The organism is Streptomyces sp. NPDC013317, from assembly GCF_055563155.1.
On sequence record NZ_JBVHDX010000001.1, the window covers coordinates 342927 to 399412 of the forward strand.

Genomic DNA, 56486 nt, shown 5'->3' on the forward strand with positions numbered 1-56486 from the left:
CATCGCACCGGGCTTCCCGCCAGCGTGCCGAGCGTCTCGTGGACGTCCTCGTCCGCGCAGACGACGCCGACCGCCCCGGAGTCCTCGATGATCCGTCGGAGTTCCTGGCGCCGGTACATCGGATTGAGTCCCAGTGCCGTGGCCCCCAGCTTCCACAGGGCCAGCAGCACCAGCGCGTACTGCGGGACGTTCTGCAGGTACACCCCGACGCGATCACCCCGGCCGGTTCCGCGAGCCTCGAACGCGGCGGCCAGGGCGTCCGACGCGGTATCCACCTCCCGCGCGGACAGAGCACCGTCGAAGAAGCGGAGCGCCGTGCCCTCCGGGCTCTTCGCCACGCGTGCCTTCCAGGCGGCCACGAGCGAGCCGGGAACCGCGTCCGTCCGCGTACCGGACCCGTCGGGGAACGTGTCCTGCCGGCGGCCCTCATCCACTGTCATCTGCCGTCCTTCCCACCCATGTCCATGCCTTGGCGCGCCGGTCACGTGAGTTCACGCTTGAGGATCTTTCCGGTGGACGTCATCGGGAGGGTCTGCACGATCTCCACGATGCGCGGGTACTTGTAGGCGGCCATCTGCTCTTTGCCCCAGGCGATCAGCTCGTCGGGGCGGGCCTCGGCGCCACGCTCGAGGATGACGAACGCCTTGATCTCCTCGCCGTGGCTCTCGTGCGGCACGCCGACGACCGCGGCCAGGCTGACCGCGGGGTGCGTCATCAGGACCTCCTCGATCTCGCGCGGGTACACGTTGAAGCCGCCGCGGATGATCAGGTCCTTCGCCCGGTCGACGATGTAGTAGAAGCCGTCCTTGTCCTTGCGGGCCAGGTCGCCGGTGCGGAACCAACCGTCCCTGATCGCTTCCGCGGTGGCCTCGGGGCGGCCGTGGTACCCCTTCATCACGTTGTGGCCCTTGACCGCGATCTCCCCGATGGCGCTGCCCGTGCCGTCGTCCTCGACCTCCGACCAGTCCGTGTTGACGAGCTTGACCTCGACGCCCCAGATCGGTACGCCGATCGACCCGGGCCGGGGCTCCCGCGCCGGATCGCTGAAGGTCACCACCGGCGAGGTCTCGGAGAGGCCGTAGCCCTCCAGGACCTGGACGCCCAGCCGCTCCCTGACCTGCTTGGTGAGCTCTGCGGGGAGCGAGGCACCGCCGGAGACGCCGACGCGCAGGTTCCTCGCGATCCTCTCCACGTCGACGTCGTCGGTGAGCGCCTGCAACAGGCCCCACCACATGGTGGGGACGCCCGCGAAGACGGTGATGTCCTCCTGCTGCATCAGGGACACCGCCTGCCGGGCGTCGAACCGTGGCAGCAGCATCAGCGTGCTCGCCGTCGAGAAGCCGGCGTTCATCTGGACGGTCGCGCCGAAGGAGTGGAACAGCGGCAGCACGACCAGATGGGTGTCCAGGGCCGGCCGGTTCTCCAAGAGCTGATTGACCGCGAGGGCGTTGAGCACCAGGTTGGCGTGGCTGAGTTCGGCGCCCTTCGCCTGCCCTGTCGTACCGCTGGTGTAGAGCAGCACGGCCGGGTCGTCCCCCGAGGTCCCAATGCTGTCGAACGTCGTCGCGCTGCCCCGAAGTGCGGCGCCCATGGTCTCGACGCCCTCGACCGGGCTTTCCGCCGCGGGGTCGGCGGTGATGAGGAAGAAGTGCTCGCAGCCCGGGGTCTCGGTGAACGCGGCGTGTCCCTCCGCACCCATCGGCAGGCCCTCGCCGCCCTCGAAGCAGAAGTACGCCTTCGCCCCCGAGTCGGCGAGGTGGTAGGCGACCTCCCGGCCCTTGAGCAGGACGTTGAGGGGGACGACGACGGCGCCGGCCTTGAGGATTCCGTAGTAGACGATCGGGAACCAGGGCACGTTCGGACAACTGAGCGCGACCTTGTCGCCGGGCCAGACGCCGCGGTCGACCAGGAGGTTGGCGACCTGATTGGCGGCGGCGTCGATCTGGGCGTAGGTGAGACGCGTCGTGCCGAGGACGACGGCGTCCCGGTCCGGGTGCGTGCGGGCGGAGTCCTCGAGCAGGACCGAGAGGTTCAGCATGGTGCCATTTCCGGAAAGGTGGACCGGGCCAGGCCGCGGAGGAACAGAACACGCGGCCTGGCTCGGAGCGGATGGGGGTTACACGTGACTCGATGCGGACGTCACAACGTCCGCAGGAGCCGGTCGAGGGCCTCGGCCGTCGCCTCGACGTCGTCGGTGGTGTGCGCCGTGCTGAGGAAGACCTTGCCGGACGGCATGAAGAGGAAGCCCTGCCGCAGCATCCCTTCGAGGATCACCGCCCAGAGCCCGCTCGTTCCGTGAAGCCCCGTGGCGCCCCCGGCGGGGACGTACTGGAGGAGCGAGCCGACCCGGTTGAAGCTGCCGAAGTCGGGCGATGAGCCGAGAACGGCGCCGACGAGGGCTTCGAACTCGGACGAGATCCGTTCGAGTTGCTCGTAGACCGCGGGATCGGCCAGGACGCGCATCGTCGCCGCGACGGCCGCCAGTGCGATCGGGTTGGCGTTGAAGGTTCCGGCGTGAACGACCCCGGACGTCACCTGATCTATCAGATCGGACCGGCCTACGACGGCGCTCTGGGTGAAGCCGCCGGCCATCGCCTTTCCGAAGACGGACAGGTCGGGCAGCACGCCGTACTTCTCGGCTGCCCCGCCCCTGGCGATCCGGAACCCGGCGATCACCTCGTCGAAGACGAGGACGACCCCGTGCTGGTCGCAGAGGGTCCGCAGCGTCGACAGGAACTGCGGTGAGGGTGCTTCGACGCCCGCGTTGCTCATCACCGGGTCGACGAGTACGGCCGCGATGTCGCGCTCGACGGACTCGCTCAGCAGGCGCTCGGCCAGAGGTATGTCGTTGAAGCGCGCCACGACCAGGTCGTCCAGCACGCTGGCCGACTGCCCGGCCCCGCCGGGGGCGGCGGGTCGATCGCAGTCGTCCTCGGACATCCCGGCGTACACGGTGTCGTGCCAGCCGTGGTAGCTCTTGGCGAACTTGAGGACGCGGCGCCGCCCGGTGGCGGCGCGCGCGAGGCGCAGCGCCACCTGCACCGCCTCGGTCCCCGTGTTGCTCCACAGCAGCCGCTCGCCGTGCGGCACGGCCTCGAGGACCGCTTCCGCCGCGAGGTACTCCAGCGGGTGGCCGGTGCCGACGACCTGCATCTTCTGCGCGACCTCGGACACCGCTGACAGCACGCGCGGGTCGCTGTGACCGAGGACGAGCGGACCCCAGGCCATCACGTAGTCGACGTACCGGTCGCCGTCCAGGTCCCAGACGTGTGCGCCCCGCGCCTCGCGCACGAAGAGCGGATGGGGAGGCATCGCGGCGCGCAGGCCCGACCCCACACCCCCGCCGACGCTGCGGCGGGCTCGCTCGAAGGCCGAGCGTGATGATTCCAGGGCCATGAGATCGCCCCTGCCTTTCAGTACGTGATCACCGAGCGGATGCCGATGCCGCGCTTCATCTGGTCGAATGCCTCGTTGACGTCCTTCAGACCGATCACGCTCGTCACCAGGGAGTCGAGATCGATGCGGTCGTTCATGTAATGGTCGATCAGCAACGGGAAGTCGGAAGCCGGCTTGCTGGAGCCGTAGTTCGAGCCGATGAGCGAGAGCTCCTGATCGGACATGACGAAGGGATCGATGGAGACCTTCAGGCCGTCCGCCACCTGCCCGGCGACCACCGCCGTGCCGCCCCGGGCCAGGACCTCGTAGGCCGACTCGATGGTGCGGGGCAGCCCGATGGCCTCGATGGCGATCTCCACACCGCGTCCGTCGGTGAGCTGTCGCACCCGGTCCGCGAAATTCTCGCGGCCGTTGTTGATCAGGTCGGTCGCGCCGAAGACGCGCGCCTGCTCCAGCTTCTCGTCTGAGATGTCCGCGGCGATGATCTTCCGCGCGCCGGCGAGCCGGGCACCCTGGATCGCGTTCAGGCCGACGCCGCCGCAACCGAGGACAAGCACGGTGTCGCTCGGACGCACGCCGGCGGTGTTGACGGCCGCGCCCACCCCGGTCGTGACGGCGCATCCGACCAGAGCCGACTGCGGGAACGGGGCGTCGTCCCGGATGGCGATCGCGCCCGATTCGGGCACGAGGGTGTACTGGCCGAACGTTCCGAGGCCCGCGAAGCTGAGCACGTCGCCCCCGTCGCCGGACACGATCCGGGACCGACCGTCGAACGACAGGTGGTTCGCCGAGTGCTGGCTGACCATGTCGCAGAGGACGGGCCTGCCACTGATGCAGTAGCGGCATCGGCGACAGGAAGGCGTCCAGGACAGCACGACGTGGTCGCCCTTCTTCAGCGTCGTGACGCCTTCACCGACACTTTCGACGATCCCGGCTCCCTCATGGCCGAGAATCATCGGCGAAGGAGCCTCCCATTCGCCCAGGAGGACGTGGAGGTCGCTGTGGCACACTCCGCTCGCCTGGAGCCGCACGAGCACCTCGCCGGGCGGAGGCGTCGAGGGGATCGTCACCCGCTCGATGGTCAGCGGTTCGTTCGGTGTCCTGAAGACAGCGGCGTCGAATTCGATGGTCATGAAAGTCTTCCTTCCGTGTTCTGGGCGATCACGTCCGAGCGGTGCGGATGAGCTTCTTGTTGGCGAACTCGTCGATTCCCGCCCGGCCCAGCTCGCGGCCGAAACCGGACAGCTTGACCCCACCGAAGGGCAGTTCCGCGCCTTCGAGGCCGACACCGTTGATGAAGACCATGCCGGCGTCGATCCTGTCGGCGACGCGCAGCGCCTGCTCGGCGTCCGTCGTGAACACGTAGGAGCCCAGCCCGTACGGGGTACCGTTCGCCAGCTCGACGGCCTCGTCCTCGGATCCGACCCGGTAGACGGTCGCGACGGGGCCGAAGAGCTCCTCGGCGGCCGACGGCGACGTCGGCGAGACACCCGTCAGCACGCCGGGAGGGAAGTACGCCCCTTCGCGCCGCCGTGCGGAGACGAAGGTCGCCCCCTCGTCGACGGCTCGCTCGACCTGTTCCTCGACGTACTCGGCGGCGGCGACCGAGGAGAGCGGCGCCAGGCCGTCGGTCAGCGCGAGCACCTTCTCGGTGAACGTGTCGAGGAAGGCGTCGTAGACGTCGTCGGCGACGATGAAGCGCTTCCCGGCGTTGCACGCCTGCCCGGCGTTCTCGAACCGCGCCTCGACCGCCGCCTGGACCGTGGCGTCGAGGTCGTCGGTCGACAGCACGATGAAGGGGTCCGAGCCGCCCAGTTCGAGCACCACCTTCTTGAGGCTGCGCCCGGCCTTCGCGGCGACCTCCGCGCCGGCCCGCTCCGAACCGGTGAAGGAGACGCCCTGCACGCGGGGGTCGGCGATGGCGCGACCGATCTGCTCGCCGGTGGCGTGGACGTTGACGTAGCAGCCCTGGGGGAAGCCCGCGTCCGTGAACAGCTCCTGGAGAGCCGCGGACGACTCCGGACACTGCGACGCGTGCTTGAGCACGATGGTGTTGCCCAGCGCGAGGTTGGGTGCGGCGAACCGGGCCACCTGGTAGTACGGGTAGTTCCAGGGCATGATCCCCAGCAGCACGCCGACCGGCTGGCGGCGGACGAAGGCGGTGCCCTCTCCCTCCAGGAGCTCGATCGGTTCGTCGGTGAGGAACTTCTCCGCGTTCTCGGCGTAGTACCGGTAGATCGAGGCGCTGAACTCGACCTCCCCGACGGCCTCGTCCACCGGCTTGCCCATCTCCCGGTGGATGATCTCGGCGAGCTGTCGGCTGCGCTCGCTGTGCAGGGTGGCGACGGTGTGCAACAGCTGGGCGCGCTGTGCCACGGAGGTCTGCCTCGACCAGTGCGCGTAGGCCTCCGCCGCCGCGTCGAGCGCCGCGTCGACGGTCTCGTCCGTCGCGGTGGGGTACTCCTTGACCAGCTTGCCGCTGGCGGGGTCCACCACCGCGTACACGTGCTTCTTCGCCATACTGACTCCTTGTTCGTGTTACGGGTTCAGGCCAGGGCCCCGGTTGTGCGGGTCGGGTTCGCGTCCGAGGCCGCGTTGTGGTCGTGCAGCGCGCGGTAGGCGCGGAAGTAGACGAATGCCTGGGTGCCCCAGGTCGCCAGCGCGGCGGTGTAGAAGATCGTGCGGTTCGCGTCGTCGAACGGCAGCGGGAAGAAGTCGTACGTGATGGCTGTGGTGGTCGCGGCGGCCGTGACCAGTCCCGTCCAGACCGCCGGCCACCTCGCGCCCGCGCCCCAGAGCCGCTTGACGAAGTAGCAGAGGAACACGGCCGTGCAGAGGTTGACGACGACGTAGAACACGGCGACCCAGAACGCGCCACGGTCGGTGTGGAGATCCGCGTCGTGGAACGGCCGGAGGAACAGGGCGGCCACGATCGCGACCCCGAACACGGCGATGTCGACGCGGCGGCTCGGCTTGTAGCGATGAGTGACCTTCATCAGGCCCAGGACCAGGATGAGCGTGATGCCGACCGACCTGGAGAACGCGTCGAAGAAGTACGCCAGGTCGTACAGGACGCTGTCGCTGTTGGCTCCGAGCAGCGACCAGAGCAGGAAGTTGCTGCCCGACGTGGCGACGACCATCCACTCGAGGCCCAGAAGGTAGTTTCCGTACCGGCGGATGAACCTCCAGCCGTAGAAGTAGCCGGCGAAGATCATCCACAGGTCGGCCAGCAGGAACAGCGCTTCCATCATCGTGACGCCCCCTCGCGGACGTCTCGGGACGGCAGTTCGCCGACGGCTTCGACGTGGAGCGTGGTGCTCCCGCCGCGGGGTTCACGAGATCCGGACATGGTTTCCTCCTTCGCCCACGCGGTTCGCGTGCTGCGAGATGCGGGTCGTGACGGGGGCGACAAGGGCCTCGGGAAGGTGATGGCCCATGCCGGGAATGACCACGTGCTCGGCCGAGCGGATCGCCCGTACGGTCGCGGCGCCGCCGCTCGGGTGCACCAGCAGATCCCGGTCGCCGTGGATGACCAGCGTCGGGGCCGTGATCGCGCTCAGTTGCGCCGTCCGGTCCCCGGAGCGCTGGATCGCCTGGATCTGGCGCGCCGTGCCGGCCGCCGGATCACCGGCGCTGCGGTCCCATCCACGAGCTGCCAGGGCCGCCTCGGCCGCGTCGTTGATGGGATGGCCCACGCCGGCGACGTGCCGGGTGAGTCGCAGGTGGGCACGGACCGCCGCGGTTCTGGTCTTTGCCGGCGGGGCGGCGAGGAGCCGGATCGTCGACAGAGCCGGCTGCCCGACCTTGCGCGCCCCGGTGGTGGAGTAGATGGAGACCAGCGACAGGACACGCTCGGGTGCCGTGGCCGCGATCGTCTGCGCGATCATCCCGCCCATCGACCGCCCGACCAGGTGAACCCGCGGGATCCCGAGATGGTCGAGCACGCCGACGGCGTCCTGGGCCATCTCGGCCAGCGTGTACGCGTCGCGGCGCGGACGCGCGGCGATCTGACGCCAGAGCCCGGGAGGGGGCGCGGCGACGAACGTCGACTGGCCGACGTCACGGTTGTCGATCGCTACGACCCGGAAACCGCGGGTGACGAGGGCGCCGACGAACGAGTCGGTCCAGAAGGTGAGGTCTTCGCCCAGTCCCGCGATGAGCAGCATCGCGGGGCCGTCCTTGGCGCCGTGGTCCCGGAAGCAGATCGTCATCCCGGACGGCAGAGTCGCGTACTGGTCGGCGCTCTCGGCGCCGCTTGTCTCAGGCACGGGTGGCTCGCCTCCCACCGGGCGCCGACGCGGCCGCCCGGCAGGCGCCGAACCGGAGGTTCTCGTCGGCCACCGGGCCGCGGAGGGCCCTGGCGTCCTCGGGGTAGGACATCGCCATCCGCCAGGGCTTCTCGGGGCCCTGCTTGGGCAGGAGCTTCTCGCCGCGCTTGGCGTACCCGGCCTGGAGGTCCATGACGGGCCTGCGCTTCGTCCCCGACGGTGCGACCGGAACCACCGTGTCGTATCCGTGGGTGTCCATGTGCCTGACCAGGTCGATGAAGTAGCGACACATCAGGCTCACCTTGAGCGTCCAGGACGAGGTGGTGTAGCCGATCGCCATCGCCCAGTTCGGGATGCCGCTCAGGAGCATGCCGCGGTAACAGAGCGCGTCCGCGATGTCGACCGGGCGCCCGTCGACCACGATGGGCATGCCGTCGAAGAGCCGCAGGTTCAGCCCCGTCGCGGTGACGATGACGTCGGCTTCCAGTTCCTCGCCCGACGCCAGGACGATTCCGCGCTTGCTGAACCTCGCCACGGCGTCGGTGACGACGGAGGCCCTGCCTTCCTTGATCGCGTCGAAGAAGTCGCCGTCCGGTGCCGCGCACAGCCGCTGGTCCCACGGGTCGTACGGCGGGTTGAAGTGCTTGTCGACGTCGAATCCCTTGGGAAGGCGCTTGATGTTCTCGCGCCGGATCAGTGCGCGTCCGGCCTTGGGGAAGGTCCGCAGACCCTTGACGATGGCGTGTTCGGTCCAGATGTTCTTGAACCGCGTCACGGCGTACCCGCGCTCTTCTCCGAGCAGCTTCGTGAGCGCCAGGGCGACCTTGTCGACGCGGGGGAGCGCCATGACGTAGGTGGGGGTGCGCTGCAGCATCGTCACGTGCCGGGCGGCGCCCGCCCCGGTGGTCATGGCCGGCACCAGCGTGATCGCGGTCGCGCCGCTGCCGATGACGACGACCTTCTTGCCGCTGTAGTCGAGATCATCCGGCCAGTGCTGCGGATGAACGATCCGGCCCTCGAAGTCGTCCCGCCCCGGGAACTCCGGGGAGAATCCCTCGTCGTACCGGTAGTAGCCGGTGGCGGCGAAGACCCATCCGGCGCGGATCGTCTTGATTCGGGTCTCTCCCGTGGCGGGGTCGGAGGTCTGGACGGTGAGGGTCCACCTCGAGTCCGCTGAGGACCATTCCGACCGGACGACCCGGTGGCGGAGCCTGATGAGGCGCTTCAGGCCGTTCTCCCCGACCGTCTCCTGGAGGTACCCCTTGATGAGGGGAGCGTCTGCGATCGCGGCTTCGTGGCGCCACGGCTTGAACGCGTAACCGAACGTGTGGAGGTCGGAGTCCGAGCGGATGCCGGGGTAGCGGAACAGGTCCCAAGTGCCACCGATGTCCTCGCGCGCCTCCAGCACGACGAGCGATTTGTCGGGCAGCTCCCGGCTGAAATAGGTGGCCGCGCCGATCCCGGAGATCCCTGCTCCGATGATCACCACGTCGAACTCCTCGACGGCGTCCAACACCTCAGCTGTCATGGCGTTTCCTCGCTGTTCCTGTGGCGGTTGCCTCACTGTCGCCAGCCGCGACCGCCTGCGAGAACGACAGCGGGCACCTCCTTCGCCCGGGCTTGGTGCACGGTGCACAGGCGGGCCGGGCCGCTGCGCCCATACGGTGTCCGACGTTCGGGGCGCGGCCCGGGCCGAGGCGGCGGCGGGGTCCTTCCGGGAGCAGGGGCGGCCGGAGACAGCCGTCCAGCGGCCGGTCATGCCGCAGCCGTTGCGGCAGCACAACCGGCGTGGTAGAGATTTGCCCCCGGTGTTTAGTGCTACTAAACAACTTGCCGCGGTCGTGCGCCGAGGTCGAACCCGCTGTCGTCACGACCACGCTGCGCGTCGGGCCCCACGGGTGTATCGAGCCGCAGGGAGATCGCCGCCGTCACTCCCGCGATCGCGGCCGAGCGGAAGCGGCCGACGACCCGCAACCCGTACGGGCCACGTCTGCTCGGGCGGGAAGATCCGCCTCCTGCCGCTCCGGCTCAGCTCGCTGCGAGGGAGCCGCACCCGTTCGTTCGCGCAGGCGTACCGCCTCACGCACCCCTTCACCCACCCATGACGGGCCGGTACCGGCCCGTGAGTCGAAAGGTGGTCGCGATGACCGACCTCTCCAAGACAGGGCACGTCGAAGCACCCGACGGTGCAGCGGGATCGGGCAACCCGCTCCACCGCGGGCTCGGTGTCTCGCAGATCGTGTTCATGGTCGTCGCCGCGGCGGCGCCGCTCGGGCTGGTGGCCGGCGGGGTGCCGCTCGCCTTCGCCGTGAGCGGCAGCCCGGGGATGCCGCTGTACTTCGTACTGTCCACCGTGCTGCTGTTGATCTTCGCAGTCGGTTTCACGCTGATGGCCGGACGGGTACGCAACGCGGGCGCCTTCTACGCCTACGTCCAGGCGGGGCTGGGCCGGATCCCCGGCCTCTCGGCCGCGACCCTCGCGCTCTTCTCCTACGCGCTGCTCCTCGTCGGGGTGAACGCCTACGTCGGCGTCGCGACGAGCAACGTCATCGAGCGGTACGCCGACGTCGGCTCCCCGTGGTGGTCGTGGGCGCTCGTCTCGCTGGGCGTCATCGCCTTCCTCGGCTATCGCGACATCGAGCTGAGTGCCAAGGTGCTCGGTGCCGTGTTGGTGCTGGAGTCCCTGCTCCTCCTGGTCATGGACCTCGGCATCGTGGGCCACGGTGGCGCCCACGGCCTGACGGCCGAGCCCGTGGCGCCCTCGATCGCGGGCACCGGCTCCCTGGGCCTCGGCGTCATGTTCGCCATCTTCGGGTTCATCGGCTTCGAGGCGACGGCCGTGTTCCGCAACGAGGCGAAGGACCCGGACGCCACAGTTCCGCGGGCGACGTACGTCGCGATCCTGCTGATCGGGGTCTTCTACTCGTTCACCGTGTGGGCGATCGTGGTGGGTGCCGGTGTCGACGCGGTGGTCGGAGCCGCGCAAGCCGACCCCGAGGGCCTGGTCCTCACGCTGACGCGGAGCTACGTCGGGTCGGTCTGGGCCGACACCATGCAAGTACTGCTGATTACCAGTCAGTTCGCTTGCGTACTGGCCTTCCACAACGTCGTGACGCGCTACCAGTTCGCGTTGTCCCGGGCCGGTGCGCTTCCGGCGTCGCTGGGCGTCGTCCACCCCCGGCACCGCGCGCCGTCGGCGTCCTCGGCCGTCGCCTCGGCGGTCGCGTTCCTCACCACGCTCGTCGTCGCCTTCCTCGGTCTCGACCCGATCGGTGACCTCTACGCCCGGTTCTCCGGCGCCGCCACGCTCGGCATCGTCCTGCTGATGGCGGCCACCAGCCTCGCCGTCATCGGCTTCTTCCGGCGCGCCGACGGGCGGCAGCCGGTGTGGCGCACGGTCGTGGCCCCGGCCGTCGCCTTCCTCGGCCTGGCCTGTGTGGTCTGCCTGATGGTCGCCAACTTCCCGCTCCTCGTCGGCACCACCACGGGTGCCTGGGTGATCGGCGGCCTCGTCGCCCTCTCGGCCGTGGCCGGCGCGGTGCAGGCCCTCGTCCTGCGCGCGCGCCGACCGGCTGTCTACGAGCGACTCTGAGCGACTCGCCGATCGGCTCATGAGCGCGATGGCGCGGCCGGTCTGTGCACCGTGCACCGTCCCCGGGGGAGGCCGGTGCACGGTGTCGTTCTCACCGCGGCCGTGGCCTGTGACCGTGGGGTACGAGGCAACCGCCACCGGCGAAGTCCGGTTTCGCCGACCACCGTGTCGTGGGCGGGCCGACCGGGGCGCCCAGAGGAGTGACGTTGAAGAATCGGACTGTCGTGGTGGGGCTCGGTGCCACTGGCCGGGCCATCGCCTCTTCCTTGCTGCGACGCGCGGACGTTGAGATCGTGGGAGCGGCGGACCGGGACCCCCGCGTGGTCGGTCAAGACCTCGGAGTGCTCCTCGGTGGCGTCGCGAACGGTGTCGTCGTCGTGAGCGACCCGGCCGAGCTGCCCGCCGCCGACCTCGCGATCGTGGCGACCGTCTCGGATCTGCACAGGGCGGCCGACGTCTTGCTGCCGCTGCTGGAACGTACGTACAACGTTCTGAGCATCTGCGAAGAACTGGCGCATCCATGGCGGAGCCACCCCGATCTGGCCCGGCGGCTCGACGACACGGCGAAGGCGCACGGCGTGACCGTCCTGGGCAGCGGGGCGAACCCGGGCATCTTGATGGACACCCTTCCTCTACTCCTGACCTCACTGACTCAGCGTGTGGAGAGCGTGCGGATCCGCCGGCGGACGAACATGTCACGCTACGGCGCGATCCTGTCGAAGTTCGGCCTCGGTCTGACCATGCCCGAGTTCGCGACGGCACGCAGCCGGGGCGAGGTCGTCGGGCACCACGGCTTCGAGCAGGCCATCGGGGCGCTCGCCGCAGGGCTCGGATGGGATCTCGGCTCGGTGGACGTGGGAGAGGTCGAACCCGCTGTCGTGACGACTTCGCCGCGCGTTGGGGACCACATGCGTATCGAACCGGGGCAGATCGCGGCGGTCACTCACGCCGCCCGGGGCGTGCTCAAGGGCGACGTGGTGATCGATCTGGAGATCACGTTCGGGTTCTTCGAGCCGGCCGATGAGGTGGCCGCGGGCGACGACTACCGGATCGTCGGAGAGGAGCAGATCGTCGACCTCCGTTCCTCCGTGGGCTTCGATTCCTTCCTCAGCACCGTCGCGGCAGCGGTCAACGCCTCCACCGCGGTCGTCGAGGCGCGTCCCGGTCTCCTGACGATGGGGGACCTGCCCGCCCGTTCGGTCGCGGCCAAGGGCGAGCGGCGAGCGGGCCGGGCCTCACCCGGGGCCACGACTTCTCAGGACTGAGACGGAGACGCAGAGGACGGAGAACCTCCTGTTCGCCGTCCTCACGCGTCTCGCCGAAGAGCCGCCCGTCACCGTCGATCCGCCGGACGGGAACGGGGGCTCGGGCGCGCTGCCGAGCACGCCACGACGCGGAGTACGAAGGGGGGCGGACGCCCCACCTGGAAGGAGATCGGGACAGCATGAGGACCGACAGCACGAAGTACACCAGCTTCACCGGCTGGATCGACCCGCCGGACGACGTGCGGCCCGCGCTGGACGGTGATCTCACCTGCGACATCGCCGTCATCGGCGGCGGGATGGGTGGCATGGCGGCCGCCCTGCGCCTCGCGGAGCGCGACCAGGACGTGGTCCTGCTGGAGGCCGAGTTCTGCGGCTACGGCTCGGCCTCGCGCAACGGCGGTCAGATCGCCGGGGCGCCGGGTGGCGACCTGCGGATGCTCAGCCTCCAGTCCCCGAAGAAGATGCCGGTCATGGCCAAACTGGCGGAGCACGCGGGCCGCTACGTGGAAGACCTCATCAAGAGGCACGACATCGACTGCGACTACGTGGCGAACGGCCTGGTGTGGGGTGCGGTCTCACCCCTCATGATGCTCAGGGTGCGTACCCAGGCAGCGATCCTGCGCGCCTTCGGTGGGGGCGGGACCGTCGGCAGCAGAGAGGAGCTCGGCCTCCCCGCCGGCTTCGTGGGCGGGATGCGGGAATCCATCGGCGGGATGCTGAACCCGGGCAAGCTCGCTCGCGGTGTGCGTCGCGCACTGCTCGCCTCCTCGGCCAAGGTCTTCGAGCAGTCGCGGGTGAGCGATGTTCGGCGGACCGGAAGCACCGTCGAGATCACGACACCGCACGGCACCGTGCGGGCCGCCAAGGTGCTGCTCGCGACCAGCGTCTACGGCGGCGAGTGGGACATCACGCCCAAGAACCTCGCGACGCCGCTGTACGTCATCGAGATCGAGTCGGAACCCATCGCGCCGGAGCGGCTCGCCGCGCTGGACTGGACCAGTCGGTCCGGCATCATCACCCAGCACCAGTTGATGACCCACTACCGGCTCACCGAGCGCAACACCATCGTCTGCGGGGTCCGCAAGGCGCAGCGAGGCCAGACCTACCCGCTCCCGGACCGGGTCCCGGACCCCGGTGTCGTGCGGGACATGGGGAAGGATCTGGCCAACCGGTTCCCGTCGCTGTCCGACGTGGCCATCGAGCGAGCCTGGGGCGGTTGGATCGGCATCAGCCCGGACTGGCTGTCGGTCGCCGGGCAGGTGGGTGACAACGTCTTCTACGCGATGGCCTGCAACGGCCACGGTCTCTGCCAGGTGCCGTACGTGACCCATCAGCTCGCCGACTACATCGTCGACGGCGAGATGCCGGAGGACCTCGCCGGCATCTGGTCGGACGCCTCGAAGTACTCGCCGTCGATGTCGCTGCTGATGCAGCCGTTCGTCCTCCGGGCCATCTGGGGGCTGGACCGGTTCAACGACTTCTTCAACGGCAGCAGGACACGGGCCCGGTGGGCGCTCCGTCGTGCCAGGCGCGGGGGTTCCTGAGGGTCGGGCGACGCCTGCTCCGTGACGACGCGGTGTGAGATCGCCACCCGCTACGACAAGACCGCCGGGTCCTGCGAAACAGCCGCCGCCCCCGCACCACTCCTGACGCGGGCCCGGCATGCGACGACAGGATCTAGGCGGGCCCTCGCGCGGCGCGCGGCAGGGGAGGCGACAGGACCCAGAGGACCTCGCTCACCGTCGTACCCGGATTGTCGAACTGGTGAAGCGTCTGGCCGGAGAACGAGGTGGACACCCCGGCCGACAGCATCCGGGTCTCGCCCCCGACGATCAGACGGGTCGAACCGCTCAGCCCCATCGCGAAGATCGTGGCGGTGTCGAGCCGATAGGGGCCTCCGGTGCCCCCGCCCGGCTCGATCACGGAACGGAAGACCTGGAACGCCGTGGTGCCGGCGGGCGTGAGCAGGTACTCGGCCACGCCCTCACCGCCCATGCCGATCCGGCTTCCGCCGTCCACGACCTGCTCGTCGGGGTACGCGAACAGCTCCCCGACCCCGATCCGCAGAACTTCGCAGACGCGCAGCAACGTCGGGACGGACACGCTGGTGAGCCCCCGCTCCAACTGGCTCAGAAAGCCCTTGGTGACCTCTGCCCGGTGCGCGACCTCCGTCAACGACAAGCCGCGGTCGAGCCTGATCTTCCGCAGCTGCGCGCCGGTGGACGCTTCGAGGGCGGCGGCGCCCCGTTCCGCTCCGTCTGCCGTCCCGCCGTCACCGATGGACATGGTGTGCTCACCGCCCGTCCCGAGGCCGAGGTCGTGTGCCTGTCAGGTGACGGGCCGACCCGGACGAGTCCTCTCCGTGGCACGAGGCTAAGGCATGCGCGCCAGGGGCGATCGGTGCGTCCTCGCAGAGGGTGAGGGGCGATGGCGTCGAGCCCCTTGTGGCGCCGTCGAGGGGGTGGTAAATCTGCCGCCGTTTAGTGTTAGTAAACGGCGGTCGGGGGGCGGCGACGAGCCCTTCATCGGTCTGGGACACGGCATGTCGGGAGCCTCGACTCCCCGAGAGCAGAGGGACACTGAGAACATGGAAGAGCTGTGGCCCCCGCCCTCGCGTGAGGTCGCTGATGCGATCAGGTCACTGTGCCAGCGCCTGCTGACGGAAACGGACGCCCTGATCGAGGCCTTCGCAAGGCCGTCTCTCGTCGCGCAGAACGATCCCGCTCTCCTCGCGGACGCATCGCTGGTCGAGGAGGATCGCGCGCTCAACCGCTCTGAGGTGGTCCAATGGTTGACCGCAAACGTTCAGCTACCGGGGCGGAGGGTAGAGCCCTACGTCAGTCCGAGGACCACGGCGTACATCAACGACCTCGTCTCCCGGGGCATCGCGCCCGACTTCGCCGTTGCCTGGCGCGTGGCCCTGGGGATCGGCTGGCGGCGATGGCTGGAGGAATGCGTGGCGGACTGCGCGGACCCCGAAATTCTCGTGGGGGTCCTGGACGTGACGGCGCAGTCGCTGGTGCAGTACGCCCTCGACTCCGTCGCTGCCCTGCGGCAAGCCGGCCTCGCCGCGGCGATGGGGAACACGGATGCAGAGGGGATCGCACTGATCCAGCTGATCGCCAGTGGGGCACCGATGGCGGAGGACCTCGCCGAAGGACGCCTGCGCTACCGGATGGCGCGGTGGCACGTGGGCCTCGTCCTCTGGGTCGACGATCCCCAGCAGGCTGGTGCCCTGGAAGAGGCGATCGCCGCCGTGCGCTCCTCCGCCGCCGGCCGGAGCGCCCTGGTGGCGCGCGCCAGCGCCACGTCGCGGTGGATCTGGCTCTCGGGGGAAGCCGTCCCGGACCTTCACCACCTGGAGAAGGACCTCGCGCCGACCGACGAGGTCCGCGCGGCGGTGGGAAGGCCGGGACGCGGTCTCGAAGGATTCCGCTCCAGCCACCAGGACGCCCTCGCGGCGCAGGCGCTCGTGATCCGGCTGGGGTCCGCCCGGCGATTCACCGCCTACGCCGACGTCGAGCTGATCGACGCGCTCACGCAGGACCGGCCCGGCGCACGTCGGTTCGTCATCAACACCCTCGGGCCATTGGCCGAAGCCGACACAGCGCTGCGGCAGGCACTGCTCACCTACGTGCAGTGCGGCTTCAGCACCACCCGGGCAGCCGCCGACCTCTACGCGCACCGCAACACCGTCGAACGGCGCGTCTCACGCGCCAACGAGCTCTCGACCGTCAAGGTGGAGGACAACCCCACCCATGTGGCGGCGGCGCTCCTGGTCTTGGACATCGCGCCTGACATCGTGACGATCGCTCCGAGCTGAGCTCACGAACCACGGGCCGCGGTCGGCCTTATTCAGGCCCACCCGTTGATCTGCTTCCGGGATGCGCTCGGCAAGCAGCGAGAGGATTCCGGATACGGCACGCAGGACGACGCGATGGAGCGACTTACGCAGCTGTGTGCGGAGAAGAAGACCACGGCGCCCTCAGCGGCGGCGGCGCGCCGCGAGCTGGGCCAGCAGACGGTCGAGGAGTACGCGAAGCAGTGGCGGCCCCGGCAGTGGAAGATGACGGAGTACTCCACGGGGCTACCGTCCGCGGGTTCCACGCTGCCGAGGCCATCGAGCCGGGAGCGCGGCCATCAGCGCTCCCAGCCCCTCGGAGGGGAGCCGCCACACCTCAGCCGCACGGATCGCTAGATCGCCATGCATTCGGTAAGGTCGTCAGATCGACGCAGCCGCCGAATCCAGACTCGACGCCTACCTCCATCGCGGCCCGCGAACAGCAGCGCCGCCACCTCACCGACATTATCGGCCGCCACCAGGCCCGGCCCGACGACCTTGACGCGATTCTCGCCGAAGATCAGGTGCGCGTCGTCCCCCCCCCCGGTGCCTGGGGGCGTTACGTGATGGCGTGACCTTCGAGGGCTGACGCCTCTATCGCAATGGCGGTCCGGCCAGCCATCCAACCAATGCGCACCTGGTTCCGGATGTGACGGGTGTGACCTTGTGGTGTACGAAGGCCGGGAGCACGACGATGCTGCCCTGTGCCCTCGGCATGGGCTGCGGTGTGCCGAACACCTCGAAGTCACCGCCCTCGTAGTCGCGGCCATCGCTGAGTTGGATGCTGACGGTCAACTTCCGATTGGACAAGGGCCGTTCGAGGCCATAGTCGTTGTGCCAGTGGAAGTGCCCGTGGCCTCCGACGTACTCGAGGAACTGCGGGGGCTTGACGATCTCGCAGACGTCCAGCTCGAAGTAACGACGGTTCAGTGCTTCGCCTGCCTCCCAGATGAGTTGATAGATGTCCTCGAACACCGCCGACCGCGGAAGCAGACGTGAATGCCCAACGCGGTAATCGGGCAAGGACTTCTGGCCGACGACGCCAGGGGCGACGATATCGAGAGACCTGCACCGTTCGGCGAGCTCCGCACACGCGGCGGGGGCGAGCCCGGGCACGATCGTGGCCCACTGACCAAGCTGGCCGGTGACGCGGGCGCTGGTGTCAATCATCTTGCTGCCTCGCCCGCCAACGGTCGGAGCATCATGTGGTCAAAGGGTCTCTCGGCGGGGATGTTCAGTGTGCCGGTCTCCTGCACGGCCCGTACGAAACCCGCGATGAGCGAATCGGGTTCCGCGGTTGCATGCTTCTGCAGAAACATACGCACCTGTGAGGGCTCGTCTAGCGCGGCCAGGGCCCCGAGTACCACCCGGTGGTCGGGCTCGGTGACGCGGTGCAACATCGTCACGGCGCCGACATGGCGCAACTCGGTAACCACGGCGTCGCCAAACGGCCCCGCCAATCCCGGCCACCGCGCGTCCGACCACCCGAGCGCGGCATGCACTAGTGCCGAGGCCGCCGCGTTGCGACTGAGTTCGCGCACCACCAGGAACGCCGTGTGCACGTCGCAACGGGAGAGCAGAGTCTTCACCGTCTGGCCAAGCCCCGTGTTCCCGGAACGGATCAGCATTCTGACCAACTGCACCGTGCGCGTGCGAAGGGGATCGTCCTTGCTGGGGTCCAGAGCGATGGCGGGCGGAAAGTAGGCGTACTCCGGGATAGGGGCGGAATGCCCGCAGGTGCGAGCCACCAGGGTGACGCTTGGGCAACCAAGATGCACGACAGAGTGGATCAGGGCGGTGCCTTCGTGAATCTCGTGCACGGCTCCGACGTCGAGCAACTTCGCCTCTGTGGCGACGACCTGACCGACCATGAAGTGGTCGTCGACGCGGTGTGTTTCGGCGAATTCGAACTGGGTGTGGACGCTCTGACCATCCAGGACGGCGAAGGCACCGGAGAACCCGTGCCCGTGCACGTCGGTGCTGCTCTGGACCCAATACAGTGCGTCGAGCTGAAACTCGCCGTCGTGGTAGAGCGTGACGGGCGGTTGCCCGAAGGTCTCGTCGAGCCGCGGCTGAAAGGGGAGCTCGGCGCCGTCGAGCACCCAGTGCAGGACGTCGGCGCCCGTGACGGGTTCGCGGGCGAGGCCATCCGAGAGGACGCGGGCGGCAATGGATGGAAATGATTCGGGGATGTTGTCGGCCCGTCGCCAGCGGTGCCGGAGCTCGGCGGCCGTGTAGGACACGAAGCTGTTGACCCGACCACGTGTCACCGTGTCGCTGCCCGTCACGATGCTACAACCTCCTGGTGATCAACCAATGAAATTGACGGCAACCTTGCCCGGAAATTCACGATCCGGGTTCGGCGAAGAAACCGCATCGTCCGGGTCAGCTGGGCGGCGGTGAGTTCGTCGTTCTGGTCGCGCCGAAGCCGCTCGTGGATTTCGTGACCGGTCGCCACGCCGTCGATCATCGCCAGCACGGACAGGGCCTTCGCAGAGACTGGCTGGAGTCTACTGCCCCAAGGTGTGACCACCTTGAAGGCGACGGCCGACGCCCGGCTCCTGACCGAGGCCGTCGGCCCTGGCGGGAACGAATAGTCGACGGTGTAACCGTCGGCGGCGATGACAGGCACCAGTCCCAGCATGGAATCGAAGTCCGCCGCCGGCTCAACGAGCACGCCTTCGATCACCGCGAAGTCCAGCCCCAGTTCGAGCATCGTCCACAACGCGTCGGAGGGCGTCTCGACGATGGGCTGCCCGGAACCGTTCAGAGACGTATTCAAGATCATCGGCACGCCGGTCTGCTCATGGAAGCGCCGGATCAGCGCGTGGAAGCGTGGTTGGAGCTCTTCGTGAACGGATTGCACGCGTGCGCTGTCGTCGATGTGTGCGACGGCGGGCACCCGCGATCCGCAGCCCGGTCGGAAAGTGAGCGTGCGCAGCATGAACGGGCTGTCGCACCGGGCCTTGTCGACGTCGAACCAGGTATGGACGTGTTCGGCGAGCACCGATGGTGCGAACGGGCGGAACGCCTCTCGCTGCTTGACGTCGCGATTCAGCCTCACCTTGTGCTCCGCGTGGCGAGGATCGCCCACGATGCTGCGCTGCCCCAGCGCGCGTGGGCCTAGTTCACTCCTGCCGTCGAACCACGCTCCGAGCTGTCCGTGCTTCAACCGGTCCGCAGCGACGTCGGTAATGTCGGTCACCTCCCGGCCCGGGCACACGGCGACAAGCGGGACCGATCGGATGGCTTCGCGCACCTCGCTCGGGTCGTAGCGGTGCCCGAACCCCTCCCTCACCAGCCTGGCCGGGCGGTGCTGGCGGTGACGCCAGAGTCCGTAGAACGCGGCGCCGACGGCAGGTCCGCTGTCTTCGGCGAAGGGCGCGACGAAGACGTCGGAGAAGCCGGACTCGTGCATCAGGCGTTCGTTGACCAGACAGTTCAGCGCCACGCCGCCGGAGTAGCACAGGTACGCCGAGGTGGACGCCGCGCGCAACCGGCTCACCAACGCCAAGATCGCCTCTTCGAGGGCAGATTGAACCGAGGCGGCGAGGTCTGCGTACTCGCGCTGGCGCAGAGGCCATCGATCGGAGTGTCGAAACTGCTCCGGGACCGTAGTGGCGAACGTCGCAAGGCCGTCTCTCACGGACACGAATTCGTGCGGCTGGAACGAGGGCGTACCGAACGGAGCCAGCCCTATGACCTTGCCTGCGTCCATCGGGTTGCCGAAGATCTGCTGAGCGACGGCGGAGTACATGCCGCCGATACTGCCGAAGCTGGGCATCCCCTCGCCGGCGCGGTCCAGCCACTTGCCTTCCGGGACAAGCTGTTTGGCGATGGGGCGGACGGTCGTTCCCGATGCCTCGTACGCCGAGATGATCTCCCAGCCGCAGGGTGCGCCGATGACGGCGCGGTGCTCCTCTTCGCTGAGATCTTGCTCGGGTGACCCCATTCCATCCACGACGAGGATGGCGGCATCCGAGAAGCCCGACACGGCGTAGGCGCTGATGGCGTGGCCGAGGTGGTGCGAAATCCGCAGAGTAGGAATCCTATGAAAGCTTTGGCGCAGTTGTTGATTCAGGCTCACGTCCTGCTCGGCCAGACCTGCCTCCCCCTGCACGCACAGCACGACGGTGTCCAATTGTGCTGGCTCGATCCCGGCATGGCGAAGACAGTACTCGGTGGCCAGGCTGATGCGGGCGCCGTAGGTGCGGTCGCGCTTGATGCCTGAGAGCCGTTCCTCCTGGATGGCGGCGACGATCTCGGTTCCGTGCAACAGACACGCACCACCATTGTGCGCGGCGCTGAGTCCGAGAATCCACGGCGTTTCAGTGTTCCTCAACTGTTCTCCCGCCCTATCATCGAAAATCGGAGGCGACCCGGCGCACGTGCCAAGCGTAGGCGCGACGGGCGTCGTCGTCTTCGAATTGGCCGGTAGAAGGCCGTCACGTTAACCCATCCGAATGAAGCCCGCATGCCAAACGGCGGCACCTCGAGCAGGTTCAGCACGGGTATGGAGGCTTCCGGTCCCTACGAATGGAGGCGGAATGCTGAAACAGCTGCCGCTCCTGAACGTCGCGAACACATCCGGGTGCGGCTCATGCCCGTCCAAAGCCCGCCCACCGGAAATCTCCACACTTGCGTTGCAAGAAGAAATGCGCACGCTGGTACAGCGAGCAGCCGACCAGCGGGCTGGACATGTCACTCTGAGCGCAGCGCCGACTGACTCGGGACCCACGGAGCTCACGCTCGCGCTCGACGAACCCGTGCCACTGGTCAACGAACTGCACCACGAGCCGGTGAACGGTTCTCACGTCTGGGTCGGCGTCCAGGAGGCGGCGCTGGCCGTTGCGGACGACGCACAGCACCGACTCATCGTCAGGCTCGTGGCCGGCGAGTCGCCGCTCAGCATCGCGAACGACGTGGGATGGAGCGAAGTTTCGAAGGTCGTGTCTCGCCTGGCGACCTCCGGGCTCATTCGCGGGTTGACGGGCTACCGTGACCGCACACCCGTAGGCGTCACGGTGTTCGCCCGCCTCCACCTGACGCAGGCCTGTCAGCTCGAATGCGCCCACTGCTATGCGGATTCGAGCCCGCACATCGATCGCGCAAACGAGCTCCCGACGGCGCGGTGGCGCAGGTTCATCGACGACTTCGCCGCGCTCGGGGGCCAGCAGGTGCTTTTCACCGGAGGTGAAGCACTGATGCATCGCGGCTGCCTCGAGCTCATGGCGGTCGCCAAGGAGCACCGCATGAAGGTGACCCTGTTCAGCAACGGCCTGCTGATTCCCAAGCTGGCCGAGCAAATTCATCCGCTGGCCGACTTGGTGCAGATCAGCATCGATGGACCCGACGCCGAGTCACACGACGCCATCCGCGGCCGTAACTCCTTCAAGCATGCAATCGCGGCGGTTGACAGGTTGGTCGAACTGGGCACTCCGACGCGCATCGGAATGACGATCGTGCCCGCCACGTGGCCCAACTGGGTGCAGAAATTCCCTCAGCTACGAGATCGCTTCGCGGGTGCGCCGAACGTCGCCTTCAAGTTCACCTACGGCATCATGCCGCACGGTCGCGGCACCCAGATTGACCCCGCTGGGCCGGCGTCGCGAGAGGAAGTGAGCGAACTTCTCGCAGCGGTCAACGGTGCTGCTCCCGAGATCACGCGATACATGGCAACATGCGGATACGCTGATCAGATGGTGATCGGACCCGATGGGTCGGTCTACCCGTGCCACTTGCTGGACGGGAAGGTCTGCCATATCGACGATATGCCCGTGCGGAACATTGTTGACCTGGTGGCGGGACTGGCAACACAGGTCGACGTCGACCATGTCGAGGGCTGTAAGACGTGCGAAATTCGGTATCTTTGCGGTGGGACGTGCCGCGTACGCGACAGCAAGAACACCGGATCGCGCCTGATTACCACGTGCACGCCCGAGGACAAGCGTCGTATCTACGTGAAGATGGCTGGCTATTTCGGTTAGGTCGTTCCGTAACGGCCGAGAAGGGAAAATCATGTCCGACGAATCCAAGGTGCCTGACTCTCTGGAGCAGGAGTGCGAGGACACGCTTGACGTCCCGGAGGCGAACATCCACCTGTCCAGCAAGGGGTTGCGGATCGTGCTCGACGAAGACCAGCTCGCGGACCTCGGCGAAATGTTGGATCAGAACGCGGAATGTTCGCCCGGGTGCATCAGCATGCCCGGTGGGCCACGCTGCTGACTCCTCCCAGGTGAGGCTCGGGGGTGCTCACTCAGACCGCCGAGTTCCTGACGTTCGCCATTGTCCACGCGGCAGGGCAGCGGCAGGCCGGCTGTTTCGTCCATGAATGGAGTCCGGCCTCGGCAATCTCGCGCCAAAGATGGGCGTTGGCCGGGGCGGCGTCGACCCCCTCTCAGCGCGCCGTAGCCCAGGCGGGCACGTCGGCGGCCGATGTCTCTGACGATGCCGCTTCGTGTCCGCCTAAGTCTGTTGGACAGTCACTTAACGGCCGACGTCCAGCCACGGCACAGCACCACCCGCGTTCCGCTCACGGCTCTGCCGGCGTCACAGCATCGACGTTCCGCTCACACCGTGCCCCATTCCTCGTCGATGGCAGGCACCAACCCAGCACGTGGAGCTCAAGGAGCCACACCCGTTGGCGCCTCGGCGTAACTGGCACCCGATTTCGGTCGGGCCCCGGGAACTGGCTGCTTGACACACCGCGAGAGACCGTTCGACGCCATCCCGCAGCAGCACGGGGCCACTCTGCCGAACGGTCCAGCCGGCGTCATCGGGTGAGAGCAGCGGCTCACGCAGCTGTATGCGGAGAAGAAGACCACGGCGCCGTCGGTGGCGGCGGCCCGTCGGGAGCTGGGCCGGCTGACGGTCGAGGAGTACGCCAAGCAGTGGCGGCTCCGGCAGCGCCGGATGACGGACTACTCCACCGGCGAGCACGTCGACAGCTCGATCAACGTGCACATCGTCCCGCGCCTGGGAGCGCGGAAGCTGTGAGGGAGTTGCGGACGGCGGGGGAATCGCTCGCGTGGTGCGCGGGGCAGCGAAATCGCGCCGCGCCAGTCGAACTTCACTCTCAGAATGGCCCGTACCCTGCTCCCGGGGCTGGAGCCGGTCTCCGTGCGCGAGGCATGCTGCGTGGTCGACAAGACCCCCACCCGCTACCCGTACATCGGTCAGCTCGGCGCCGATGGCCTGTCCGTGGTCGTCGGAGGGAACGGTCACGGTGCTCGCGGATCCGACGAGATCGGCCGCCTCGCCTCAACCGTGATCCGGAACAAGCCCTGGGGCTTCCCCTTCCCGCAGGAGACGTTCGCTCCCCGAGCCGCGTCCTTGGCTCGGCCGCCCCAGCTACCTGAAGCCGCCCTTCGGTCTGTGCTGAACCCGTTCAGTGCTCCGTCAGCACCCGGCCCGTACCGCGCCACGACAGGTCAGGATCGTTCGAGGGCCGGGTCAGGTCCTGGAGCACTTCCTGGGTCGGCTTCAACGGCTCTCCTTCGCGGTGTGAGGGGGCGGCTCACCACCCGCTGGTCCGTACGGAAGAGGGGGCGGCGCACGCAAGCGCGCAGGGGCGTGACCTGGGCTTCGGCCCGGGCGAGAGGCGGGCAGCGAACCGGCTTCCGGGATGGTCGACCGGCAGAGGACTAAGGGGGCCGTGTCCCATGAACCAGACTGACGTGGGTGCCCGAGAATGGTGCGTAGGTGCACGTCATCCGCGTGCCAAGCGACCTCCCGCACGTCTGATGGAACATCAAGTAAGTCAGCGTCCGGTCAGCATGAGTCGTCAGGCGTTCCCGGAAAATCTTTTGAACATTTGAACAGTCGTCTGTGACGGCACGAAAGCCCAGAAGGGAACCCGCCTCGCCCGGCCGAATCGATGTTCCTCACAAGCATCGATCGGGGCCTGCCGGTGTACAGTCGAGGCCGCCCTTGACCTGCAGGAAGCAGGCAGGGAGCCGTCTTAGAGGAGTCCATAGTGCTGCGCACCATGTTCAGGTTCAAGATCTGACCATTTGGCGTCGCCGCAGGTCAGCTGCGTGCTGCCGGGATCGGCGTCAGCAAGTAGTCAGCATCGGTCCCGATCATGTCCCGTCGGCCTTGCTGGTGTCGGAGGACAAGAGTGAGTATGTCCGCGGCCTCCGCCCGGCTCCGGGGACTCTTGCCCTGCTGGGCACTTCGCCTTCCTCGTGTACGCGTTGGAGGACTGCGACTGACCCGGCCCTGGCTGTCGGTCGCTGGTGGCTACCCGAGGTCGCCCCTGAACTCGCGGCACGGGTCGCGGACGGAACCATGCCGGGGCCCTCGCGCGTTGTCACCGGCGTCGGCACAGGGGGTACCGCCGCAAGGCTTACTCCTTGCGCAGGTGGGCGGCCGTTATGGACGCGCCCGGGAGATCGCCCGCCTCTCTCCCCGGCCGGGGGCCCGCCGCCGGCTGAACCCGCGATCGGACCGCGAGTCATCCGACGGTCAGACCATCCTCAGGAACCGCCGCCCCGGCGACGCCCAGCGGACACCGAGTGGTGACACAGCGTGTTGCCGCGTCCAAACGAGTCTCCGGTGCAAGCATCTGGCCAGCGATCCGCCCCACCGTCACTCGCCTCTTGAGGGAGTCCACCGGATGCCAAGGGTCAATTCGTTCGTACGTCTACTCGGCGTGTTCCTGCTGGTGCTGGCGGGTGTGGCCGCCGTCGAACCCACGCCGGCCCAGGCCGCCACGCAGGAGATCACCGTCAGCCTCTACCGAGTCGTCGAGCTTTCGTGCGACGAAGGTGTCGGTGAGTCATGTGGCAACGACTACTATCCGAAGTTCGAGATCGACCACCAAGGGCTGTTCGACGGCAGGGACAGTTACTGCTGCGGCCACGGCTCCGACTTCCGGACCAATTGGGTTCGCACGGCCACGGTGGACACCACCCACAACCCCGTTGCCATCCAGATGCAACTGTGGGACCAAGACGACCTGACTGAGGACGGCCCCATCAGGTGGACGAATTCCGGCAGCGCCGACCTGAACCTCATGTTCGACCTGAACACCTGCATCTTCACCGGTGGTGGACTCACCACCCAACAGGGCGCGGGCCAGCCGACCCTTGCCGGTGAGAGCGAGGGTAGCGGGGAAGACTCGGCCCGCGGCTTCTTCACCATCACCACACCGTTCTGCGTCGGCCTCGCGAAGACGACCGACAGCGATGGCGACGGCATCATGAACACCTGGGAAGTCCCGGGCAAGGGGATGGACTTCGACAACGACGGGTTCCCCGAGCTGCCCCTCGGTGACTCGCCGTACGGCGCCGTCCCCTACCGCAAGGACCTGTTTGTCGAGGCCGACTACATGGCCAAGGACAAGCCGCAGCCGGGAGCCCTCGCGGACGTGGTCAAGGCGTTCGCCGAAGCGCCGGTCGACCCGTACGGCCCCACGGACAGCCCAAAGTTCAGGGGGATCAACCTGCACGCGGTCGAGGGCGAGCCGTTGCCGGACGTGCCGACCATTCTGTTCAAGAGCGACGGCCCCGGCGCGCAGGACGACTTCAACGACCTCAAGAGCGGCCACCCTGCCGAACCGTGCACGGGGTTCTTCGGCACACCGGCCGACCGCGCCGCTTCGAACTGCGCAGCCATCCTGCAGGCGAAGCGCCAGGTCTATCGCTACATGATCTTCGCCAACAAGTTCGCCGAGAAGCCAAAGTCCTCGGGCTCGTCCGAACGGGACGAAGATGCGACTTTTAAGGGCGGCAACGACTTCATCGTGACGCTCGGCTCTTGGGACGCGGACACGATCAACAGCGCCGGCGGACGGAAGGCGGCCGAATCCTCCACGTTCATGCACGAGCTCGGGCACACTCTCAGCCTGGGGCACGGAGGTGCCGACGACGTCAACTGCAAGCCCAACTACCTCAGCGTGATGAACTACACGCTCCAGTTTCCTGATCTCGACACGTCGAGGCCCCTCGACTTCAGCAGCATGGCCAGAGGCACGGCGCTCGGGATCAACGAGTTCACTGAGCTCGATGAGAAGGAGCTCGACGAGAACGAAGGCTTGTACGGAACGCCCCACCCGGAGCGCAACACGGTCTACGGGGCCAACGGCAAGGCCGAGGTGGTACCAGCCACGGCCGGTCCCATCGACTGGAACGGGGAGAAGGGCGATGAGGAGTCGCGCGTCGCTGCCGACATCAACCGCATCACGTCCGTCGAAACGGGGTGCGACGACAAGTCCCCCGGCGAGGCTCTGCGCGGCTACGACGACTGGGCAAACATCCAGTACAACCCCCGGCTCAATGTCGACTTCTTCGCCGACGGCGCCCGTCCGAACACGCCGGAGGAGCTGACCGAGGACGACGTGCGCGCGATGACGCAGAAGGCCGACCTGGCGATCTTCAAGACCGCCGACCGCGCCGACGCCACCGGCGGTGACACCGTGAACTACACCACCACCGTCTCCGACCTCGGACCCGGTACCGCCATGAACATCCGTGTCACGGACACTCTGCCCGACGGCACCACGCAGCAGCGCTCGCTGCCCGACCTGGCCAATGGCGCCACGACGACCGTCACACCGGGCTTCACGTATCAGGTGCCGTGCGATACGGCTGACGGTACGGTGCTCACCAACCGTGTCACCGTCACGGGAACCGACACCGGCGGGGTGCCAGACCCGTACACGGACGACAATGCGGCGCAGGCCACGACCACGGTGCACGCCCCGGTGCTAACGGTGGACAAGTCCGCCACGGCCGCGGTCAATGCGGGTGAGGCCGTCACGTACACCATCACCTACGCGAACACGGGCAGCGGCGGCGCTTCCGGCGTCACGGTCACCGACACCCTGCCGGCCGGGGTTTACTACAGTCAGGCGCTCGATTCCGGCACCGGCCCCAGGCCCGGTTCGGTGACGCTGAACGGCGACGGCACCCGCACCTTGGTCTGGAACGTGGGCGACCTGCCGGCCGGCTCCGGTGATCGGCGGATCGTCTTCACGGCTCGGCCGACGCTCCTGGCCCTGCCGGGAACGATGTACACCGATGTCGTGTCCGTGAGCTACCGGAACGCCGGCGGCGCCTGCACCTTCGCGCCGGTCACCGACTCGGCCTCCACGTCCATCACCGTCGTACCGGCTACCCGCAACCCGCTGTCCCAAGGGTTCTGGAAGAACCACGAAGAACTGTGGGCCGCCGAATTCCTGGCGCGCATCCAGGCGACCGACCAGCGGTACGACACCGACCGGAACGGGGTCCTGTCAGTCAACGAGGCCGCGGCAGCGTTCAACGGCAGCAACGCGCCGAAGAGCATTCTGGGTAAGCAGCTACTGGCCGTCTACTTCAACCTCGCCACCAGGCGCATCAACGCAGGCACTGAGATCAGGTCGAGGACGACCCAGTCGCTGAGTCTCGACAACGTGCGTGAAGCTGCCATCTACGCGCAGGACACCTTGCTGCTCCCGGTGAACTCCAGCACCTCGCCGCGCTACAGCGCCATTATCGGCGTCTTGACCGACATCAACGCCAACAGGATCGAGGTCTACCGGTGAGAGGAGCCGGGCGAGCCGTTTTCAAGGCTTGCCGAACACAGCCGACCCACTCGGGTCGCTGTGGACGATCACAGTTCCGACAAAGGTTGTAGTCGGTAACTCGACGGTTTCGACTTGAGGCCCCGTACACGGCGCTACTGCGCGTGTACGGGGCCTTTCAGCGACGACGCCAGTCGTGATCGGCCGTGCCAATCCTCGTGCTCCACAAGGGCTTTGCTGTCTGACCTGGGGCGATGTCGAGCGGCTGAAGTTACCAGCGGGCGCGGTTGCGCTGCGAGGGCATGCTCCGCTCACGACCTCGTTCTCCTCCGGGCAGAACACGTCCCAGGCCGCCTCGCGCGGGCGAGCGCCGGCTGGACCCGGTCCGGTTCGTCGAGTTCTTGATATCAGGGATCAACTCCTCCGAAGGCACGCTCGAAGAGGCGCGTTCCCCATGTTCGCCCGTGATCGGTGGTCCACTGTCCTGCTGGAGGACCAGTGTCGTGGTTGGACCGGACCTCGCGGGCGTTGTCACCAGGGCCGAGTCCCGGCCGAGGGCGCAGCGGTGGCAGGTAGGGATCGCGGCTTGGCCACTGAGGGCGGGTAGGCTGCGAGTAGGGCGCTTGTCGCCGGCGTGGGCTGGACGCCGAGTTCTCGTTCGAAGGTTTCCACGCAAATCTGATAGGCCCGCCGGGCCTCGGCGATATTGCCCTCTGCGAGGTGCACCCGGAGCACCGCCCGGTGTGCACTCTCACGCAGGGCGTCGGCGCGCAGGGAAGTCAGAGCGGCATCGATCGCGAGCCCGTAGTGACCTTGCGTGCACAACTGCTCGGCAATGTCCTCCAGGGTGTGGAGCCGCAGCTGACGCAAACGCTCGCGATCGTCGATCAGCCATTCGTCATGCCAGTCCGGCAGCAGGTCCTGGGTCGGAACGCCTGCTGCCCACGTGGCCGCGTCGACCGTTCCGCCGCCCAGCACGCCCATCGAGCGCTCAATCTGTCCCCGGATGTCGATCTCGGCGTGCACGGTGAGATCGACCTGCTCGCCCAGGCTCTCGACGAGCTGTGGTACAACCTGGTTGACCCGCCAGATCGCGGTGCGCAGTCGGGCCAGAGCCCGCTGCTCGTCCGTCTCCGGCCACAGTGTGCCGGCCAGCGCGCTGCGGGCTGTACGGCCTCGTAGGGCGAGCAGCGCCACCAGCCGCTGTGCGCCCCCGGGCAGCTCCGTCTCCCGCCCTTCCACGGTCAGCCGGAACTCGCCCGTCAGGATGACGGCGACTCGCTGTCGGACCCGGCCTCCGGGGCGCCGTCGAGTGGACGCGCCCCCAGAGGTGCCCCTGTGCTGCAGGGCGTCGATCCTTCCGTGCGTACCAGTCATCCTCGTCCTTCCTGCTGGGTCGCAGCCGTCGCAGCGTCCCGTCCTGTCCGCTCGGGTCGAAGATGCCGAGGTGCCGCGCGATATTCGACGTCGACACCCTCGCTCCGAGGGTGAAGCGTGTGGTGGTCGGGTGACGCGACGTAGGGGTGTGACGGGCGGGTGACGTCGGCGTGACGCCCGCGGTGCAGCCTCTTGGTCATGAGCACCTTTCCGGGAAGTCCGCGGACTCTGCGGGGCGCCATCGTGGCCGTCACGCGGGCCAATCCGCTCGCCCGAATCGTGATCTTCCAGTACAACCCGGATTCTGTGACGCGTTCCGTGCGTCCCCGCTCCGCCCCCAAGGAGACCCCGACCGCACCCGAGGATGCGCACCGCATCTGGGGCGCACCGCTTGAGTCGGTCACCATGACGGTCGAGGTGGACGCCGCCGACCAGCTGGAGAGCGGCGATCCCGTGGCGGCGGCGACGGGGATCGGCCCCCAGTTGGCTGCGCTCGAGATGCTGCTCTACCCGAGCAGTGCCCTCGTCATCGCCAACTCCGTCCTTCTGCAGGCCGGAACCATCGGAGTGCTGCCCCCGGAAGGGCCGCTGACCCTGCTCGTGTGGGGACCCGCGCGGGTGGTGCCCATCCGGCTGGAGAGCCTGTCCATCACCGAGCAGGCATTCGACGCGGAACTCAATCCGGTCCGGGCCGCTGTCGAACTCTCCGCCCAGGTCCTCTCGTACCACGACCTTCCGGTGAGCGATCCCGGTTACGCCCTGTTCCTCGTCCACCAGGTCCTCAAGGAAGCCATGGCCACGACCGCGGCGGTCTCCGGGGCCGTCTCCACCCTCACCACGGCCGCGAGCTGACATGCCCGGACCGAGCCGCTACGCCGCCGTCGACATCGTCACCGCCTCCGTGACCGACGGGGCAGGAGGCGTCCGCCAGGTCCGCCACCTGCGTCGGCGCCCCCTTTCCGACCCGCGGCAGGCGCGTGTCCTCGCACTCCATCAGGTCGGCCCGGGGGACCGCATGGACCTCATCGCCGCGCGTCATCTGGGGGACCCCACCGCCTTCTGGCTCATCGCCGATGCCAACGGTGCGCTCGACCCCGACGAACTGGTCGGGCCGCACGCAGAGGGCTCCCTCCTCGTCATCCCCGTTCCGGAGGTGTGAACCGTTGGCCTCGCTCGGACTCCGGCTGACCGTGCTCGCCGGGCCCAGCCTCCCCGTACCACTCCCCGGACCCCTCACCGCCCGCGTTCGGTCCGTGGAGGTGACCGAGAACGACAGCGAGCGGTCGGTGTTCACCCTGACCCTCGACGCCGGACGGTCCGCGACTGCGGGAGCCGTCGACGTGCCTGGGCTGACCGGCCCGCCCCTGGCCGCGTTCTCGCGGGTCGTGATCGTGGTCCACCTCGGGGTGGTGCCGTTCGTCCTCTCTGACGGGATCGTCACCGAGGTGAAACTCGCTCCCGGAGACGGTCCCGGAGCGGCGACCCTGTCCGTCACGGGGGAGGACGTCTCGTACCTGCTCGACCGCGAGGAGCGCGACGTCGAGCATCCGGCGATGGACGCGTACGCGCAGGTGCTCCGCGTTCTCGCCCCCTACGCCGCCCGCGGCGTCCTGCCCCGGGCTGTTCCCCCGCCTGTGCTCGATCCGCCGCTGCCCATCGACCGGATCCCCACACAGCACGGCACCGATCTGGCCCATCTCAACGCGCTGGCCCGCGACCACGGGCACGTCGCGTACGCCATGCCCGGGCCGGCGCCGGGCACCAGCACCTTCTACTGGGGGCCCGCTGTGCGCACTGGTCCACCGCAGCCCGCGCTCTCGGTCGACCTGGGTCCGCAGACCAACGTCACTGAGATCCACTTCCGTACCGAAGCCCTTGGCCCGGTCGCCATCCAGGGCAAGGTGATGGATCGTCAGACCGGACTCGCGGTACCGGTGGTGGTGCCCGTCGGTGTACGCCGGCCCCTGGCCGCCGTCCCGTTCGCCGCCGCCAACCTCGGACAGACCAGGGTCCGCCGTCTGCGCGGGGCGACCAGCAGTACCGTCGCCGCCTATGCAGAGGCTAGCGCGGAGGTCGACCGGTCCCTCGACGCTGTGATCGCGGAAGGGCGGCTCGACGGCGTCCGGTACGGCGCCGTCCTCCGTCCCCGTGCCCTGGTCGGCGTACGCGGCGCCGGCTGGTCCCACGACGGGTTGTGGTACGTGCGCGAGGTCCGGCACGAACTGACGATCGGCGGCTACCAGGCGTCCTTCGTCCTGGCCAGGGACGGCCACGGCGCGCTGGCGCCGGTGCTGCCGGTGGGCGGGGTCATCTGATGGAGAACGAGACCCGTTACTACGGGAAGTACCGGGGGACCGTGGTCCAGAACCTCGATCCGCAGGGACGCGGCCGGGTCCAGGTCTCCGTCCCGGCCGCCCTCGGAGACGGCAGGCTGTCCTGGGCCGAGGCTTGCGTTCCGTACGCCGGACCCGGTGTGGGGTTCTATGCCGTTCCCCCGATGGGCGCCTCGGTCTGGGTGGAGTTCGAGCAGGGCAACCCTCAGTACCCGATCCTCGCCGGGGCGACCTGGGCGACGATGCAACGCGCGCCCACGCCCGCCCTCCCCGCCGTGAAGGTCTGGAAGACGGACTCCGTCACGATCACCCTCAGCGATCTGCCGGGCGTGGGCGGACTGACAGTCGAGGTCGGTGCCCCGGCCGCGGCCGTACCCATGAAGATCGCCTGCACCTCCGCGGGCATCGAGTTCTCGATCGGCACCTCCAGCGTGAAACTGACCCCAGCCTCGGTCTCCGTCAACAACGGCGCACTGGAGGTGATCTGATGCCCGGTGTCGCGGTGCAGGTCGGAGCCGCTGTGCGTTGTGTCCACGGTGGCGCGGCACAGCCCACCGAGACGAGCCCCCGGGTACGGCTGGCCGGCGCTCCGGCCGTCACCACGGGCGCGCCCTGGGCGTTGCTCGGCTGCCCCTTCCCGCCCGTCTCCGGCGGACCCTGCGCCACCGCGTCATGGTCCGTCGGGAGCGTCCGCGTGACGTCCATGGGCCGTCCCCTGGTCATCCAGGGCGGCTTCGCAACCTGCGTGCCGACCGGCGTGCCATTGATCGTTGCCGCCGCCCAGCACCGAGTGAGGCTCACATGACCGGAGGCCAGGCGGCACACCTTGCTTTCCCCCTGCGACTGGACCGCCGCGGGCGGCTCCGGCGTTCCGATGAGGACGCCTACCTGCGCGGGCTCGTGGAGGCGGTGCTCTTCACCCGGCCGGGGGAGCGAATCAACCGGCCCGACTTCGGCAGCGGCGTCCACGCCCTCGTCTTCGCACCGGCCGGGGACGAACTCGCCGGCGTCACCCGCTCCCTCGTGCAAGGCAGCCTCCAGCAGTGGCTGGGAGACCTGATCAGGGTCGAGGACGTCCGCGTCCGGGCAGAGGAGTCCGCTGTGGAGGTCACCGTGGTCTACGCGCCGCTGCGGGCGGGCGCCGTCGTCGGCGCGCCCCGGACGATGACGGTCGGCGGAGTGCTTGGGAGCGCGCAGTGAGCCCGTCGCCCGAAGCCCTGGCGGACGTCCTTGCCGGCACCGTCGACCGCGAGGCGAGGCGCGCCCTGGTGCGTCAGCAGACCGACTCCAGGCCCAACGGCATCGACACAGTCGAGGTGCTGACCAACGCGCCGGGCACGCCCGGCCACGTGCCCGAAGTGCCCAGCAGGCAGACCCTGCTGGTACGCCTGCTCGAATCGGTCGAAGCCGGGGTCCTGCACGCCGGGACGGTACGTGTCCTTGGCGGCGTCCGTCCGGATCCCCGGATCAACCCGGTACGGGTCGAGTGGGCCCACACCGCCGAGGCCGTCCTGAGCGGTGCGCCACTGCCCGGGGTCGACGGGGCCGTCCGGCGACTTGTCACCCACGCCACCGCCGAGGACGTGCTGGACCGTGTGCTTGTCGTCCGTACCTCCTCCAGCGGCGACTGGTCCACCTACGTCCTCGCGCTGACCGAAGCGGACGGGCGGACCACGCTGCCCGATTTCGACCCCCTGCTGTCCCGCGCGGCGTTCACCTTCACCGTCGACTGCCCGTCCGAACTCGACTGTGCTCCCGCAGCCACTGCCGGCCCGCCCGCACTCGGCGCTTCCCCGGTCCTGGACTACCTCGCTCGAGATTACGACGCCCTGCGCGGCCGACTGATGGACCGGCTCGGCGCCCTGATCCCCGGATGGACCGACCACAGTCCGGCCGATCCCGTCGTTACCCTCGTCGAACTGTTCGCTGCGCTCGGGGACCGGCTGGCCGTCTGGCAGGACGGGGTCGCCGCCGAGGCGTACCTGGGCACGGCACGTCGGCGCACCTCCGTGCGGCGCCATGCGCGGCTGCTGGGGTACCGGGTGCGGGAGAGCGTCAGCGCCCGTGTTTGGCTGGCGTTCGAGACCGACGGCGTGGCCGCGTCGGTCGTGAAGCTACGCGAGCGCACGCCCGTCACCCAGTCCGCCGACGGAACGGCCGCGGTCCAGACTGTCCGAGAGGCGCTGGAGTCCGGAGCGCTCGTCTTCGAGACCTGCGCCGAAGCCAGGCTGACCAAGGCGCGCAACCGGATCGCCCTGTACTCCTGGGGAGCACAGTGGCACTGCCTGGCGCCAGGCGCCACGTCCGCTTTCCTCGTCCACCCGGACTCCGAGCCTCCAGAGTTGGAGGCCGGGGACGTCTTGATTCTGGGACCGGCAGGGCAGGGCAGGCGGACCGCGGCCGCGGCACGGCCGCACGCCATCGTGCTGGATCGTGATCCCATCCTCCACCACGACCCCCTCAACCCCGGCCACAAGGTGCTGGAGATCCACTGGGCCGGCGAGGACGCCCTGCGCGCCCCGCTCCAGGTGACGGAGGACGAGCGGGACCCCCGCGGACTGCCGGTCCCCGTCGCCGAGGCCCGCGCCAACATCGTCCTCGCCGACCACGGCGGCACTCTCGTCGGCGAGTCGCTCGGCCCGTTCCGGCCGGGCAGTCGAAACCGTCCGCGACTGCCGAGAACCGGACTGGCGTGGGCCCAACCCGCACCGACGGCGCACCGCAGCGCCACTTTCGCACTGCGGCCCGACGCCCACCGCGCCCTGGCGCAGGTCCAGGTCCACGACGGGCTGCGCATGTGGCGACCGGCAGCGGAGCGCCTGCCCGGGGATCGGCTCGCCGCGACGTTCGCCGTCGAGACCGACGACGACGGCACGGTCCGGCTCCGGTTCGGCGACGGCGCGTCCGACCGCAGGCCGGCGCCCGGCAGCGACCTCGTTGTCACGTACCGGATCGGCGGAGGCGCCGTCGGCAACACCGGGCCAGACACTCTGGGAACCCTTCTTCCTCTCCCTGGCTCCGCCACCGTGCCGGCCGGAGTCACCGTCACCAATCCGCTGCCGGCTGCCGGCGGCGCCGACCCGGAGAGCCTGGCCGAGGTCCGCGCGCTCGCCCCCCACGCCTTCCGCTCCCCGCTCCGGGCCGTCACCTCCGCCGACTACGCCGACGTGGCCATGCGCCACCCAGGTGTGCAGCGCGCCGTGGGCCGTCGGCGCTGGACGGGCTCCTGGTACGCGCAGGAGGTGATCCTGGATCCTCTGGCGGCGTTCGCGGACGACCGTTCCATGCCGGTCGAGATCGCGGAGCTGCTGGAGACCCACCGGATGGCCGGGGCCGAAGTGGAGGTGACGCAACCGACCTACGTACCGCTGGAGATCGTCATGGACGTGTGCATCCTCCCCGGCCACCGGCGCGCCGACGTCGCCGCCTCGCTCACCCGGGCGTTCTCGGCGGGCCGGCTGCCCGACGGCAGCCGCGGCTTCTTCCATCCCGACAACTTCACTTTCGGCACACCCCTGTTCCTGTCCGACGTCGTCGCCACGGCGATGGCGGCGCCAGGCGTCGCCCGGGTCGACGTGGGCGACGACGCGGACGACCCGAAGGGCCTGCGCTTCCGCCGGATGGGCGTCGCGCCCTACGACGAGGTACGGCGAGGCCGCATCGACGCCGCCGTCGGCGAGGTGCTGCTGGCAGACAGCGACCCGAGCAATCCGGAGAACGGGCGGATCGTCTGCCGGATCCGAGGCGCCCGATGAACCGACTCTGCGGATGCCGCGAGGGCTGCGGCTGCGACGCCTCCGAGCAGGTGGCGCCCAAGGTGCACAACCTGCCCCGGCGGACCGCACTCGCGTGGCGCATTGCACCCCATGGCGACTCCCTCGGACGCATGCGGGCCGCACTTGCCGCGGGTGGCGCCCCGCTCCCGGCTGACGACGCCGCGAGCGCCCTTCTCGACAGCTGGGCGTACGTCGCCGATGTGGTCTCCTTCTACACGGAGCGGATCGCCAACGAGGGCTTCCTGCGCACCGCCACCGAACTGGAGTCAGTCCGGGAACTCGCCCGCGCCCTCGGTCACGAACTGCGTCCCGGAGTCTCTGCCACAGCCGATCTCGCCTTCACGGTCGAGGACCTGCCGGGAGCCCCTGCCTCAGCGGACGTTCCCGCCGGCACCCCCGTCCAGTCGGTGCCCGCCGCCGGCCAACTTCCGCAGACCTTCGAGACCGACGCGGACCTCCGGGCTCTCGCCTGTTGGAACTCCGTACCGCTCGCTCCTACTGTCGCCCAGCGAATGCGCCCGGGGACCACCGCCATCTGGGTCCGCAGCGGGGCGACCGGAGTCCGCCCCGGCGCCGGTCTGCTCGTTGTCGGCCGGGAACGGCTGCAGGACCCCGAGAACAAGCGCTGGAGCTACCGCGTCATCGAGTCCGTGACCGAGGCCCCCGACGGGCACGAGGGATGGACGCGGCTGACAGTGAACCCCGGGCTGGGCAAGAGGGAGGATCCCCTCACCGTGGCCCAGGAAGAGGTCGAGGTTTTCGTGTTCGACGAACGGGCCTCCCTCTTCGGCTGGAACGCGTCCGACCCCGGCCTGCTGTGCGTCCCCGGCCGCCCGTCTCCTCCCGGCTCGGTGGGCTGCAAGGACTTCGATCCGGACCATCCAGATCAGGAAATCTCCGTGACCTGGAAGCATGCTGACGCACTCGCTCCCGATCAGCCGGCTGAGCAGGGGCGAATCGAGCTGGACGGCGACCACGCCGGCCTTCTCGCAGGCAGCGGGGACAAGGTGGCCACCACGTCCTGGTTGTTGCTGGAGAGCCACAGCAGCCGCGACCTGTATCGCGTGATGGGTGTGGAGCCGGGCGGTGAGGCTCGCTACGCACTCAGCGGACGTCTCACTCGGGTAAGGCTGGACAGGAAGACCCGGCTGGACAAGTACGACCGGCGCCGGACGTTGGTACTCTGCGCGTCCCGCCCCCTGCCGGCTCGTATCGCACCACCGACCGACGCCGTCCAGACCACCGAACTGCTGCTGGCCCGGACGGAGCCGCTGCTTCCGGTCGGCCGGACCGTCCTGGTCACGGGGCATCCGCACGGCGCGGCCCCCACCGGAGCGGGCGTCGGTGCCGCCGACCTGGAACCGCCGTCCGAGTGCTTCCGTGCGGTCGTCGTCGACTGCACCCCGGCGACGGACGTGCCCCCCGAGGCCGAGCCTGCCATGAGAGTCACGCTCGACGGCGCAACGCCCAAGCTGGACCCCCGGTCCCTGCGCGTGCTCGCCAACGTCGTCGGCGCGACCCACGGTGAGACCGTCCGGGAGGTCCTCGGCAGCGGCGACGGCCGCCTGCCCTTCCCACAGTTCCGGACCCGGCGCGGCCCCCTGACCCACGTACGCGCTCAGAGTGCCACCGGCGCACACCCTGCCCTGGAACTCAGGGTCGACGGGGTGGTCTGGTCACAGACCCCCGCCCTCGACACAGCCGCCGGTACGGACCGGGTCTACACCCTGCGCACGCAGGAGGATGGCGGGGGCTCCCTGCTGCTGGGCGACGGGATCCACGGTGCTCGCCCGGCCTCCGGGGTGGAGAACATCACCGCCACCTACCGCGTCGGCATCGGCGCGGAAGGCGCGGTCGACGCGGGGCGTCTCAGTCTGCTCACCCGCCGCCCGCTCGGGATCAGGTCCGTGACCAACCCCGAGGCCACCCGCGACTGGGCGCCGCCCGAAGGGCCGGCCGACGCCCGCCGCAACGCCCCGCAGCGGGCCAGGGCCCTCGACCGGGCCGTATCAGTCGCCGACCACGAGGACTTCGCCGTCGGATATGCGGGCGTGGGCAAGGCCCGAGCCGATGCCGTGTGGAGCGGGGCGTCGACCACCGTCGTGATCAGCGTCATCCCCGCGGTGGGCGACAGCGCTTCGAGCGGGCTGCTCGTGGATCTGCGGCGCTCCCTGGAAGCGGCCCGTGACCCTGCCACTGGGCTGGAGGTCTTGGCGGGGGAGAAGGTCTTGTTCGGTCTCGCCGTGGAGCTGAGGCACGATCCCGCGTACGACCAGGCCGCGGTCCACGCGGCCGTGCTCGCCGCCCTGAAGGAGACGTACGCGCCCGCCGCCCGCGGGTTCACCGAACCGGTCACGCCGGCCGGCACGTTGTTGACCATCCGCCGCACCCCGGGCGTGCTCGCCTGCACCATGCCCCGGCTAACGCTCGCTTCGGTCACAGGAACGAACGTGCCGGTGCTCACCGCCGCCCCCGCGCGGTGGCTCCCCGGGGCTCCACGGCCGAGTGCCGCGCAGCTCCTGACCGTGGCCCCGGACCGGATCGAGATCGGAGAGATGCAGTGAGCACCACCGAACCGGCCGTCCGGGCACAGTCGCTGGAGCTTCTACGGAGCCGACTCCCCTCCCATCTCCTCGCCCGTGACGCCGAGTCGGGCGGTTTTCTCGACCGGATGCTCGACGCCGTGGCGGGTGAGCTCACCCTCTTGGAAGCCGATCTTGAGGACCTCTACGACGCCTGGTTTGTCGAGACGTGTGCCGACTGGACCCTGCCCTACCTGGCCGACCTCATCGGACTCGACGACCTGCCCACCGGCCTCGGGCTGCCCGCCGGGCCGCGCGCCCTCGTAGCGAACACGGTGACCTACCGCAGACGCAAGGGGACGGTAGGCGTACTGGAGCAGGTCGCCCAGGACATCACCGGGTGGCCCGCGCGGGCCGTCGAGTTCAATCGCCTCCTGGTCACGACCACGCACACCAACCACGTCCATACGGACCGGCCGGCCACGGCGTCCGTACGCGACGCCACTCGCGCCGAACTCTGCGGTCTCGACCTCGCGGGCGTCCGCTCGCTGATGCCCGGCCTCGATCCCCTCACCCACACGGCGGACGTGCGCCGCATTACGTCGGGACGAGGGCGGTACGGCATTCCTGCCGTGGGCGTCTTCCTCTACCCGCTCCAAGTGCACGAGATCGGCCGGCTGGGCGCAGCACCGGGCGCCACAGGGACGGCCGACGGCTGGTCCAGGGCACGGCACAGAGAGGCGGGCGGCGGCTGGACCTTCGACCCGCTCGGCCGGCTGTCGCCACTCTTCGAACCTCCACCGGGCGACGAACGCCTGGAGAGCTCCGCGGCGCGGAACGGAGAGGCGGAACTGCCCCTTCCTCTGCGTCCCCGACGACTGCACCGGCTGCTGGAGACAGCACGGGCGAGGTACCCCAACCCGGTGCTTCTGCCGCTCGGCGTCCGCCTCGGCGCGGACACAGCTCTCCCGCCACATGCGATCCGCGTCCGCGGGCTCGAACCCCTCGCGCCGGACCAAGAGCGGCAGGTGGTCGTGGACCCGGTCGACGGTACGCTCACCTGCTACCGGGGCTGCGAGGCGGACGATCCCGCGGACGTCTTCGTCCGCTACGCCTACGGGGCGCTCTGCGACGTCGGTGCCGGCGGTCACGACCGGAGCGCGGCGCACGAGCGGGCCCTCGCCCTGACCGGCTGTCCGCCCGCGGGCGGTGGTGTGAATCGGATCGTGGACGGGTCCTCCGTGGGAGCCGGAGCGGCGGGACCGGCGATGCCCGCGGCGACGGTCGGGGCAGCACTCATCCGCGCCAGGACCGTCCTGGAGGACCTGTCGCAGGACGAACGTCCAGGTGCCGGATACGTGGTGTCGATCACCGACAACGCCACCTATCAGGAGTCGGCCATGGGCGTCAGGCTGCCCGACCGTACGCGGCTCTTCCTCGTGGCCGCGCAGTGGCCGGGCGAGCACACCCCGGGCGCGATGAGTCTCCAGGTCGCCGAGACTGTCGGATACGTACCCGACGGCCTGCGTCCGCATGTGCGCGGCACGCTGACTGCCGCGGGCGGCGAGGGAGCCGGCGTCCTCATTGACGGACTGACGATCGAGGGGGACCTCATCGTCGCCACCGGCCGGCTCGACGCCCTGACGCTCAGCCACTGCACCCTCACGGGTCGGCTTCGCGTCGAGGAGGGACCGGACGGCAACAACGGTGAGCTGAGGATCAACATGCTCCGCAGCGTGCTGGGGGGCGTCGAACTCGACGCCCCGGTAACCCTGTTGTGCGCGAGCGACTGCGTGATCGACGGGAATGTGACCGCGGTGGAAGCCCACGGGGCGTTCGAAGGGTGCACGGTCCGCGGGGACGTGACGGTCCGATCGCTGGACGCCGCCAGCTGTATTCTCGACGGCAGAGTGACGGTCAGCGACCGGCAGACCGGCTGCGTGCGGTTCAGCTATACCGGCCCCGGGTCCCGCACCCCGCGGCGACACCAGTGCGTACCTACGGACGCACATGGTGCCGCCCCCGAGCCGCAGTACGCATCCGTGACCCCAGGCTCGCCCATGTATCTCGCACTGTCCCGCGACTGTCCCGAACCGATCCGCAACGGCGCGGAGAACGGCGCCGAGATGGGGGTCCATCAGCACCTCGGGCGCCCCCTCCGGCTGGCCGCCGTGGAACGGGGACTCACGCCTTATCTGCCCGTCCAACTGGACCTCGGAATCTGTGGGAGCTGACCATGCAGGGTGACTTCAGTCGCTGGACCTTCGACTCGAGGGCGCGGTTCCGCTCCGTACTGCTCCAGCAGGGGCGGGTCCTGCTGGACGCGGACTGGAACGAACAAGCCCAGATCACCGCCCACCACGACGAGACCCGAGCACGTGACGCCTTCGGCCGCGCCGGCGTGCCGATGGAGATCGAGGACTCCTTCCGGATCACCGACAAGGAAGGCAAGGACCCGGCGGGCACACGCTGGGCGGACCTGCGGGTCACGAACGGGCGTATGTACGTCGACGGCGTGCTGATCGAGGCCCACGAGAGAACGGGCGGCATCACGCTTGGGGACCAGCCCGACCTGCCGGCCATCGGCGACGACGATCCCGGGCTGGATGAGCCCGCCGAGGACGGGCGCTACGCTCTCTACGTGGAGGTGCGCACGCATCACGTCACGATGGACGAGGCACCGACCCTGAGGGAGCCCGCTCTCGGCGGCCCGGACACCACCACCAGAGCTCGCACGATCTGGCAGGTGAAGTGGGCGCGCGCGTACAATCCGAGCACGACCTGCCGCGATCTGCGGGAGCTCGGCTGGAAGGTGCCGGAGCAAAGCACCATGATCCCCGCTCTGAAGGCCGGGACCGTGGCCGATGATCCCTGTGCCCTCACTTCGGAGGCCCGGTACACACGACTGGACAACCAGCTCTACCGGGTGCAGGTCCATCAAGCGGGCGCGAGCGCATCCTTTCTCTGGTCGAGGGAGAACGGGAGTGTCACCGCCCTGCTGCGTGAGATCGACACGACGGGGATGCCGGCCGGCAAAGCCGTGCTGAGCGTGGACAGAGAAGGCCGGGACGAGACGCTGTCCATCGCCCACGGGGACGTGGTCGAGATCACCAGCACCGCGTGGCAACTACGAGGCAGGCGCGGAAAACTGGCGAAGGCGGTCCAACCCGACGGGCGACGCATCCCCGTGGCCTGGCTCGACGGGGGCACCGACCTCACGGCCCTGGGATCGACGCCCATCGTCCGCCGCTGGGAGAGCGCGCCGCTGCCCGCCGTCGAGAACACGCCCACCGACCTCGAGGGCGGAATCTGCGTCACGTTCAAGGACGTCGCGAAAATGCGGACCGGCGACTACTGGCTGATCACGGCCCGCTCCGCCCGGCTCGCCTTTGGACTGGCGGACGAGGCGGGCACGTTGCTGCCTGTTGGCATCGACGCGGCGGGCACACCCCGGAAACCGGATGGACCGCAGGTCCACGCTGCTCCACTGGCGATGCTGGAGCGCAAGACGGTCGGCGGCGTCGCCCAGTGGACGCTGGAGTCGGACTGCCGCAGCATCGCGCCATCCCTGACCCAGCAGACGACACTGAACCTCGTCGGCGGCGACGGCCAGGAAGCACTGCCGGACAAGGAACTGCCGCACGCGATCCGGGTGGTGGTGCGGAATGGCGATGTGCCCGTGAAGGGTGTCCCCGTGCTCTTCACCCCCCACGGAGGCGTCATTCGCCAGCAGGACGCCGTCACGGCCCACCCCGCGGACAAGCCGATCTTCACGGGGGACGACGGTGTTGCCCAGGTGTGGTGGACCCTCGCCGCCAACGGCCCGAGCGCACAGACACTCGAAGTCCAACGCCTGGACAGTGCGAGTGAGGGCACCGACGTCAAGGTCGTGGTGACCGGCCGGATGAGCAAGGCGGCGGACATCGGCTGGACGGCGCCGACCGGATGTACGAACTTCAGCAACTCGCAGACGGTTCAGAAGGCACTGGAGTGGCTGGTCGGCAGTAGGGAGCTGCGTCTGCGCGGCGGCGACGGCCAGTATCTGCCGACGGGGGAGAAGGTGCTGCCCCAGCAGATCCGGGTCATCGTGGACTCCCCGTGCGGTCCGGTCCAGGGGGAGAAGGTCCGCGCGACCGCCTCGTCCGGCGGGTTCGTCAAGCGGGTCATCCCCAATGAGACCCGACCCGCAACGCTGGACGGCGGACTCAAGTCGGACGTCGCAGAGACCGAGCTCGACGGCGGGGCCGCGTTCTGGTGGCAGCCCACCTTCACGGGGGCGGCGACTGACACTCTGACGCTACGACAGGAGGTCGGAACGACACGGGCGCCGATCACCGTGACGGCGCAGCCGGGGGTCTCGTTCGCGTACCAGCAGGGCATGCACGTCACGGACATCCACTTCACCGGCTCGTTGGATAAGAAGCTCAGGAATGATCACGACATCACCCTGGAGCAATTGGGGGCTGGCATCACCGTCGTGCTGAACACCGAGGTTGCGCGGCACAGCGTCATGCGCTTTCAAGGTGCCACTGATAGGTACAAGCCTGTCGTGCGCGTCGTCCTGAATATTCCGTATCCCAGCCAGGATCTGCATTGGGGGTACATGCCGGTGACGATCAAGGCGGATTTGGATGTTGATGAGAACGACGAGAGGAAGATCAAGTGGAGGCCTGAGCAATTTGCTTGGCAGAGGCTCAAAGAAGATATCGCCCAATACTACATCGGCACCTATAAGATGCTCGGGCTTTTCCAGATCGATGGCTGGGCCATCATGTCTAAGACCGGCAATCTGCATCTGAACGGGCACGCCAACGCGAGCCTCGCCGGTGCGCGCACGGTGTACGGGATCAGCCCGGACAACCCCACTGACGACCTCGTAACCGGCGGCCGCTTCGAGCACTGGTTCTGGCTGGCGGAGTACGCGTCCCCGTGACCGCCCGCACGTCGGCCGCCCGCCGCAGCCAGAAGCCCAAGAAGCCCGCACAGGACCAGTCGAAGGGCGCTGGCACGGTCGCCGTCGGCGCATGCGGGGTCCACGACATCGCGCGCCTCCCGGCACGCCCCCATCAACCGCAGCCGCTCACGCCCGCGTTGCGGCTGAGCGCGCCCGGTGACGCCTGCGAGCGCCAAGCCGACGCCGTGGCCACGCGGATTGCGGCTCGTGCGCAGGTTGGCTTCTCCGCCGGACCGCCCCGCCCCGCCGACGTGCTCCGCATGCCGAGCGTGGCGGACCACGTCCCCGGCGGAGGAGCCGTCCCGGCAGGGGTGCGGCAGGTCGTCGACGGCGGCGGCCATGGCCGCCCCCTCGCCCCCGACCTCCGCTCCCGCATCGAACCGCATCTCGGCACGGACCTCGGCGCCGTACGCGTCCACACCGGACCCCAGGCCGCAGCAGCCGCAGCCGCGATCGGGGCGCGGGCCTTCACTGCCGGCACGTCGATCTACCTCGGCCGCCACGAATCCCCCTACGACCTGCGGCTGATGGCGCACGAAGCCGCCCACGCGGCCCAGCAACAGGAGCACACCGCCGCCCGCGCCACCGTCATGCGTCAGATGGCCTCCGCCGCGCCGCTCCCCGATTTCCTCGGCTCGCTGGCCGCCCCCGTGCGGGCCCTGCCGGGCTACACCGCTCTGACCCTGATCTCCGGCAAGGACCTGCTGTCCGGAGCGCCCGTCAATCTCGACCGCGGCCAACTCGTCGCACAACTCCTCGCCTTCGGTCCCTTCGGGCCCGTCGCCGGCGAGGTGATCAAGGCGGCGGGCGTCATCGGCGAAGTCTTCTCCCTGCTGACCGAGGGTCTGGCGCAGCACAACCTCACCGCCGCCCGCCTCTCGCGGGAACTCGCTCAGGCATGGGACGAGATCCACCTCGGGCAGAGCACCGAGGTCATGCTCGCCGTCGTCCGCAAGCACGTCGGAGCCGTCCTGGCCGACATCAGGGCGTTCGTCGGCGCCGTCGCCGCGCGCGTCATCGCTCTCATCCGGACTGCTGCCGCGGCCATCGTCGAACCCCTCCTGGATACACCGCAGTTCAAGCCGGTCTGGGAGCTTGCCAAGAAGGTGCTGCGCTACGACCCGTTGCGCGACCGGCCCGTCGAGGCCACGACGGTTGAAGTCCTCGAGGACTTCCTACGCCTGATCGGCAAGGAGTCCGCCCTCGCCCAGATGAAGGAGCGCGGGACGCTGCAGAAGACGGCGGAGTGGCTCGACGCCCAGGCGGCGGCGTTCACGGGAATCCTCGGCGAACTGCGAGCGCTCTTCCGGGACGCCTGGGCCACGATCCAGCCGCAGAACCTGCCTGATCTGATGGGCAATCTGAAGTCCCTGACCGACCGGGCCTTCGCCCTCGCCGGCCGGATCGGGAACTTCGCGGGGACCGTCATCGGTAAGGTGCTCTCGCTCGTCAAGGACGCGCTGCTGGGGTGGCTCTCGCAGTACGCCCACAAGATCCCCGGCTTCCACCTGCTGACGGTGATCCTGGGCAGGAACCCCATCACCGGCGAGCCGGTCGAACGCAACGCCCAGAACCTCATCCAGGGGTTCATCACCCTGCTGCCGGACGGCGAGGCCACGTACGAGCAGCTCGCCGCCTCCGGAGTCGTCACGGAGGCCGCAGCCCGCATCGAGAGCGAGATGGGACGCCTCGGCATCTCCACCGAGATGATCACGTCGACCTTCCGCGGAGTGTGGGACGCACTCCAGCTCCAGGACCTGCTCGACCCGATCGGGGCGTTCGTCAAGGTGACGGCCAAGTTCGGCGAACCGCTGGGGCGCATCGTCCAGTTCGTCGCCGTCGTCGTCGAGGTCGTCATCGGTCTCGTCCTCAAGCTGATGAACTTTCCGACCGATCTGCTCGCCCGCATCCTCGCCAACGTCAAGCGTGCGGTAGCGGACATCAAACGTGACCCGGTGGCCTTCCTGCTGCGCATGCTGGAGGCGCTGAAGACCGGGTTCATGCACTTCTTCGACCGCATCGGCACCTACCTCGTCCAGGGCCTGGTGAAGTGGCTGTTCCGGGGGCTGGGCAAACTCGGCATCACCATCCCGGCCGAGCTCAGCCTCAAGTCCGTCCTGGGCCTTGTCTTCGAGGTCCTCGGGGTCAGTGTCGAGACGCTGTGGCAGAAGCTCGGCAAGCACATCGGCCCCGAGCGGGCGGCCGCACTCAGGAATGCGGCGGGCGGGCTGACCGGGGCCTGGGCGTTCGTCGCCGAGGTCCAGACACGCGGTGCGCCGGCGATCGCCGAATTCCTCTCCGGTCAGCTGAGCAACCTGTGGGACACCGTGCTGGGCATGGCCCGGGACTGGATCACGCGCGAGATCATCGAGGGTGTCGTCGCCAAGCTCCTGTCCATGCTGGACCCGACCGGCGTCATGGCCGTCGTCAACAGCTTCATCGCCTTCTTCCGCGCCGTGCAATCGGCCATCGAGTACCTGCGGGACATCCTGGAGATCGTGGACCAGTACGTGACCACGTTCGCGGAGGTCGCGGCCGGCCGGATCGACCCCGGTGCCCAGATGATCGAGAAGGGCCTGGCCAACGCCGTTCCCGTCGCGATCGGCTTCCTCGCCGCGCAGGTCGGCATCGGCAACGTGCCCGAGGCCATCGTGGGCATCATCCGCCAGGTGCGGAAGCTCGTCGACGAGGCACTGGAATGGCTCTTCACCCAGGCGATGAGGGTCGGCGCATCCGCGCTCCAGGCCCTCGGCGTCGCCGGGACGGAAGCCCGCCCCGGTGAGCCCGCGGCGAAGTCCGGTGAGAAGCCCGGTGCGATCGACGTGCACTTCGATCTCATGGGTGAGGACCACGAGATCTTCACCGACCCGACGGGCCGGCTCATGGCCGCGTCGAAGAAGCCGAAGCCCGTCGGAGACCTGGAAGGACTGGACGCTCTCCACAAGAAGTACCTCGCCCTGTCGTCCACGGCGCCTAAGGAGGCCCGTACGGTACTCATCGGCAGGATGATCCAGCAGATCAAGGAGCTCGGTCTGCTGATCGAGGGCAAGGGAGACCCCCCGAATCTCGGTGAGGTGGCCCCGCATCAGGCCCAGACGCAGCGCTTCAGGCCGGCAGCCAAAGAGGCTCGCTACGCCCAGCTCTGGGAGCTGGAGTCGGAGCACGTGATCCCGCGCAGTTTCGTCGACTCCCTGCTCACCGTGCACTACCCGCCGGGCACCGACAAGGCGACGTTCAAGGTCAGGCCCGAAGAGTACGACGCCATGCACACGATCCTCATCTACCGGACCGCGGCGCACGGAAAGACGTACAGCAAGGAGCACGGAGGGGCGTACTTCAAGACGACCAAGCCTGTGGAGCTGGGCTCCGACGCGTCATTGTTGAAGAAGTTCCGCTCCCGTGCCCAACAGGGAGAGCAGACCGGGCGGGTCGGTGCGGGCGACTCCCCGAAGCATGCCCGAAGAGCCTTCGACCTGCTGGCCAAGGGTGCCGTGCGGCGCACCGCCGAAGCGGTGGCGGCGGACCACAAGGCGCTCCAGAACCGGCGCGGCAGTGGTCCGGCACCCCGGCCGATCAGGGCGAGGGTCGAGGAGGCAGCCAAGAAGCAGCGCCAGGACATCAACCGCATTCTTGTCGCACGCGGGTTGGAGCCCATGCCCCTCTGATGCCTGGACGCCCGGGGCGGTCAGGGCCGCGCCGAAGTCCGCCCCGACTTGGCCAGTTCCCAACGCGTCGCCGCCGCCACGTCCTCCTCCGACACCTCGCCTCGCTCCGCCCCCAGGAAGGCGGCGGTCAGCGCCGCCGCCGCGATCGCTCCGCCAGGGAGATCCACTACGGCCAGTCGCCGGGGGTCCAGGCCCTCGGTCGGGGTCCCGGCCGGGAACGCGCGGGCCCACAGGGCCGCGCGTGCCGAGGGGTCCGGGTACGGGAACGTCACCACCACGCGCAGCCGCCGCAGGAACGCCTGGTCCAGAGCGCCCTTCGTATTGGTCGTCAGCACGGCCAGGCCCCGGAACGACTCCACGCGTTGCAACAGATAGCCGACCTCGAGGTTGGCGTACCTGTCATGACTGTCACGCACCTCCGTACGCCGGCCGAAGAGAGCGTCCGCCTCGTCGAAGAGGAGGACGGCCGCGCTGTCCTCGGCGGCCTCGAAGATCCGGGCGAGGTTCTTCTCAGTCTCGCCGATGTACTTGCTGACCACCCGGGACAGGTCCACCACCACGAGGTCCAGGCCCAGTTCCTTCGCGATCACCTCGGCGGCCAGGGTCTTGCCCGTGCCGCTGGGCCCTGCGAACAGAGCGGTCGTACCGAGTCCGCGCGCCGATGCGGCACCGAAGCCCCAGTCCTCCAGCACCCGGCTCCTGTGCCGCATCGCTCCTACCAGCGCTCGTAGCTGCTCCAGCTGCCCCTCGGGCAATACCAGCCGCGACCAGTCCGCGCGGGGCTCCACCACGTGGGCCACCCCGGAAAAGCCGGCCCGCGCCCGCATACGGCAAGCGGTCCACAGGTCCGCTCCGCGCGCGACCTCCTCTGCTACCGCGTCCAGGTCCGGAACCGACAGGTCGAAGACGCCCGCCGCCGCGGCCGTCGTCTCTGGTCCCTCGCCATCATCCGGCCCGCAGCGCTCAGCCAGCGCGGCGCCCAGTGCTGCCGCGCGCTCCGCCGCACCGATGCGCGGCACGGCGATTCGTACCGCCTCGCGGGCGACTGGAGCCGGTACGGCGCCCATGTCGTGGCCCAGCACCACCGCCGGCACGCTCAGATCCAGCATCGCCCTCAACAGCGTGGGCTCCTCGGCCTGCCTTGCGTCGCCGAGATCCAACGCCCAGGCACAGCCGTCGAGCACCGACTCGCGCTCCATCAGTCGCAGGAACCGCTCCCGGTCCTCGGCGGCTCGTGGCAGCTCCTCGGCCGCCACGACGTGGAGGGCGCGCCCACCGGCTGTCCACGCCGCCTCGGCCGCGACAGCGGTGAGGTTGCCGTGCTGAGGCCCGCTCAGCACCACGATCCGCCCGTCGGCCCAGGCCCGGGCCGTCCCCTCGGCCGCGTCCCGCAGGGTGCCCGTCAACGCACGCCGGACGGTGACCCGCCGGGTGGCCGGGGCCAGCTCCGAGTCGAGGTGCCCCGCCCCGACGAGGTGGTGCAGCAGCCGCTCCGGGACCACCAGCGGGCTGCGCGTGGGCGAGGTCGCGTCAGCCATCGCCACCAGGTGCCAGCGGCGCAGCGGACCAGCCGGGGTCAGGGCGCTCCAGTGCGGATCGGGAAGCTGGGACAGCGCCAGTCCGAAGGTCGGACGGGGATCTCCGCCCGCCCCAGCGATGTCGTCGGCGGTCGCGGCCACCAACTCGGGGCCGGCCGCCAGCAGCAGCACCGCTCGCTCGAACGCGGTCAGCCCGAAGCCGACCGTGACCTCGTCCAGCGGAGTAGGGCCGTCCAGACGCCGTGCGGCGGCGGTGGCGTTCTCCTCGGCTTCGGCCGTCTCCTCCCTGCGCAGGCGCGCCCGGATGACGCCCAGCTCGGCCACCAGCGCCTCGCGGCTTGCCTGTTCCCGCTCCTCGGGCGTCACGGCGTCGCCCCGACGTCGACCACGGGACGGCCGAACGTGTTGTCCCCGATCCGTTCCGGCAGGCTGTCCACGCCGTCCACCCGGACCCTCACCAGCCAGATCCCCACCGGCACGTCGCTGCGTGGCACCTTCTGCTCAGTCGTCTCCGCCGCCACCCCGGGCAGATCGAAACTGAGATCGGCGGGAGTGTCCGGACCGCCGCCCGCCCGGTGGGTCAGGAGGACGGTCACCCGCTGGCCCTTCCTGAGCGGCGGGTCGAGGGTCAGGACGATGTCCGTCGCGGTCGCCTCCGCCGTGACCTTGGGCCGTACCAGGAGCGGCACGGCGTTCGACGAGGCCAGCGTCCGCGACGGCTGTCCCCCGGGTCCCGGCGCGGACCGGTGCAGTACCTGCACGGAACGCACCCCGGCCGGAACTCCGATGAGGGGACCGACGTGCACCTCGGTGTCGGACGAGCCGGGGCCAGGAGCGAACTCGACCGGCCCGATGACCACGCACGTCTCCGGTCCCAGCAGACGCCGGCCGCGCAGGACCACGGTCGCACGCTCCACCACGGCGGCCGGGCCGGACCCCGCCGCCTCGACGGACTCCAGCAGGGGCCCTCCCGTCGGCCGAGGGTCCACGGTCCGGATCAGCGCAGGCGGTGCGACCCTGACGTGGTCGTCCGAGGTGATCACGGCGGCGGACGCCAGCCAGACCACCGACAGCACGCTCTCGTTGCCGCCGCCGAACATGCCCCACAGATTGGACATCTCCTCCAGCGAGAGCGTGAGTGGGGACAGCCGCGCCGGTTCCCTCCCCATCTCCAGAGGGACCTCCCGCAGGAGGGGCCCGATCGCGTCGTCGTCGCGGTAGCGGTCCACGGCCTTGGCGACGACGGCCGTCGTGAGCACGGGGGTGGCGGTGAGGGCTCCCAGCGCCGTGCCGAGCAGCCGTTGCGGCTCCAGCGACTCGTCGTCGCCGTAGCAGCTGATGAGGTAGTGCAGATCGACCGCGGCCGTGGGCCGGGCCATGAGCGAGTCTCCGGAGCGCCGGGTCGGCAGCGCGGAGACGTTCCCCGTGGCCTGTGGGGTGACCTGGTAGCAGTAGACGTTGATCCCGCGCTGCGGGTTGCCGTCCGAATGGGCCAGCTTCGACGGGTGACGGGTCGTCACCATGGTGCCGGACACAACCCCGGGCCGCTGCGGCGGGTCCAGTTCGCGCTGCAGGACGAACCGGATGGTCGTGGTGATGGCGGCGAGGGCCAGGGCACTGTTCATCTCCGCTCCCGTCGGCGGGCGAGGTAGGCCGCATGGTCGGAGACGGAGCGGTGACGGGGTGCCGCCGGGGCCGCCGGGGCCGGCGGTGGAGGCGCCGGGTTCGCGGTCCGGGTGACGGTGATCCGGTCGATGTGGACGTGCACCTCCGACGGCACGGGGCGCTCTGGCGCACCGGTGTCTCTCCGGGCTTCCGCGACGGGCTGACGCACGCTCATCACGCCCGGCTGCACGGTGACCGCGCCGGGGGCCGGGGTCCGCCGCCCGGTGGGCGGAGCGGACGGCGAAGAGGGTTCCACCAGTTCGGGAACCTCGCCCGGCTCCAGTACCCCGTGGGCGGCCAGCGCTGGGAACACGTGTCGGCGCAGCAGTTCGGCGAGGTCCAGCGGCGTGCCGGTCGTCCGAGGGGCGGGGCGGTCCGGGTGAACGGGCGGCTCACCCGGGGCGTCCGGCGCGAGCGATGCGCCGACGGGCTCGTCCGTCCCGTGGCCGGGCGGTTCATGTCCGGACGGCAGGTCGGCGGGCGGCAGCGGGCCGGACGGCGGAGGGGACGTCGGCCTGCGGTCCGCGGTGGCGGTGTTGCTGGGGGGCTCCGAGTCCGGTGCTGCAGCGGTCGTACGGTTCCCGGACGCGCCCTCGGAGGACGCCGGCGGGGGATCGGCCGCCCGCACGGCCTCCGCGGGGGCCACGGCGGAGGCGGGCTCCGGCCGGGCCGCCCGGGCGATCGGCGCCGTGCCGATTCCACCGTGGGTGGGTCGGTACGCCGCTCGCCGAGCGTCTCCCGCCGGGGCGGCGAGGGGAACCGGTTTCTGCTCGGGTGACACGAGCTGTCCCCGCGTCTCGGCCGCAGCGGCCGGAGCGCCCAAGGCGACCTCCCCCCACGGTGGCTCGGAAGCTCCCTCGTACGGCTCGGGCAGCCGCAGCCGGAGCGCTCCTTCCGCTCCCAGCGCCCGCTCGCCCATTCGACTGAAGAACTCCATCACGCGACCCCCCGGCGAGCCAGCCGCAGATACATCCGGCGGCGCTGGGGGGACATGCGCAGCACGTCCTGCTCCCGCCAGCCGAACGCCGCGGCCAGAGCAGCCACCTCCGAGACGAGGGCCGAGGCCGCACTCGCCACCCGGTCCCACAGCAGCCCGCCCATGTCCACCGGCATGAGCGCCTCCGCTCCACAATCCGGACAGCTGGTCCGCACCACGGCCGCGGCCGAACCGGCCAGTTGCTCGGCGGCCTCCTCGACGCGCGCGACCTCCTCGGGGCCCAGCCCCCGCGGGTCGACCGGCTTGCCCGCGGCGTCCGTCACGCATCGTGCCAGCAGCTCGCCCGCCGGGTCCGAGACGCGGCCGGCGGCGAGCAGGTCGCGGCCCGTGAGCGCCCGTACGGACAGCTCACGGTTCCGGGGCCCCGGTACCCGGCGCTCGCGCTCCGGCGAGGCCGTCCACAACGTGCTCACCGGGAGCCGCACGTCCAACTGCGCGTCACATCTCTGGCACGCGACCACGGCCTCCAGCGCCTCGCCGAAGTCCTCCGCGTACATCCGGCCGGCCAAGGCGCAGACGTCACCCAACGGCAGCCCCAGCGCCGACTCGACGTTCTCGGCGAACCCGCCGTGGCAAACCAGTACGGCGGCCCGGGCCGCCGGGGGGACGGCGGCCGCGTCCTCCCAGGCGTCGAGCAGACGAGCGGGGTCACTGAGAGCCGACACACGTCACTCCGAGAACGACGGCTCGACCGGGACCGGAGTCGACAGGTCGCGCTCCCAGCCCTCGTTCTCCAGCTTCAGCGTCTGGATTGCCACCGTGTTCGCGTTCGCGTCGAGTTCGGGCAGGGCCTGGAACTCCGAGACCCAGCAGCGGAAGATCTTGTACGAGATCGCGAGTTGCCCCGCCTCGTTGTAGAGCTCCAGGATCACGTCCTTGCGGAAGTCCCGCAGCGACGACTCCGCTCCGAGGGCCGTGCCGAAGTTCCACACCTTGTTCGCCCACGCCTCGAACTCCGGGTCGTGGGTGACACCCCTTTCGAGGGTGATCGCCTCGTACTCGGACCGCCCCGGTGATTTCCGGCTGCTGCTGGGATCCCCGCCGTGCCGGTGGGTGACCACCTCGGTGGTCCGCTTCAACGCGCTGACCTTGCTGACCGCGGCGACGTAGCGGCCGTCCCACTGGAGCCGGAACTTGAAGTTCTTGTAGGGGTCGAATCGTGTCGCGCTGACGGTGATCTCGGTCATGCCGTCCCTCCTGCCGGGTGCGGGGCTCAGGCCGGCGAGCCGGCGGTCTTCTGCTGGATGTGGATGAGGACGAACTCGGCCGGCTTCAGCGGCGCGAAGCCGACGTGGATGTTGACCACCCCGCGGTCGATGTCGTACTGCGTGTTCGTCTGGCCGTCGCACTTCACGAAGTACGCGTTTCGCGGACTCGCACCCTGGAACGCCCCCTGTCGGAACAGGTCCTGCATGAACGCCCCGAGCGAAGTCCGGATCTGCGCCCACAGCGGTTCGTCATTCGGCTCGAAGACGACCCACTGCGTGCCGCGGTACAGGCTCTCCTCCAGGAACAGGGCGAGCCGCCGCACCGGCACGTACTTGTACTCGTCGGCCAGCACGTCGGCGCCCCGGAGCGTCCGGGCGCCCCAGACGACCGAACCGGCGTCCCGGAACGTGCGCAGACAGTTGACGCCCTTGACGTTGAGCGGGCCCTGCTCCGCGTCGGTGAGCACGACCGCGAGGCCCTGCGCCCCGGCCAGACCGGCGTCGACCCCGGCAGGCGCCTTCCACACCCCGCGCGCGGCGTCGGTACGCGCCATCACCCCCGCGACGGCCCCGCAGGGCGCGAACTCGTCGACGGCGCCGTCGCGCAGCGGATCGGAGCGGCGAATGCGCGGGAAGTACAGGGCGCAGTTCCGCGCGCCTTCGCCATTGAGCCCACGCGAAGTGAGCCAGCCGCGCAGGGCTGTGGCGTCCTTCGCGGCACCGGGCGCGTCCACGATCAGGAAGGCGCGCCTCTTCCAGCAGTAGGCCATCGCCTCCGCCCACAGGTCATCGGGGAGGTCGGAGGCGGGGGTGGGCGGCGGCAGGCACAGCAGCGTGAACAGGTCGGCCTTCTCCAGGGAGTAGATGCCCTTCTTGCCGTCCTGGCCCGTTGCGCTGTAGTCCTCGGCTCGCAGGGGCACACCGTGCGAGCCGTTGTCCGGGAAGGGGTAGTCGGCGGGGGTCGGCGCCGTGGCAGGCGGGGTGTCGACAGCGCGGATCAGCTGCGAGGCGAGCAGAACCTTCTTGACGTGTCGCGGACCCTCGACGCCTGTGACGTTGAGGAACTCCTCCTGGAATCCGGTCGCGGTGTCGGTGACGGTGAGGTGGTAGAGCGACGCGGCGGTGACGCCCGAACCCTGCGCCTCCGCGACCTGCGTCGCCTCCTCCGGCTCCGGGTGCGTCACCGTCACCGTGAGCCCGTTGCCCCACGTCCCGGGGTTGGCGGCCTGGAGCTTGAGCCCTCCGATGCTGACTTCGGCGGGTTCGGCATCCGGTGCGAGGCGCACGACGAGGGCGGTGTTGCCGCCGTTGAGGAAGTAGTCCTGCACCGCGTAGCCGAGACCGCTGGCGCGCCACAGCCCACCGAAGACCCGTTCGAACTCTCCGAACGAAGAGACCATAACCGGCTCCTCCACCGGCCCTCGCAGTGCCCGGCCCACGAAGGCGGTGATGGCGGTGGCGACGCCGACAACGGCACGACTGCCGCCGCTGACCTCGCGGATGTAGACGCCTGGATGGCTGAATTGCACCGTCATGGCTGCTGGGACCCTTCGACGACGGGCTGTGCGGCTCGCCGATCGTGCCCGGTCCGCGTCACCGCGCCATCACGGGGGAGTCACCGCCCGGCCGCCGGCCGGTGACGTGGGCGTGACTCCCGGTTGACGCGGGGGTGCGACATTCGCCGTGAGAGCCGAGTCGAAGGAGGTCGTGGTGGTACAGGTATCAGTATCGGCGGCGGTCAAGGTGACGAATGGTCCGCAGCTCCCCTTGGACCTCACGCTGGACCCGGAGTCGTACACGCTTCACTCCAGCCGTCTCGGCGCGGCCGGGGCGGCGAACGGGGCCGACAAGGACGAGCACACGTTGCCGGACGGCACGCTCGTGCTGCTGGCGGTGACGGCCGTGGATGTGGAGATGAAACCGGCGAAGGTCGAACTGACCCTGCGTGAGAACACGAAGACTGCGCTGACAGGTGCACTGCTGGTCGCCAATGCCAAAGCCGTCGAGCAGCTCGTGACCGCGGAGAACGCCCGCAAGGTGAAGATCGAGAATATGGCGGACAGACCGGTGACAGTGGAGATCCTCACTTGCCGCGACGGCGACACCGAGTGAGAGATGTGGTTGGCGAAGAAATTCACAATGGCCTGCAGCCTGGAACGTAGAACTCTGTGAGAAGCACCTGAATCGAGCGATGTGCCCTCCCGAAGCCTCCCTTCGCTCCTCTGAAGAATCTGAGCTTGTTGGGGGATGAACTCTGTCGGCGCCCGGGCGAAGCGATGCGGTGGCTCGACTTCCTGCGCGTCTCCGGCCCGCGACGGATGTGTCGATCACGTGCCGTTCGCGAGTGCGCGCAACCCCTGCGAGAAGTAGGCAGGGAGCAGACACGCGGTCATCGCGGAGGGCATTCGCGCCCGCCACCTCCACGGCCTGACCCGAGGCGTCGCCTTCGACACCGTCGGCGGGGAACCCGGCCCCTTGGCCACCGCCACTGCTAGTCCGGACACCGCAGCAGCGTGAGTCCTGCAACACCTTGGGACGGATGACCGGACAAGCGCATGGTTGTTCGGTCCGAAGACCGCCCTGACCCGTGAAGCCGTGGCTCGCGAGTTCCACGCTACCGAGGGGCCTTGGGCAGGCAGCGAGCCAGCTTCCGGAGCGGTCGAGCGCCGACCGGCTGAGGGCTGAAGGGGTCGTGTTCCGTGAACCGGAGCGATGTCGGTGCCGACGGTTCGGTGGTGCGTAAGTGCACGTCGTCCGTGTGTGCAGAGGGACCTTTCCCATGCCTGGTGGCTCATCAGGTTAGTCAGCATCTGGTCAGCATGAGTCCCCGCCCGCTCAGAGGCGATCGTCCCAACGGCGAACCGTGCGGCGCTAAGGCCCAGGTAGGAACCCGCCTCGCCCGGGCGGAGCGATGTTCCTCACAAGCATCGATCGGGGCCTGCCGGTGTACAGTCGAGACCGCCCTTGACCTGCAGGAAGCAGGCAGGGAGCCGTCTTAGAGGAGTCCATAGTGCTGCGCACCATGTTCAAGTCCAAGATCCACCGCGCCACCGTGACCCAGGCCGACCTGCACTACGTCGGGTCCGTCACCGTCGACGCCGAGCTCATGGAGGCGGCCGACCTGCTGCCCGGGGAGCTCGTCCATATCGTCGACATCGACAACGGCGCCCGACTCGAGACGTACGTCATCGAGGGCGAGCGCGGATCCGGGGTCATCGGGATCAACGGGGCCGCCGCGCATCTCGTGCACCCCGGGGACCTGGTGATCCTCATCAGCTACGCCCAGGTCGAGGATGCCGAGGCGCGGGCGCTCGTGCCGCGGGTGGTGCATGTGGACGCGGACAACCGCATCGTCGAGCTCGGGGCGGACGCCTCCGCGCCGGTGCCCGGCAGCGACACCGAGCGCAGCCCGCACGCCGTGGCCGCGCACGCCTGAGCGCCCGGACCGAGGGAGACGATTCGCATGGCCGAACGGGAGATCCGCGACGACAGGGAGAAGGGGCGCCTGGAGGCGTTCGAGGACGGCCGCTACGTCGGTGTGGTCGTCTACTTCACCCTGGACACCGAGCCGCACGCCCTGGTGGCCGTGCACACCGTCGTCGAGGAGGGCAACGAGGGCAAGGGCATCGCCGGCTCCCTCGTCCGGGAGTTCTACGCCATGGCCGCCCGCGAGGGCGTTCCCGTCGTGCCCCTCTGCCCGTACGCCGCCGCGTGGGCCGAGAAGCACCCTGACGAGGCCCCGGTACCCGCGGAGGACGTCGTGCGCGCGGCCAAGGCACAGCTCAAGGCCACACCCGAGTTGTGGTGACGCTCGCGCTCCTGCACACCTCCGAGGTGCACGTCCCCGTCTTCGACGGGCTGCGCGACTGCCATCACCCCGGCCTCGACCTGCGGCACCTCGTCGCCGAGGAGCTGCTCGTTCGGGCCCGGGCCGAGGGCCCTGACGCCGTGTCCGGCGCCGTGCGCGACGTCCTCGCCGACGCCGTCGCGGACGGCGCCGACGCCGTGCTCTGCACCTGCTCGACCCTCGGAGGGGTCGCCGAGCGGCAGGCCGGGGCGCTCGGCGTGCCCGTGCTCCGGGTGGACCGGCCGATGGCGGCCGAGGCGGTCCGCTCCGACCACCGTGAGACGGGGGCCCCGCCGGCCGAAGGCCGGGGGAGGATCGTCGTCGTCGCGACCGTCGAGTCCACCCTCGCGCCCACGCTCGACCTGCTCCGGCAGGAGTCGGGGGAGCGGACCTCCTTCGTCACGACCCTGGTCGTCGACGGAGCCTGGGACCGGTTCCTGGCCGGTGACCGCGACGGCTATCTGGACGCCGTCGCGACGGCGGTCGACGGCGTCCCGACGGCCGACGATCCCGTGATCGTCCTCGCCCAGGCGTCCATGGCCGACGCCGCCGAGCGCACCACGACACCGCTGACCGTCCTCTCCAGCCCTCGCCTCGGTCTCGCCGCCGCGGCCGCGGCGGCCTCGGCGCGGCGGCCCGCGGCCGCGCGGGGGGGGGCCACGGAAGATTGTCCCCCCCGGGGCCGGGGGGCGGCGCCCCAGGGCGCAGGGGCGGGTCCCCCCCCCCCACCCCAGAC

The 56486-nt window shown here is 69.4% G+C and carries 42 protein-coding genes (1 of these 42 only partly in view); 23 read left to right on the forward strand and 19 right to left on the reverse strand.

The features are described 5' to 3' along the window. From ACZ3IJ_RS01435 to ACZ3IJ_RS01470, 8 genes are all read right to left on the reverse strand, one after another. Positions 1 to 440: the start of a class I adenylate-forming enzyme family protein gene (locus ACZ3IJ_RS01435; protein WP_467465586.1), read on the reverse strand. The gene continues 1240 nt to the left of window position 1, outside the view; 440 of the gene's 1680 nt are visible here — the first part of the coding sequence; it begins with the start codon at positions 438 to 440; its stop codon lies off the left edge, out of view. A gap of 41 nt (positions 441 to 481) precedes the next feature. Then, positions 482 to 2038, reverse strand: coding sequence for a long-chain-fatty-acid--CoA ligase (locus tag ACZ3IJ_RS01440; RefSeq protein WP_467465587.1), 1557 nt, complete (start codon positions 2036 to 2038; stop codon positions 482 to 484). A 101-nt stretch (positions 2039 to 2139) separates the two neighbouring features. Beyond that, positions 2140 to 3396: an aspartate aminotransferase family protein gene (locus ACZ3IJ_RS01445; protein WP_467465588.1), complete on the reverse strand. Its 1257-nt coding sequence runs from the start codon at positions 3394 to 3396 to the stop codon at positions 2140 to 2142. Between the two features lie 17 nt (positions 3397 to 3413). Continuing rightward, positions 3414 to 4529, reverse strand: a complete 1116-nt coding sequence (locus ACZ3IJ_RS01450) for a Zn-dependent alcohol dehydrogenase (RefSeq protein WP_467465589.1) — start codon at positions 4527 to 4529, stop codon at positions 3414 to 3416. Positions 4530 to 4557: 28 nt separating this feature from the next. Further along, positions 4558 to 5916, reverse strand: a complete 1359-nt coding sequence (locus ACZ3IJ_RS01455) for an NAD-dependent succinate-semialdehyde dehydrogenase (RefSeq protein ID WP_467465590.1) — start codon at positions 5914 to 5916, stop codon at positions 4558 to 4560. 26 nt (positions 5917 to 5942) lie between these two features. Continuing rightward, positions 5943 to 6647 carry a transporter gene (locus ACZ3IJ_RS01460; RefSeq protein ID WP_467465591.1) on the reverse strand — a complete coding sequence of 235 codons (705 nt, stop codon included), beginning with the start codon at positions 6645 to 6647 and terminating at the stop codon, positions 5943 to 5945. Between the two features lie 81 nt (positions 6648 to 6728). Continuing rightward, positions 6729 to 7664: an alpha/beta fold hydrolase gene (locus tag ACZ3IJ_RS01465; RefSeq protein WP_467465592.1), complete on the reverse strand. Its 936-nt coding sequence runs from the start codon at positions 7662 to 7664 to the stop codon at positions 6729 to 6731. Beyond that, on the reverse strand, positions 7657 to 9192 hold the full coding sequence (locus tag ACZ3IJ_RS01470; protein WP_467465593.1) for a flavin-containing monooxygenase: 1536 nt from the start codon (positions 9190 to 9192) through the stop codon (positions 7657 to 7659). The genes ACZ3IJ_RS01465 and ACZ3IJ_RS01470 overlap by 8 nt, the downstream gene beginning before the upstream one ends. 615 nt (positions 9193 to 9807) lie before the next feature. On the opposite strand from ACZ3IJ_RS01470, the gene ACZ3IJ_RS01475 reads away from it, so the two are divergent. The 3 genes from ACZ3IJ_RS01475 (at position 9808) to ACZ3IJ_RS01485 (ending at position 14065) form a co-directional block, all read left to right on the forward strand. Then, positions 9808 to 11256: an APC family permease gene (locus ACZ3IJ_RS01475; RefSeq protein ID WP_467465594.1), complete on the forward strand. Its 1449-nt coding sequence runs from the start codon at positions 9808 to 9810 to the stop codon at positions 11254 to 11256. Between the two features lie 320 nt (positions 11257 to 11576). Then, positions 11577 to 12521 (forward strand): dihydrodipicolinate reductase, encoded by a 945-nt coding sequence (locus ACZ3IJ_RS01480; protein ID WP_467465595.1) that lies wholly within the window; start codon positions 11577 to 11579, stop codon positions 12519 to 12521. Positions 12522 to 12700: 179 nt separating this feature from the next. Then, positions 12701 to 14065, forward strand: coding sequence for an NAD(P)/FAD-dependent oxidoreductase (locus tag ACZ3IJ_RS01485; RefSeq protein WP_467465596.1), 1365 nt, complete (start codon positions 12701 to 12703; stop codon positions 14063 to 14065). A 133-nt stretch (positions 14066 to 14198) separates the two neighbouring features. Here ACZ3IJ_RS01485 and ACZ3IJ_RS01490 read toward each other — a convergent pair whose 3' ends face one another. Further along, positions 14199 to 14807, reverse strand: a complete 609-nt coding sequence (locus ACZ3IJ_RS01490; protein WP_467465597.1) for a helix-turn-helix domain-containing protein — start codon at positions 14805 to 14807, stop codon at positions 14199 to 14201. Positions 14808 to 15108: 301 nt separating this feature from the next. On the opposite strand from ACZ3IJ_RS01490, the gene ACZ3IJ_RS01495 reads away from it, so the two are divergent. Then, positions 15109 to 16344 carry a PucR family transcriptional regulator gene (locus ACZ3IJ_RS01495; protein WP_467465598.1) on the forward strand — a complete coding sequence of 412 codons (1236 nt, stop codon included), beginning with the start codon at positions 15109 to 15111 and terminating at the stop codon, positions 16342 to 16344. A 114-nt stretch (positions 16345 to 16458) separates the two neighbouring features. Further along, positions 16459 to 16719, forward strand: coding sequence for a hypothetical protein (locus ACZ3IJ_RS01500; RefSeq protein WP_467465599.1), 261 nt, complete (start codon positions 16459 to 16461; stop codon positions 16717 to 16719). A gap of 237 nt (positions 16720 to 16956) precedes the next feature. On the opposite strand, the gene ACZ3IJ_RS01505 is transcribed toward ACZ3IJ_RS01500, so the two are convergent. Genes ACZ3IJ_RS01505 through ACZ3IJ_RS01515 form a run of 3 tightly spaced genes read right to left on the reverse strand, consistent with a single transcriptional unit; the run spans position 16957 to position 20704 of the window. Then, the gene (locus tag ACZ3IJ_RS01505) at positions 16957 to 17532 is read right to left on the reverse strand and encodes a 2OG-Fe(II) oxygenase (protein WP_467465600.1); all 576 of its coding nucleotides are present in this window, start codon (positions 17530 to 17532) and stop codon (positions 16957 to 16959) included. Next, positions 17529 to 18650: a cupin domain-containing protein gene (locus ACZ3IJ_RS01510; RefSeq protein ID WP_467465601.1), complete on the reverse strand. Its 1122-nt coding sequence runs from the start codon at positions 18648 to 18650 to the stop codon at positions 17529 to 17531. Before ACZ3IJ_RS01510 ends, ACZ3IJ_RS01505 begins: the two co-directional genes overlap by 4 nt. Continuing rightward, positions 18647 to 20704 (reverse strand): carbamoyltransferase family protein, encoded by a 2058-nt coding sequence (locus tag ACZ3IJ_RS01515; RefSeq protein ID WP_467465602.1) that lies wholly within the window; start codon positions 20702 to 20704, stop codon positions 18647 to 18649. Before ACZ3IJ_RS01515 ends, ACZ3IJ_RS01510 begins: the two co-directional genes overlap by 4 nt. A 205-nt stretch (positions 20705 to 20909) precedes the next feature. Here ACZ3IJ_RS01515 and ACZ3IJ_RS01520 point away from each other — a divergent pair, with 205 nt between their 5' ends. The 4 genes from ACZ3IJ_RS01520 (at position 20910) to ACZ3IJ_RS01535 (ending at position 27889) form a co-directional block, all read left to right on the forward strand. Further along, positions 20910 to 22349, forward strand: a complete 1440-nt coding sequence (locus ACZ3IJ_RS01520; protein ID WP_467465603.1) for a radical SAM/SPASM domain-containing protein — start codon at positions 20910 to 20912, stop codon at positions 22347 to 22349. 31 nt (positions 22350 to 22380) lie between these two features. Then, positions 22381 to 22587, forward strand: a complete 207-nt coding sequence (locus ACZ3IJ_RS01525) for a hypothetical protein (protein WP_467465604.1) — start codon at positions 22381 to 22383, stop codon at positions 22585 to 22587. Positions 22588 to 23196: 609 nt separating this feature from the next. Next, positions 23197 to 23358, forward strand: coding sequence for a hypothetical protein (locus ACZ3IJ_RS01530; RefSeq protein WP_467465605.1), 162 nt, complete (start codon positions 23197 to 23199; stop codon positions 23356 to 23358). A gap of 1657 nt (positions 23359 to 25015) precedes the next feature. Continuing rightward, a complete protein-coding gene (locus ACZ3IJ_RS01535) occupies positions 25016 to 27889 on the forward strand; it encodes a hypothetical protein (RefSeq protein ID WP_467465606.1) in 2874 nt (957 codons plus the stop codon). A 510-nt stretch (positions 27890 to 28399) separates the two neighbouring features. Here the strand turns inward: ACZ3IJ_RS01535 and ACZ3IJ_RS01540 are convergent. Then, positions 28400 to 29065 (reverse strand): AfsR/SARP family transcriptional regulator, encoded by a 666-nt coding sequence (locus ACZ3IJ_RS01540; protein ID WP_467465607.1) that lies wholly within the window; start codon positions 29063 to 29065, stop codon positions 28400 to 28402. 378 nt (positions 29066 to 29443) lie between these two features. Here ACZ3IJ_RS01540 and ACZ3IJ_RS01545 point away from each other — a divergent pair, with 378 nt between their 5' ends. The 10 genes from ACZ3IJ_RS01545 to ACZ3IJ_RS01590 all read left to right on the forward strand — a co-directional run bounded on the left by ACZ3IJ_RS01545 (position 29444) and on the right by ACZ3IJ_RS01590 (position 46495). Next, the gene (locus ACZ3IJ_RS01545; protein WP_467465608.1) at positions 29444 to 30097 is read left to right on the forward strand and encodes a hypothetical protein; all 654 of its coding nucleotides are present in this window, start codon (positions 29444 to 29446) and stop codon (positions 30095 to 30097) included. A gap of 1 nt (position 30098) precedes the next feature. Further along, positions 30099 to 30404 carry a hypothetical protein gene (locus ACZ3IJ_RS01550; protein ID WP_467465609.1) on the forward strand — a complete coding sequence of 102 codons (306 nt, stop codon included), beginning with the start codon at positions 30099 to 30101 and terminating at the stop codon, positions 30402 to 30404. A 100-nt stretch (positions 30405 to 30504) separates the two neighbouring features. After that, a complete protein-coding gene (locus ACZ3IJ_RS01555) occupies positions 30505 to 31560 on the forward strand; it encodes a hypothetical protein (protein WP_467465610.1) in 1056 nt (351 codons plus the stop codon). Further along, the gene (locus ACZ3IJ_RS01560) at positions 31560 to 32066 is read left to right on the forward strand and encodes a phage baseplate assembly protein V (protein ID WP_467465611.1); all 507 of its coding nucleotides are present in this window, start codon (positions 31560 to 31562) and stop codon (positions 32064 to 32066) included. The genes ACZ3IJ_RS01555 and ACZ3IJ_RS01560 overlap by 1 nt, the downstream gene beginning before the upstream one ends. Before the next feature lie 313 nt (positions 32067 to 32379). Further along, positions 32380 to 32778, forward strand: a complete 399-nt coding sequence (locus tag ACZ3IJ_RS01565; protein WP_467465612.1) for a GPW/gp25 family protein — start codon at positions 32380 to 32382, stop codon at positions 32776 to 32778. Continuing rightward, positions 32775 to 35333: a baseplate J/gp47 family protein gene (locus tag ACZ3IJ_RS01570; RefSeq protein WP_467465613.1), complete on the forward strand. Its 2559-nt coding sequence runs from the start codon at positions 32775 to 32777 to the stop codon at positions 35331 to 35333. The genes ACZ3IJ_RS01565 and ACZ3IJ_RS01570 overlap by 4 nt, the downstream gene beginning before the upstream one ends. Further along, positions 35330 to 37918, forward strand: a complete 2589-nt coding sequence (locus ACZ3IJ_RS01575; protein WP_467465614.1) for a baseplate J/gp47 family protein — start codon at positions 35330 to 35332, stop codon at positions 37916 to 37918. Before ACZ3IJ_RS01570 ends, ACZ3IJ_RS01575 begins: the two co-directional genes overlap by 4 nt. After that, a complete protein-coding gene (locus tag ACZ3IJ_RS01580; RefSeq protein ID WP_467465615.1) occupies positions 37915 to 40110 on the forward strand; it encodes a phage tail protein in 2196 nt (731 codons plus the stop codon). Before ACZ3IJ_RS01575 ends, ACZ3IJ_RS01580 begins: the two co-directional genes overlap by 4 nt. A gap of 2 nt (positions 40111 to 40112) precedes the next feature. After that, complete coding sequence (locus ACZ3IJ_RS01585) at positions 40113 to 42809, forward strand: DUF6519 domain-containing protein (protein WP_467465616.1); 2697 nt, start codon at positions 40113 to 40115, stop codon at positions 42807 to 42809. Beyond that, positions 42806 to 46495 carry an eCIS core domain-containing protein gene (locus tag ACZ3IJ_RS01590; protein WP_467465617.1) on the forward strand — a complete coding sequence of 1230 codons (3690 nt, stop codon included), beginning with the start codon at positions 42806 to 42808 and terminating at the stop codon, positions 46493 to 46495. Before ACZ3IJ_RS01585 ends, ACZ3IJ_RS01590 begins: the two co-directional genes overlap by 4 nt. 20 nt (positions 46496 to 46515) lie before the next feature. On the opposite strand, the gene ACZ3IJ_RS01595 is transcribed toward ACZ3IJ_RS01590, so the two are convergent. The 6 genes from ACZ3IJ_RS01595 to ACZ3IJ_RS01620 are packed head-to-tail and all read right to left on the reverse strand — an operon-like array spanning position 46516 to position 53438. Next, on the reverse strand, positions 46516 to 48399 hold the full coding sequence (locus ACZ3IJ_RS01595) for an ATP-binding protein (RefSeq protein ID WP_467465618.1): 1884 nt from the start codon (positions 48397 to 48399) through the stop codon (positions 46516 to 46518). Continuing rightward, positions 48396 to 49658: a Pvc16 family protein gene (locus tag ACZ3IJ_RS01600; protein ID WP_467465620.1), complete on the reverse strand. Its 1263-nt coding sequence runs from the start codon at positions 49656 to 49658 to the stop codon at positions 48396 to 48398. The genes ACZ3IJ_RS01595 and ACZ3IJ_RS01600 overlap by 4 nt, the downstream gene beginning before the upstream one ends. Next, complete coding sequence (locus ACZ3IJ_RS01605) at positions 49655 to 50635, reverse strand: hypothetical protein (protein ID WP_467465621.1); 981 nt, start codon at positions 50633 to 50635, stop codon at positions 49655 to 49657. The genes ACZ3IJ_RS01600 and ACZ3IJ_RS01605 overlap by 4 nt, the downstream gene beginning before the upstream one ends. Continuing rightward, positions 50635 to 51360 (reverse strand): hypothetical protein, encoded by a 726-nt coding sequence (locus ACZ3IJ_RS01610; RefSeq protein WP_467465622.1) that lies wholly within the window; start codon positions 51358 to 51360, stop codon positions 50635 to 50637. Before ACZ3IJ_RS01610 ends, ACZ3IJ_RS01605 begins: the two co-directional genes overlap by 1 nt. 3 nt (positions 51361 to 51363) lie before the next feature. After that, positions 51364 to 51882 carry a phage tail protein gene (locus ACZ3IJ_RS01615; protein WP_467465623.1) on the reverse strand — a complete coding sequence of 173 codons (519 nt, stop codon included), beginning with the start codon at positions 51880 to 51882 and terminating at the stop codon, positions 51364 to 51366. 26 nt (positions 51883 to 51908) lie between these two features. After that, positions 51909 to 53438 (reverse strand): phage tail sheath family protein, encoded by a 1530-nt coding sequence (locus tag ACZ3IJ_RS01620; protein WP_467465624.1) that lies wholly within the window; start codon positions 53436 to 53438, stop codon positions 51909 to 51911. A 172-nt stretch (positions 53439 to 53610) separates the two neighbouring features. Between ACZ3IJ_RS01620 and ACZ3IJ_RS01625 the strand changes: the two genes are divergently transcribed. The 4 genes from ACZ3IJ_RS01625 to ACZ3IJ_RS01640 all read left to right on the forward strand — a co-directional run. Beyond that, on the forward strand, positions 53611 to 54015 hold the full coding sequence (locus ACZ3IJ_RS01625) for a hypothetical protein (RefSeq protein ID WP_467465625.1): 405 nt from the start codon (positions 53611 to 53613) through the stop codon (positions 54013 to 54015). Positions 54016 to 54913: 898 nt separating this feature from the next. Beyond that, complete coding sequence (gene panD / locus ACZ3IJ_RS01630; protein WP_467465626.1) at positions 54914 to 55339, forward strand: aspartate 1-decarboxylase; 426 nt, start codon at positions 54914 to 54916, stop codon at positions 55337 to 55339. Between the two features lie 27 nt (positions 55340 to 55366). Beyond that, complete coding sequence (locus ACZ3IJ_RS01635; protein ID WP_467465627.1) at positions 55367 to 55711, forward strand: GNAT family N-acetyltransferase; 345 nt, start codon at positions 55367 to 55369, stop codon at positions 55709 to 55711. Beyond that, positions 55708 to 56486: hypothetical protein (locus tag ACZ3IJ_RS01640; protein ID WP_467465628.1), on the forward strand; the 779-nt coding region annotated here is incomplete at its 3' end. The genes ACZ3IJ_RS01635 and ACZ3IJ_RS01640, both read left to right, overlap by 4 nt.

Bases quoted from the DNA above. Each gene is read 5' to 3' on its own strand.
- ACZ3IJ_RS01470 (WP_467465593.1), bottom strand. From the start codon at position 9,192: ATGACAGCTGAGGTGTTGGACGCCGTCGAGGAGTTCGACGTGGTGATC.
- ACZ3IJ_RS01600 (WP_467465620.1), bottom strand. From the start codon at position 49,658: ATGAACAGTGCCCTGGCCCTCGCCGCCATCACCACGACCATCCGGTTC.
- ACZ3IJ_RS01450 (WP_467465589.1), bottom strand. From the start codon at position 4,529: ATGACCATCGAATTCGACGCCGCTGTCTTCAGGACACCGAACGAACCG.
- ACZ3IJ_RS01565 (WP_467465612.1), top strand. From the start codon at position 32,380: ATGACCGGAGGCCAGGCGGCACACCTTGCTTTCCCCCTGCGACTGGAC.
- ACZ3IJ_RS01500 (WP_467465599.1), top strand. From the start codon at position 16,459: ATGGAGCGACTTACGCAGCTGTGTGCGGAGAAGAAGACCACGGCGCCC.
- ACZ3IJ_RS01505 (WP_467465600.1), bottom strand. From the start codon at position 17,532: ATGATTGACACCAGCGCCCGCGTCACCGGCCAGCTTGGTCAGTGGGCC.
- ACZ3IJ_RS01520 (WP_467465603.1), top strand. From the start codon at position 20,910: ATGCTGAAACAGCTGCCGCTCCTGAACGTCGCGAACACATCCGGGTGC.
- ACZ3IJ_RS01545 (WP_467465608.1), top strand. From the start codon at position 29,444: ATGAGCACCTTTCCGGGAAGTCCGCGGACTCTGCGGGGCGCCATCGTG.
- ACZ3IJ_RS01615 (WP_467465623.1), bottom strand. From the start codon at position 51,882: ATGACCGAGATCACCGTCAGCGCGACACGATTCGACCCCTACAAGAAC.
- ACZ3IJ_RS01440 (WP_467465587.1), bottom strand. From the start codon at position 2,038: ATGCTGAACCTCTCGGTCCTGCTCGAGGACTCCGCCCGCACGCACCCG.
- ACZ3IJ_RS01495 (WP_467465598.1), top strand. From the start codon at position 15,109: ATGGAAGAGCTGTGGCCCCCGCCCTCGCGTGAGGTCGCTGATGCGATC.
- ACZ3IJ_RS01620 (WP_467465624.1), bottom strand. From the start codon at position 53,438: ATGACGGTGCAATTCAGCCATCCAGGCGTCTACATCCGCGAGGTCAGC.
- ACZ3IJ_RS01575 (WP_467465614.1), top strand. From the start codon at position 35,330: ATGAACCGACTCTGCGGATGCCGCGAGGGCTGCGGCTGCGACGCCTCC.
- ACZ3IJ_RS01605 (WP_467465621.1), bottom strand. From the start codon at position 50,635: ATGGAGTTCTTCAGTCGAATGGGCGAGCGGGCGCTGGGAGCGGAAGGA.
- ACZ3IJ_RS01460 (WP_467465591.1), bottom strand. From the start codon at position 6,647: ATGATGGAAGCGCTGTTCCTGCTGGCCGACCTGTGGATGATCTTCGCC.
- ACZ3IJ_RS01635 (WP_467465627.1), top strand. From the start codon at position 55,367: ATGGCCGAACGGGAGATCCGCGACGACAGGGAGAAGGGGCGCCTGGAG.
- ACZ3IJ_RS01525 (WP_467465604.1), top strand. From the start codon at position 22,381: ATGTCCGACGAATCCAAGGTGCCTGACTCTCTGGAGCAGGAGTGCGAG.
- ACZ3IJ_RS01445 (WP_467465588.1), bottom strand. From the start codon at position 3,396: ATGGCCCTGGAATCATCACGCTCGGCCTTCGAGCGAGCCCGCCGCAGC.
- ACZ3IJ_RS01475 (WP_467465594.1), top strand. From the start codon at position 9,808: ATGACCGACCTCTCCAAGACAGGGCACGTCGAAGCACCCGACGGTGCA.
- ACZ3IJ_RS01550 (WP_467465609.1), top strand. From the start codon at position 30,099: ATGCCCGGACCGAGCCGCTACGCCGCCGTCGACATCGTCACCGCCTCC.
- ACZ3IJ_RS01490 (WP_467465597.1), bottom strand. From the start codon at position 14,807: ATGTCCATCGGTGACGGCGGGACGGCAGACGGAGCGGAACGGGGCGCC.
- ACZ3IJ_RS01560 (WP_467465611.1), top strand. From the start codon at position 31,560: ATGGAGAACGAGACCCGTTACTACGGGAAGTACCGGGGGACCGTGGTC.
- ACZ3IJ_RS01585 (WP_467465616.1), top strand. From the start codon at position 40,113: ATGCAGGGTGACTTCAGTCGCTGGACCTTCGACTCGAGGGCGCGGTTC.
- ACZ3IJ_RS01455 (WP_467465590.1), bottom strand. From the start codon at position 5,916: ATGGCGAAGAAGCACGTGTACGCGGTGGTGGACCCCGCCAGCGGCAAG.
- ACZ3IJ_RS01485 (WP_467465596.1), top strand. From the start codon at position 12,701: ATGAGGACCGACAGCACGAAGTACACCAGCTTCACCGGCTGGATCGAC.